General features: G+C 63.9%; 71 protein-coding genes and 1 tRNA gene (1 of these 72 running past the window's edge). 41 read left to right on the top strand and 31 right to left on the bottom strand.

The window, feature by feature from the left end; translation table 11 throughout:
* Positions 1 to 262, top strand: a 262-nt coding sequence (locus GAK28_RS15840; protein WP_291774508.1) for an IS3 family transposase, incomplete at its 5' end; no start/stop codon positions are given.
* 168 nt (positions 263 to 430) lie between these two features.
* On the opposite strand, the gene GAK28_RS15845 is transcribed toward GAK28_RS15840, so the two are convergent.
* Positions 431 to 745: a hypothetical protein gene (locus tag GAK28_RS15845; protein ID WP_291781212.1), complete on the bottom strand. Its 315-nt coding sequence runs from the start codon at positions 743 to 745 to the stop codon at positions 431 to 433.
* Positions 746 to 1265: 520 nt separating this feature from the next.
* Here GAK28_RS15845 and GAK28_RS15850 point away from each other — a divergent pair.
* Complete coding sequence (locus tag GAK28_RS15850) at positions 1266 to 1553, top strand: hypothetical protein (protein ID WP_291781215.1); 288 nt, start codon at positions 1266 to 1268, stop codon at positions 1551 to 1553.
* On the opposite strand, the gene GAK28_RS15855 is transcribed toward GAK28_RS15850, so the two are convergent.
* Positions 1550 to 2485, bottom strand: coding sequence for a tyrosine-type recombinase/integrase (locus GAK28_RS15855; protein ID WP_291781218.1), 936 nt, complete (start codon positions 2483 to 2485; stop codon positions 1550 to 1552). The genes GAK28_RS15850 and GAK28_RS15855 overlap by 4 nt on opposite strands.
* A gap of 49 nt (positions 2486 to 2534) precedes the next feature.
* On the bottom strand, positions 2535 to 2771 hold the full coding sequence (locus GAK28_RS15860) for a DUF4224 domain-containing protein (protein ID WP_291781221.1): 237 nt from the start codon (positions 2769 to 2771) through the stop codon (positions 2535 to 2537).
* A gap of 71 nt (positions 2772 to 2842) precedes the next feature.
* Here GAK28_RS15860 and GAK28_RS15865 point away from each other — a divergent pair, with 71 nt between their 5' ends.
* The gene (locus GAK28_RS15865; RefSeq protein ID WP_291781224.1) at positions 2843 to 3091 is read left to right on the top strand and encodes a hypothetical protein; all 249 of its coding nucleotides are present in this window, start codon (positions 2843 to 2845) and stop codon (positions 3089 to 3091) included.
* Positions 3092 to 3099: 8 nt separating this feature from the next.
* On the opposite strand, the gene GAK28_RS15870 is transcribed toward GAK28_RS15865, so the two are convergent.
* The 18 genes from GAK28_RS15870 to GAK28_RS15955 form a co-directional block, all read right to left on the bottom strand.
* The gene (locus GAK28_RS15870; protein ID WP_291781227.1) at positions 3100 to 3417 is read right to left on the bottom strand and encodes a hypothetical protein; all 318 of its coding nucleotides are present in this window, start codon (positions 3415 to 3417) and stop codon (positions 3100 to 3102) included.
* Between the two features lie 166 nt (positions 3418 to 3583).
* Positions 3584 to 3787, bottom strand: coding sequence for a hypothetical protein (locus GAK28_RS15875; protein WP_291781230.1), 204 nt, complete (start codon positions 3785 to 3787; stop codon positions 3584 to 3586).
* A 182-nt stretch (positions 3788 to 3969) separates the two neighbouring features.
* Positions 3970 to 4266: a hypothetical protein gene (locus tag GAK28_RS15880; RefSeq protein WP_291781233.1), complete on the bottom strand. Its 297-nt coding sequence runs from the start codon at positions 4264 to 4266 to the stop codon at positions 3970 to 3972.
* Positions 4263 to 4580, bottom strand: a complete 318-nt coding sequence (locus GAK28_RS15885; protein WP_291781235.1) for a DUF2528 family protein — start codon at positions 4578 to 4580, stop codon at positions 4263 to 4265. The genes GAK28_RS15880 and GAK28_RS15885 overlap by 4 nt, the downstream gene beginning before the upstream one ends.
* Positions 4581 to 4611: 31 nt before the next feature.
* Positions 4612 to 6186 carry a hypothetical protein gene (locus tag GAK28_RS15890; RefSeq protein ID WP_291781237.1) on the bottom strand — a complete coding sequence of 525 codons (1575 nt, stop codon included), beginning with the start codon at positions 6184 to 6186 and terminating at the stop codon, positions 4612 to 4614.
* On the bottom strand, positions 6183 to 6407 hold the full coding sequence (locus GAK28_RS15895; RefSeq protein WP_291781239.1) for a hypothetical protein: 225 nt from the start codon (positions 6405 to 6407) through the stop codon (positions 6183 to 6185). The genes GAK28_RS15890 and GAK28_RS15895 overlap by 4 nt, the downstream gene beginning before the upstream one ends.
* The gene (locus GAK28_RS15900; RefSeq protein ID WP_291781240.1) at positions 6404 to 6760 is read right to left on the bottom strand and encodes a DUF6378 domain-containing protein; all 357 of its coding nucleotides are present in this window, start codon (positions 6758 to 6760) and stop codon (positions 6404 to 6406) included. Before GAK28_RS15900 ends, GAK28_RS15895 begins: the two co-directional genes overlap by 4 nt.
* A gap of 2 nt (positions 6761 to 6762) precedes the next feature.
* On the bottom strand, positions 6763 to 7296 hold the full coding sequence (locus GAK28_RS15905) for a FaeA/PapI family transcriptional regulator (protein WP_291781242.1): 534 nt from the start codon (positions 7294 to 7296) through the stop codon (positions 6763 to 6765).
* Positions 7293 to 7649: a hypothetical protein gene (locus GAK28_RS15910; RefSeq protein WP_291781243.1), complete on the bottom strand. Its 357-nt coding sequence runs from the start codon at positions 7647 to 7649 to the stop codon at positions 7293 to 7295. Before GAK28_RS15910 ends, GAK28_RS15905 begins: the two co-directional genes overlap by 4 nt.
* A gap of 44 nt (positions 7650 to 7693) precedes the next feature.
* Positions 7694 to 8602 (bottom strand): recombination-associated protein RdgC, encoded by a 909-nt coding sequence (locus tag GAK28_RS15915; RefSeq protein WP_291781245.1) that lies wholly within the window; start codon positions 8600 to 8602, stop codon positions 7694 to 7696.
* 8 nt (positions 8603 to 8610) lie between these two features.
* Positions 8611 to 8862 carry a hypothetical protein gene (locus GAK28_RS15920; RefSeq protein WP_291781247.1) on the bottom strand — a complete coding sequence of 84 codons (252 nt, stop codon included), beginning with the start codon at positions 8860 to 8862 and terminating at the stop codon, positions 8611 to 8613.
* Positions 8863 to 8897: 35 nt separating this feature from the next.
* Positions 8898 to 9425 carry a single-stranded DNA-binding protein gene (gene ssb, locus GAK28_RS15925; protein ID WP_291781250.1) on the bottom strand — a complete coding sequence of 176 codons (528 nt, stop codon included), beginning with the start codon at positions 9423 to 9425 and terminating at the stop codon, positions 8898 to 8900.
* Positions 9425 to 10108: a hypothetical protein gene (locus tag GAK28_RS15930; RefSeq protein ID WP_291781252.1), complete on the bottom strand. Its 684-nt coding sequence runs from the start codon at positions 10106 to 10108 to the stop codon at positions 9425 to 9427. The genes ssb and GAK28_RS15930 overlap by 1 nt, the downstream gene beginning before the upstream one ends.
* An 89-nt stretch (positions 10109 to 10197) precedes the next feature.
* Positions 10198 to 10383, bottom strand: a complete 186-nt coding sequence (locus GAK28_RS15935; RefSeq protein WP_291781255.1) for a hypothetical protein — start codon at positions 10381 to 10383, stop codon at positions 10198 to 10200.
* Positions 10380 to 10622 (bottom strand): hypothetical protein, encoded by a 243-nt coding sequence (locus GAK28_RS15940; protein ID WP_291781258.1) that lies wholly within the window; start codon positions 10620 to 10622, stop codon positions 10380 to 10382. Before GAK28_RS15940 ends, GAK28_RS15935 begins: the two co-directional genes overlap by 4 nt.
* Positions 10619 to 10918, bottom strand: a complete 300-nt coding sequence (locus GAK28_RS15945; RefSeq protein WP_291781261.1) for a hypothetical protein — start codon at positions 10916 to 10918, stop codon at positions 10619 to 10621. Before GAK28_RS15945 ends, GAK28_RS15940 begins: the two co-directional genes overlap by 4 nt.
* Positions 10915 to 11193: a hypothetical protein gene (locus GAK28_RS15950; RefSeq protein ID WP_291781263.1), complete on the bottom strand. Its 279-nt coding sequence runs from the start codon at positions 11191 to 11193 to the stop codon at positions 10915 to 10917. The genes GAK28_RS15945 and GAK28_RS15950 overlap by 4 nt, the downstream gene beginning before the upstream one ends.
* On the bottom strand, positions 11190 to 11468 hold the full coding sequence (locus tag GAK28_RS15955; RefSeq protein ID WP_291781265.1) for a hypothetical protein: 279 nt from the start codon (positions 11466 to 11468) through the stop codon (positions 11190 to 11192). Before GAK28_RS15955 ends, GAK28_RS15950 begins: the two co-directional genes overlap by 4 nt.
* Positions 11469 to 11676: 208 nt before the next feature.
* Between GAK28_RS15955 and GAK28_RS15960 the strand changes: the two genes are divergently transcribed.
* On the top strand, positions 11677 to 12144 hold the full coding sequence (locus tag GAK28_RS15960) for a hypothetical protein (RefSeq protein WP_291781267.1): 468 nt from the start codon (positions 11677 to 11679) through the stop codon (positions 12142 to 12144).
* 9 nt (positions 12145 to 12153) lie between these two features.
* Here the strand turns inward: GAK28_RS15960 and GAK28_RS15965 are convergent, their stop codons facing one another.
* Together GAK28_RS15965 and GAK28_RS15970 are read right to left on the bottom strand one after the other, a co-directional pair.
* Entirely contained in the window at positions 12154 to 13710 is a 1557-nt protein-coding gene (locus GAK28_RS15965; protein ID WP_291781270.1) for an MASE1 domain-containing protein, read from the bottom strand.
* Between the two features lie 33 nt (positions 13711 to 13743).
* Positions 13744 to 14415, bottom strand: coding sequence for a helix-turn-helix domain-containing protein (locus GAK28_RS15970; protein ID WP_291781272.1), 672 nt, complete (start codon positions 14413 to 14415; stop codon positions 13744 to 13746).
* Between the two features lie 86 nt (positions 14416 to 14501).
* On the opposite strand from GAK28_RS15970, the gene GAK28_RS15975 reads away from it, so the two are divergent.
* Complete coding sequence (locus GAK28_RS15975) at positions 14502 to 14690, top strand: hypothetical protein (protein WP_291781275.1); 189 nt, start codon at positions 14502 to 14504, stop codon at positions 14688 to 14690.
* 128 nt (positions 14691 to 14818) lie between these two features.
* Here GAK28_RS15975 and GAK28_RS15980 read toward each other — a convergent pair whose 3' ends face one another.
* Both GAK28_RS15980 and GAK28_RS15985 read right to left on the bottom strand, forming a co-directional pair.
* Positions 14819 to 15463 (bottom strand): hypothetical protein, encoded by a 645-nt coding sequence (locus tag GAK28_RS15980; protein ID WP_291781277.1) that lies wholly within the window; start codon positions 15461 to 15463, stop codon positions 14819 to 14821.
* A gap of 145 nt (positions 15464 to 15608) precedes the next feature.
* Positions 15609 to 15881, bottom strand: a complete 273-nt coding sequence (locus GAK28_RS15985) for a hypothetical protein (RefSeq protein ID WP_291781279.1) — start codon at positions 15879 to 15881, stop codon at positions 15609 to 15611.
* Positions 15882 to 16025: 144 nt separating this feature from the next.
* On the opposite strand from GAK28_RS15985, the gene GAK28_RS15990 reads away from it, so the two are divergent.
* From GAK28_RS15990 to GAK28_RS16150, 33 genes are all read left to right on the top strand, one after another.
* Positions 16026 to 16481: a phage regulatory CII family protein gene (locus GAK28_RS15990; RefSeq protein WP_291781282.1), complete on the top strand. Its 456-nt coding sequence runs from the start codon at positions 16026 to 16028 to the stop codon at positions 16479 to 16481.
* 244 nt (positions 16482 to 16725) lie between these two features.
* The gene (locus GAK28_RS15995) at positions 16726 to 17667 is read left to right on the top strand and encodes a DnaT-like ssDNA-binding domain-containing protein (RefSeq protein WP_291781285.1); all 942 of its coding nucleotides are present in this window, start codon (positions 16726 to 16728) and stop codon (positions 17665 to 17667) included.
* Positions 17664 to 19016, top strand: a complete 1353-nt coding sequence (locus GAK28_RS16000) for a replicative DNA helicase (RefSeq protein WP_291781287.1) — start codon at positions 17664 to 17666, stop codon at positions 19014 to 19016. The genes GAK28_RS15995 and GAK28_RS16000 overlap by 4 nt, the downstream gene beginning before the upstream one ends.
* Entirely contained in the window at positions 19006 to 19350 is a 345-nt protein-coding gene (locus tag GAK28_RS16005) for a hypothetical protein (RefSeq protein ID WP_291781290.1), read from the top strand. Before GAK28_RS16000 ends, GAK28_RS16005 begins: the two co-directional genes overlap by 11 nt.
* A complete protein-coding gene (locus GAK28_RS16010; RefSeq protein ID WP_291781292.1) occupies positions 19314 to 19817 on the top strand; it encodes a Ref family recombination enhancement nuclease in 504 nt (167 codons plus the stop codon). The genes GAK28_RS16005 and GAK28_RS16010 overlap by 37 nt, the downstream gene beginning before the upstream one ends.
* Positions 19814 to 20170: a hypothetical protein gene (locus GAK28_RS16015; RefSeq protein WP_291781294.1), complete on the top strand. Its 357-nt coding sequence runs from the start codon at positions 19814 to 19816 to the stop codon at positions 20168 to 20170. Before GAK28_RS16010 ends, GAK28_RS16015 begins: the two co-directional genes overlap by 4 nt.
* A gap of 86 nt (positions 20171 to 20256) precedes the next feature.
* Positions 20257 to 20895 carry a hypothetical protein gene (locus tag GAK28_RS16020; RefSeq protein WP_291781297.1) on the top strand — a complete coding sequence of 213 codons (639 nt, stop codon included), beginning with the start codon at positions 20257 to 20259 and terminating at the stop codon, positions 20893 to 20895.
* Positions 20892 to 21374, top strand: coding sequence for a hypothetical protein (locus GAK28_RS16025; RefSeq protein WP_291781300.1), 483 nt, complete (start codon positions 20892 to 20894; stop codon positions 21372 to 21374). The genes GAK28_RS16020 and GAK28_RS16025 overlap by 4 nt, the downstream gene beginning before the upstream one ends.
* Positions 21375 to 21526: 152 nt before the next feature.
* Positions 21527 to 21730, top strand: a complete 204-nt coding sequence (locus GAK28_RS16030; RefSeq protein WP_291781303.1) for a hypothetical protein — start codon at positions 21527 to 21529, stop codon at positions 21728 to 21730.
* Positions 21685 to 22197, top strand: coding sequence for a lysozyme (locus GAK28_RS16035; protein WP_291781305.1), 513 nt, complete (start codon positions 21685 to 21687; stop codon positions 22195 to 22197). The genes GAK28_RS16030 and GAK28_RS16035 overlap by 46 nt, the downstream gene beginning before the upstream one ends.
* Entirely contained in the window at positions 22194 to 22691 is a 498-nt protein-coding gene (locus GAK28_RS16040) for a hypothetical protein (protein WP_291781308.1), read from the top strand. Before GAK28_RS16035 ends, GAK28_RS16040 begins: the two co-directional genes overlap by 4 nt.
* Positions 22688 to 23206, top strand: coding sequence for a hypothetical protein (locus GAK28_RS16045; protein ID WP_291781311.1), 519 nt, complete (start codon positions 22688 to 22690; stop codon positions 23204 to 23206). The genes GAK28_RS16040 and GAK28_RS16045 overlap by 4 nt, the downstream gene beginning before the upstream one ends.
* A gap of 259 nt (positions 23207 to 23465) precedes the next feature.
* Positions 23466 to 23783: an HNH endonuclease signature motif containing protein gene (locus GAK28_RS16050; RefSeq protein WP_291781314.1), complete on the top strand. Its 318-nt coding sequence runs from the start codon at positions 23466 to 23468 to the stop codon at positions 23781 to 23783.
* A gap of 107 nt (positions 23784 to 23890) precedes the next feature.
* Positions 23891 to 24334, top strand: a complete 444-nt coding sequence (locus tag GAK28_RS16055; protein WP_291781317.1) for a terminase small subunit — start codon at positions 23891 to 23893, stop codon at positions 24332 to 24334.
* Positions 24334 to 26007 (top strand): terminase large subunit, encoded by a 1674-nt coding sequence (locus GAK28_RS16060; RefSeq protein ID WP_291781319.1) that lies wholly within the window; start codon positions 24334 to 24336, stop codon positions 26005 to 26007. Before GAK28_RS16055 ends, GAK28_RS16060 begins: the two co-directional genes overlap by 1 nt.
* A gap of 8 nt (positions 26008 to 26015) precedes the next feature.
* A complete protein-coding gene (locus tag GAK28_RS16065; RefSeq protein WP_291781321.1) occupies positions 26016 to 27305 on the top strand; it encodes a phage portal protein in 1290 nt (429 codons plus the stop codon).
* Positions 27283 to 28131, top strand: coding sequence for a head maturation protease, ClpP-related (locus GAK28_RS16070; protein ID WP_291781323.1), 849 nt, complete (start codon positions 27283 to 27285; stop codon positions 28129 to 28131). Before GAK28_RS16065 ends, GAK28_RS16070 begins: the two co-directional genes overlap by 23 nt.
* A gap of 2 nt (positions 28132 to 28133) precedes the next feature.
* Positions 28134 to 29369 carry a phage major capsid protein gene (locus GAK28_RS16075; RefSeq protein ID WP_291781326.1) on the top strand — a complete coding sequence of 412 codons (1236 nt, stop codon included), beginning with the start codon at positions 28134 to 28136 and terminating at the stop codon, positions 29367 to 29369.
* 51 nt (positions 29370 to 29420) lie between these two features.
* Positions 29421 to 29747 (top strand): hypothetical protein, encoded by a 327-nt coding sequence (locus tag GAK28_RS16080; RefSeq protein ID WP_291781328.1) that lies wholly within the window; start codon positions 29421 to 29423, stop codon positions 29745 to 29747.
* 3 nt (positions 29748 to 29750) lie between these two features.
* A complete protein-coding gene (locus GAK28_RS16085) occupies positions 29751 to 30230 on the top strand; it encodes a head-tail connector protein (protein WP_291781331.1) in 480 nt (159 codons plus the stop codon).
* Positions 30231 to 30247: 17 nt separating this feature from the next.
* Entirely contained in the window at positions 30248 to 30583 is a 336-nt protein-coding gene (locus tag GAK28_RS16090) for a head-tail adaptor protein (RefSeq protein ID WP_291781333.1), read from the top strand.
* Positions 30576 to 30962, top strand: coding sequence for an HK97-gp10 family putative phage morphogenesis protein (locus tag GAK28_RS16095; RefSeq protein ID WP_291781336.1), 387 nt, complete (start codon positions 30576 to 30578; stop codon positions 30960 to 30962). Before GAK28_RS16090 ends, GAK28_RS16095 begins: the two co-directional genes overlap by 8 nt.
* Positions 30959 to 31303, top strand: a complete 345-nt coding sequence (locus GAK28_RS16100) for a DUF3168 domain-containing protein (RefSeq protein ID WP_291781339.1) — start codon at positions 30959 to 30961, stop codon at positions 31301 to 31303. The genes GAK28_RS16095 and GAK28_RS16100 overlap by 4 nt, the downstream gene beginning before the upstream one ends.
* 82 nt (positions 31304 to 31385) lie before the next feature.
* The gene (locus tag GAK28_RS16105; RefSeq protein ID WP_291781342.1) at positions 31386 to 31829 is read left to right on the top strand and encodes a hypothetical protein; all 444 of its coding nucleotides are present in this window, start codon (positions 31386 to 31388) and stop codon (positions 31827 to 31829) included.
* The gene (locus GAK28_RS16110) at positions 31829 to 32248 is read left to right on the top strand and encodes a phage tail assembly chaperone (RefSeq protein ID WP_291781345.1); all 420 of its coding nucleotides are present in this window, start codon (positions 31829 to 31831) and stop codon (positions 32246 to 32248) included. The genes GAK28_RS16105 and GAK28_RS16110 overlap by 1 nt, the downstream gene beginning before the upstream one ends.
* Before the next feature lie 211 nt (positions 32249 to 32459).
* Positions 32460 to 36059: a phage tail tape measure protein gene (locus GAK28_RS16115; RefSeq protein WP_291781350.1), complete on the top strand. Its 3600-nt coding sequence runs from the start codon at positions 32460 to 32462 to the stop codon at positions 36057 to 36059.
* Positions 36059 to 36442, top strand: coding sequence for a hypothetical protein (locus GAK28_RS16120; RefSeq protein ID WP_291781353.1), 384 nt, complete (start codon positions 36059 to 36061; stop codon positions 36440 to 36442). The genes GAK28_RS16115 and GAK28_RS16120 overlap by 1 nt, the downstream gene beginning before the upstream one ends.
* Complete coding sequence (locus tag GAK28_RS16125) at positions 36435 to 36971, top strand: DUF1833 family protein (RefSeq protein ID WP_291781356.1); 537 nt, start codon at positions 36435 to 36437, stop codon at positions 36969 to 36971. Before GAK28_RS16120 ends, GAK28_RS16125 begins: the two co-directional genes overlap by 8 nt.
* A 424-nt stretch (positions 36972 to 37395) precedes the next feature.
* On the top strand, positions 37396 to 37812 hold the full coding sequence (locus GAK28_RS16130; RefSeq protein ID WP_291781360.1) for a hypothetical protein: 417 nt from the start codon (positions 37396 to 37398) through the stop codon (positions 37810 to 37812).
* Between the two features lie 62 nt (positions 37813 to 37874).
* Positions 37875 to 41828, top strand: a complete 3954-nt coding sequence (locus GAK28_RS16135) for a host specificity factor TipJ family phage tail protein (RefSeq protein ID WP_291781363.1) — start codon at positions 37875 to 37877, stop codon at positions 41826 to 41828.
* Positions 41829 to 42093: 265 nt separating this feature from the next.
* Positions 42094 to 42783: a hypothetical protein gene (locus GAK28_RS16140; RefSeq protein ID WP_291781366.1), complete on the top strand. Its 690-nt coding sequence runs from the start codon at positions 42094 to 42096 to the stop codon at positions 42781 to 42783.
* A gap of 9 nt (positions 42784 to 42792) precedes the next feature.
* Positions 42793 to 43836, top strand: coding sequence for a tail fiber domain-containing protein (locus GAK28_RS16145; RefSeq protein WP_291781369.1), 1044 nt, complete (start codon positions 42793 to 42795; stop codon positions 43834 to 43836).
* A gap of 429 nt (positions 43837 to 44265) precedes the next feature.
* Positions 44266 to 44949: an SOS response-associated peptidase gene (locus GAK28_RS16150; RefSeq protein WP_291781372.1), complete on the top strand. Its 684-nt coding sequence runs from the start codon at positions 44266 to 44268 to the stop codon at positions 44947 to 44949.
* Positions 44950 to 45356: 407 nt separating this feature from the next.
* On the opposite strand, the gene GAK28_RS16155 is transcribed toward GAK28_RS16150, so the two are convergent.
* The 5 genes from GAK28_RS16155 to ftsY form a co-directional block, all read right to left on the bottom strand.
* Positions 45357 to 45432: transfer RNA gene (locus tag GAK28_RS16155), tRNA-Phe, on the bottom strand.
* Between the two features lie 67 nt (positions 45433 to 45499).
* Entirely contained in the window at positions 45500 to 45778 is a 279-nt protein-coding gene (locus GAK28_RS16160; protein ID WP_291781375.1) for an oxidative damage protection protein, read from the bottom strand.
* Complete coding sequence (mutY, locus tag GAK28_RS16165; RefSeq protein WP_291781377.1) at positions 45775 to 46821, bottom strand: A/G-specific adenine glycosylase; 1047 nt, start codon at positions 46819 to 46821, stop codon at positions 45775 to 45777. Before mutY ends, GAK28_RS16160 begins: the two co-directional genes overlap by 4 nt.
* Positions 46818 to 47846, bottom strand: a complete 1029-nt coding sequence (locus GAK28_RS16170; protein ID WP_291781380.1) for an AsmA family protein — start codon at positions 47844 to 47846, stop codon at positions 46818 to 46820. The genes mutY and GAK28_RS16170 overlap by 4 nt, the downstream gene beginning before the upstream one ends.
* 29 nt (positions 47847 to 47875) lie before the next feature.
* A complete protein-coding gene (gene ftsY / locus GAK28_RS16175; protein ID WP_291781383.1) occupies positions 47876 to 49006 on the bottom strand; it encodes a signal recognition particle-docking protein FtsY in 1131 nt (376 codons plus the stop codon).
* A 64-nt stretch (positions 49007 to 49070) separates the two neighbouring features.
* On the opposite strand from ftsY, the gene rsmD reads away from it, so the two are divergent.
* From rsmD to GAK28_RS16190, 3 genes are read left to right on the top strand one after another with little or no spacing between them, the layout of a single operon-like run.
* Positions 49071 to 49640 (top strand): 16S rRNA (guanine(966)-N(2))-methyltransferase RsmD, encoded by a 570-nt coding sequence (rsmD, locus tag GAK28_RS16180; RefSeq protein ID WP_291781386.1) that lies wholly within the window; start codon positions 49071 to 49073, stop codon positions 49638 to 49640.
* A 29-nt stretch (positions 49641 to 49669) separates the two neighbouring features.
* Positions 49670 to 50182: a pantetheine-phosphate adenylyltransferase gene (gene coaD, locus GAK28_RS16185; protein WP_291781389.1), complete on the top strand. Its 513-nt coding sequence runs from the start codon at positions 49670 to 49672 to the stop codon at positions 50180 to 50182.
* A gap of 16 nt (positions 50183 to 50198) precedes the next feature.
* Entirely contained in the window at positions 50199 to 50702 is a 504-nt protein-coding gene (locus tag GAK28_RS16190; RefSeq protein ID WP_291781392.1) for a hypothetical protein, read from the top strand.
* Positions 50703 to 50837: 135 nt separating this feature from the next.
* Here GAK28_RS16190 and GAK28_RS16195 read toward each other — a convergent pair whose 3' ends face one another.
* Positions 50838 to 51893: the 3' portion of an NAD(P)/FAD-dependent oxidoreductase gene (locus tag GAK28_RS16195; RefSeq protein WP_291781396.1), read on the bottom strand. It continues 57 nt past the right edge of the window; 1056 of the gene's 1113 nt are visible here — the last part of the coding sequence; the start codon falls outside the window, past its right edge; its stop codon occupies positions 50838 to 50840.

Raw genomic sequence — 51893 nt, forward strand, 5'->3', positions numbered from 1 at the left:
GCGCGAGCACCGCGCCCTGTTGGAGCAATACGCTTTGATCGCCAGCATGAGTGCCAGAGGCAACTGCTACGACAACGCAGCAATGGAGAGTTGGAACCACAGTCTGAAGGTCGAGGCCATCCATGGTGAACACCTCGCCACACGGGAGCAGGCCAAGGCTCATGTGTTTGACTACATTGAGGTTGACTACAATCGGATCCGGCTGCACTCGACCCTGGGCTACCTCAGCCCAGAGCAGTACGAGCTGGCCAATGTCGCTTAGATAGGTGTCCGTAAATCAGGGGCAAGATCAAGGCTTACCAGCGATTGCTACCGAAGTGGCAGTCGTGCTGTCGGCGTAAGCTGCGACAGGTGCGATCAGCGCGGCGCTGGCCAGGAGCGAAAGGAAATGGTGTTTTTTCATGGTCTTCCTTTCCCGCCTAGATAAAAACTAGGATCCCTGAAGTTCAAGCGAGGTCACTGAGCACGTACCATCGCTGTTGACAGCGTATCCGATGTGGTAAACCTTGCCGTCCGTCGATTTGGCCGTCAGAAGGGCTGCGTACATGGCCCGCGCCTGCGGCGTGTCCAGGGAGCCGAGATTCACGGCACCGCACGAAGCTGACAGGCCTTCTTTGAAGACGACGAATGGGTTGTTGAACTGGATGCCGAATCGGTCGATCGTCCGATTGAAGTCGTCGTTCGCTGCCGCCGTAAATGAGGAGAGAGCGGTCATTCCACCAAAGACAAGTGCTGCGAGCTTCATATAGTCCCCTTTATGGTCCGACCACGGTCGTGGCCGGAGGGAGCATGCCTGATGAGATTTGGCGGGGTATGTAGGCAATTCTCGCGGCCCTGTGTAGGGAATTTCCTACATGCGTATTCGAACCCGCTGGCCTGGTTGAGAGGCAGCCCATGGAGTTCACCAGATCCGATGGAGATGTGCGTGTCGCTTGATGACGGCAGATGGCTAGGTCGCGCTTGCCGGCGAAGATGGATTGCCGCGAACACCCATCGCGCGCAAGCGCGCTCCTACATGGAGTAGGCCGAGATCAAAGGCAAAAAAAAGCCCCACATCGCTGCGAGGCCTTAAATAATGGTGGCTGAGGACGGAATCGAACCGCCGACACGGGGATTTTCAATCCCCGTTGCTAGTGCGTATAAGTGCCGGGATATATAAGGATAATTGCATGATGCATGATAAAAACCATGCCAAGGAGTTGTCAGTGTTTTGCCTGTATAATCGGCGATGGGGTGAGGGTTTTTAGCAATCTCAAGGGGAAAACATGGCTGCATACTTGGTCACCTACGACCTGACGCAGGAAGCCTCGTGGAGTTCCTATTCGGATCTCACAAAGGCTATCGAGAAGCTCGGTGGACTTAACACACAGAAGTCCGTTTGGCTTGTTCAGTACAGCAATTCGGCAACTTCGCTGTTCGAGGCGCTGGAAAAGCACGTGCATGATAAGGATCGGCTGTTTGTCGCGGAACTGGCGAAGGGCGGATCTTGGTTGAGCCGTAGCTTCAAAGGCACAAATGATTGGATGACGCGAAACATTGGGTCCGCTCATTAACGAGCAGGCTTGACGACCTTCGGTTTTCGATCATAGACCCGAGAGTGGGTCTTCTGGTCCAGATGGCCGAGGAGCTGCCAGTCCTCGCCATCTGTACCAGCCTTGGCCCGGAGATCGTGAAAGGTGAAGCGGGCCAGGTGTGAATGGGCGGCGAGGGCCTTCGTCATTGCCTTATGCCAGAGTGTCCGGAATCCATCCGAGGTGTAGGGCTGGCCGTCGCGGCGCCGTAGCCAGTGACCTCCGATGCCTGCCACCTTCGTCGCCGCAAGCTCGCAGGCGAGTCGCATCCCCGGGGACCAGGGGAAGTGCAATGCTTTCCGAGTCTTGCCCTTCGTCTTGTTGGGCTTGATGGTGAGGCCTGTATCGTCGAAATCAGCTAGCTTCAGGGTCAGGATGTCCCCCTGACGCAAGCCGGTTGACACCGCCAGCATGATGGCGGCCTGGACTGGGCGCGATGCGTACTGGAGCAGGATGTTTACGTCCTCATCGGACGCGTAGCGGTCGCGCGGCCGCGTAACGGCCCGTCCCAACTGGGCGACGGGGTTGCTGGGGACCATGCCCCTTTCGACGGCTACCTTGAACGCCTCCAGGAGGTTGGTCCGCTCCAGATTGAACTGGGTGGGGGACTGGGCCGCGCGCACGTCCCTCCAGCGGACCAGCATGGGTACATCCACGTCCACGAGGCGAACGGCGCCGAAGACCTGCCGCAGCTTGTCCACGTGCTTCCGATAATCCTTCTCGGTTGACTCCTGGATCTCGCCGCGGTGCCTGCGCTGGGCGATCTGCCCAAGGTAGGCATCGAGGGCGACCGCTACGGTGTCGCCCTGGATGACGGTGGCACCCCAGGTCCGGGCCCATTCGTCCAGCATGCGGTGGAGATCTGCGCCGTAGGTACGCCGGGTCAGCTTGCCGCCCGGCGCGGGAACCATCATGTAGTACGCGCCGTTTCGCCGGTCGCGGTAGCAGTAGGAGGGAAGCCCGCTACGCTGCTTTCGTGGACGTGCCATAGGCTGAGAAGTCCGGTTCCTTTCGTTGAATGGTGCGCTTGCCGGAGGTCGGCATCAACTTGGCCTCCACAGCGGCCCGGAGGACGCGCGGCCATCCGTCGGCGGCGATTTCGAACCGGTAGCCATTCGCGGTAAGCCACGCGGCCACCTTGGCCCGCTGCTTGCGGTCGCTGATCTCGACCAGCTCGTCTCGGGTCAGGAAGAGGGCCATAGGCCACCTCGCTTGCGAACACAGCGCGCCCCGGTCACCATCGGCGCACTTAAATGGATGGAGGGATCGGGATGAGCAAGTACATGCAGTTGATTGGATCGTCTGGCCGCATCGTTAATAACGAAGCCAGCCTGCAAGGCAATTGGGCGGTGTATCTGCATCCGGTGACCAGCGAGAGCAAGGCCCTTGCCAAAGGAGCCACGGCTGAGTTTTTTCGTAACTCTCACGAAGCGCACGCCGCTGCATTCTTGGAATCCAATGACGCGGTCGCAAGACTGGAGCGCGGCGAGGTGCTGGCGGACCCTGAAGAAGGCGAGTGACGCTGAATTCATGAAGCACCCCCCGCCCTGTCGATGAGGGCGTTCAACATTCGCTCGGTCTCGTCCCAGTCCTGGTAGTTGTCCTTGAGGCCGGCCTGTGCGCGTATCTCAGTGCGTAGCGTCTCCAGCTCCGCTACAGCTACCGCGCGCTGGGACTTGGCGCGGGTTTTCGCGCACCAGCCTTCCCAGGACGCCTGAATAATTCGGTTGGCGTAGTAGTCGGGATGAGCGCTATCGCGCTTCATATACTTGGCATCGTAGTTATCTGCGGTGCGCAGCGCAGCCTCAAACGCCCCCCGCTCGATCTCCACCATCTCGGTGGTCATGCCCATATCCATCCCCTCGTTTTGCATACGTTGCACCACGTCCGCTCAAGTTCGTAACCACGGCATGCCGGGCAGACTCTCCGATAGAAAAACGGGTGAGCGACTCTCTGATTCCTCTGATCAAGGAGTATCTGGCGAAGACCCTTCGCCATCTCGGGGGTGAGGGTCATGGCCACTGTACTCCTATGTTGACTCGCTGCGCTCCATCCTCACGAGCCTCGTTGAGCTGCCAGACGCGATAAGTGACGCGCCATAGGCTCATATCGCCAAGACGGAGGCCGTCGCCAACAGCAGGGATGGCCCGCATATGTAGCTCTGCCAGCGCGTCGTCTTGATGCTCGGTAACGATGTGGACGTAGTAATCAGCCATGTCCCGGCACCTCCTGTTGGGCCCGTTCATTCTCACGCTCGCATAGAACGGCGAACATGCCGGCTACGTGCTTTGCTAATACCGTCTCGATCAACTCCATGCACTCGGTGTTGTATGCCTTAGCAAGTTCCATAAACTGTCCAGTGTCCCTTGCCTCGCGTGCTAGCTCTAGAAGTCGCTTCCTAGCCATTTGGCACCTCCCTCGCGGCGGCGACGCCTTTATCCGTGCATTTCCAGCCATAGTCATAGTCACCAGTGTGGTCGCAGTACACGAGGTCCAGCTTCGACAAAGCATTTAACGCCTTACCAGCTAGCAGCGCGGCTCCCTGCGCGCTATATCGCTTCCTATGATCCCCTCGACCCTGTTCGAGAAGGTGGAAGCCGACACCGGAGGTGCGCGGCGCCCCACCGCGAGCGATGAAGACGAGCGCATCCGACTGAAACGGCGTAAGAGCGGCGGCGATGTAGTTGGTCGTCATGCTGCGCTCCCGATCTCGGTGAATTCCAGCTCGACCGATCCCATGTCCGGTAGGTCGAAGTCCACGACCCGCATGCCAAGCTGTTCCTTGGCCGGCCAGCCTTCGGATTCGCACAACTTGGTCACTGCCCATTCCCCGGTGTAGCCGTCGATGAGCGTGTAGAGTATGCGGCTCGCTGCTCGGCGGGTTGCGGCGACGATGACATCGCCATCGGAAGCGTCCAACACCTCGTCGGCCTCGGCCCAAAAGTCATTGATCTCGGTTGCCATCGCGACGGTAAGCACATCGAGATCGACCTCGATGGTGATGCTCATGTCCATCCCTGCGTCGAACCGGAATGTGCGCTTACCCACGATCCACCCCCATCCGCCCGGCTGACGGGGCGGCGAGAGTTGCCAGCGCTCGGTCGCGGCGCTTGGTGAACTCGTAGCCAAGAGCGCGCATGACGTTGCGATATTCGTCTGCCGTGGTCTGAGCACTGTGTAGGCGGTCCAGCTGCTCATCAGACGGGTCTTTGAGCCCGTCGACCTGTTCGCCCTCGATCGAGGCATCCGCAGATGACTTCAAATAGGACGATACGGCGTCCACGAAGTATCCAGCGTGCTCAACCGCACGCCGCCACGGATTGTCCGGGTCGTTCAGCCCATCCGGCACAGCCTGTCGCGGGGTGGCCCGAGGAATCTCCACAAGCGCCCGAATGGAGGCGGCTACGTCTGCCCGGACCCCAGCCGCTAGCTTTCCCATCCGCCCGAGGTGACGGACGGCTTCTCCACCGCGCTCGATGGCCTTGGCTAGTTCCTCTAGATCATCGAATGTCACCCCATCGGCCACCGCCTGCTCGGCCGTGCTATCCGGAATTTCCGGGTAGAGATGCGGAAGGCTTGGTACGTCGGCGCGGGCGGTCGTCATAGGTTCCGTATGCCGTACGATCATCGCCACGTCGTCGATTACGCCTTCAAGCTCCATCACCCATTCGCCGCGACGCTCGTAGACGCGACCGTGTAAGGGCCACTCCGGCTCGCCCCTCGTCTGCTCGGCAGGGTGGGCCTGAAGCGATTGATGGAAGTCGCGATGTGCGGCATGCGCAATATGGCGGGGAATCAATCGCGCGGCTGATCCATAGGGGCAGCAGTCACGGTCACCGGGCGGCACATCACCAGTGGACGAGCACTCCGGGCAGTAGCGCACCAAGTCATCGCCCGTCGCCTGCTCGGCAGGGAGGATTGCCTCACCGCGTTGATGCAGGAACATGGCGAAGTTGGCGACGTCGCGCGGATCACCCTTTTCGACGTGAGCCCGGAGCATGTCGGAGAGGCGTTGCTGCATGCCGGGTTCGTCGCCGTTCCAGCCCCCACGACCCTTTGCGCGGGCCTCGGCCAATTTCGCCTTCAAGGCCACGGCAAAGGCATCAACCGCTACGTCATCAGGATGGGCATCGCCCTTCGGCTGGGCGGCGAGGGCTACTGAGATTGCCGCGCGAACATCAGGCAAGAATTCGTCATCGAAGTCTCCACCAGACGCCCAGCCGTTTTCCGCCAGTGCTTCTGCAACGCGGCGAACATCAACATCGCCCTGTACGCGCGGGGCGGCATAGGCGTATTCGGTTCCTCGACCTTGGCGCCGCGCCAGTTCAATCAGGTCTTGATCGGGCTTACCGTCCATCCACTGCGAGTTATGTCCACCGTCAAAGAGCCAACGGAATGCCACCACATCCCCGCCCACTACATCGGGGGTGGGAAGATGCTTTCCGCGCTCGATGTCGTTAAGAAGAATCATCATGTCGGCGAGTATGTTGTCGTCTACGCCACCGTCACTTCTGACGGCCTTCATGGAACGCAGGCGTTCCCGATACTGATCGTAGTCAATCACGGCAGGATCAAAACGCCACTTGACGGGCGCGGTGCTGGTCTTGTCGGTCATGGCTTGTCCTCAATTGCTCCGTGCCTGATTTCGTTGGCCGCATCTGCTTCGCTTATGGGTGATTGCCCACCTTCCGCTTGGACGCCTACCCAGTCGCCCGAATCCATGAGGTGTTCATTGATGGTTTCGGCTGCCTCTTCGGCGCTATCGGCCCACACCACGACCGACTTCCTTGCAAGCAGCTCGAACAGGTAAGGTTGGCTGGTCTTGTCGGTGGTCATGCAACGGACTCCCCTGCGAGGGCGCCATAGGCGGCGAGGTCGATGTAGTCGTCGGGATTGCCAGTGGGCGTATTCGTGGCGCGGGCGATCTTCAGAGTCGCCATGAAGAGCCATCCGTCGCGCTCGCTCATCTGGTGGCCAGTCAACGCATTGAACGCGGCCACTGCGCGCCCCATCGAGCGCTCCTGCTCCTGGTCACGCTCAGCGGCACGGTCGTCGATGGTCTGCGCGGCCTGGCGCAGGATGTCGGGGGCGCTCTGGCGGAGCTGCGCGTCAGACCTTGACGTGTGAGCGGCGAGGCGGATGCGCGGCAGGTGCTTGTTGCAACGTCGGGGGCGGATAGGCAGGTCCATGGTCACTCCGTGATCTGGATGTGGTGCTCAAGGCAGCAGGCATCGACGGCGTCGTGCACGAGCTGGCGCTGGGCGGGGTAATCGGGATGGGTGGGGTCGAGGCCTTCGAGCGCGGCGCGTATGGCGGGCCGGGCCTCGCTGGTCGAGCAGTTGCGTGGCACGCCCAGGACATCGGACCAGTGCTGGCGCCGTGGCGTTAGGGTTTGACGCGGCGTCAACGCAGGCGCCGACACAGACGCGGCTGGAGGCGGCGTCACGGGTTGACGCTGCGTCTCGGCCAGACCCACCGGCCACCAGGCCGTGCTGCCGCCCCGGCGATCGTCGCGGATGACCTTGCCGGCCTGCTGGAGCGCCTGGAGACGGCGGCGCGTCTGTGGGACGGACATGTCGGCCTCGTCCGCAATCTCGTCGATTAGCGGGCCGTACATCACAGCGGAAGTGTCACCTGCACGCAGTGGATCGTGGCGCTGCGCCTTGTCGATGGCGCGGATGCTGGCGCGGGCGAGAGCGCGCTCGAATTCGGGCTCGACGATCACAGGAGCGCCCCCTTCGTCTCGACAGCCCGATCAGCCGTGCGCGCGGCGATCTTCCGGACCGTCTCCAGGGTGTTGTAGCTGGTCCCGTCAGTGAGCCGCCAACCCGGGCAGCCCAGATTGCGGAAGTACTCGCCGTACTCGCGGAACGCAGCGACACACGCGGCCGTGAAGCCCTTATGCGTGACCACGACCGCTACGGGCTGGCGCTCTCCAGCCTCGCCCTCGAGGTAGATCTGGTACGTGCGCTCAGCCTTCAGCCTCCGGCACACGGCGCCAATGGTGCTCGGCGAAAGGTTGAACTGTTTGGCGACCTCTGCGTAAGTTTGGCCTGCGCGCGCCACGTAGATCGCCAAGTCACGATCATGGTCCCGAGTGTTGGCGTAGATCGTCCCGGCCATCATTCCGGCCTCGGCAGGCGAAACCACTCGGCCAGCTTGGCCAGGAGCCGCTGGTACTCCAGCGACAGCAGCGCGAAGTTCGCGTCGGCCTCGGCCGCGGCGGACTCGTGACTGTCGTCCTGTTCGTCGAGCACGACGTCGGTGAATCGCACCCTGCGCAGGACCAGCGACTCGTCCAGCACAAACGAGATTCGGTCGTCGAACACCAGGCCGAGCCGGAACACCTGCTTGCCGGTGCGCAGGTGCTCGCGCACCTCGTCGGTGTCGAGATCCTGCCGGCGGCAGCGGGCGATCGCGCCGGAGGCGGTGGCCGGGTCGCGCAACTCGATCTCGTCGCCCAGGGCGAGGCCGGCGGGTAGATCACCGGATGCAAGCCAGTTCGTCATGAGGATGCGCGGCGATTCCTCCGGCGCGAGCGGCATGGCCGGGAAGCTGCCCAGGCCCTCGCGAACCTGGCTAAGGACGTCCTCGGCCGCCTTTCGGCTGGAAGTGTCCACCACCATCCATCCGTTGGCCTTGTCGGCGTATGCACGGACGCGTGAGGCCATGACGAACGCCCGGGGCAGAAGCTCGTCCAGGACGTCGTCCTTGATGCGCTTGCGTTCGCGACCGGAGACCCTGCGACCTTCGTCGTCGACGATCTTCTGGATGCGAGCGGCCAGCTCGTCGTTCACGACGGACGAGGACAGGAGCTTATCCTCGCTGCCGACGGTGACCATCGTGCAGAGGCCCACGCTGTGCGTCAGCGCGTCATCGTTGCGGCCCAGCGGCGAGACGAAACCGCGCGTGGACAGCTCCATCGGCCCGACCGGGCGCAGCCTGTGATCGGGCAACGCGTCGTCGAGCCGTGACAAATCGCGGGAGACTGCGGCAGAAAAGCGGAACAGGGTGATGTTGCGGAAGAACATGGCGATCCTCAGGCGACACGCGCCATGGCAAAGGGAGGGAGATCGACGCCGCACTCGGCGGCGATGCTGGTGATTAGTTCGGCGGCCTTGTGGAAGTCGGCGCGTCGAATGGCTTCGTGGACGAGCGGCCAATCCCCCGGCTCGGGGTCGACATCGATGTCGTCGAGGGCGGTCAGGCCAAGTGAGGCAAGCCCTCCCTCACTCAGCTGATCGAGGATGTCGCCGGGATTTATCTGCACTTCGACCGTAACGCGGCCCATGGGAAATCCTTGCCGGGCGACCCCGGCGCTCGTCGCTAAAAGGGGATGTCGTCTTCGCCGAAGCCGTCGTTGACGGGGGCGTCGCTCGACTGCGGCGGGGTGTCGTGGGTCCGCTGCTCGTTGAAATCGCGCTGAGCGCGGCCCTTGCCGCTGGGGGCGTTGCGCCGACCGCCGTCGCCACCACCGAACCGAGAATCGGCATAGTTGTCGCCGGCGCGCGGACCGCCCTGGACACCGAGCATCTGCATTTCATTAGCGATGATGTCGGTGGTGAAGCGCTCGATGCCGTCCTTGTCGGTGTACTTGTCGTTGCGCAGCGAGCCCTCGACGTACACCTGTTTACCTTTCACCAGGTACTCGCCGACGACCTCTGCGAGCTTTCCGAAGAACTTCACCCGGTGCCACTCGGTGCGCTCCTGCGGCTCCCCCGACTGCTTGTCGACCCACTTCTCGGAGGTGGCGATGCTGATCGTCGCGATAGCCGTTCCGCTGCCGGTGTAACGGACTTCGGGGTCAGCACCGAGGTTGCCCAGCAGGATCACTTTGTTGACGCCGCGGGCCATCAGTTCGACGCCTGGCTGCCGGCGCGCTCAAGCGCGGCAAACAGAGCATCGCGCTCGCTGCACCACGCCGCCGCCCGCGCCGCCGCCCGCGCCGCCGCCCGCGCCGCCGACCACGCCGCCGACTCCGCCGCCCGCGCCGCCGACTCCGCCGCCGACCGCAGGTCGCATGCATTCCCACCGGCAGCGGACTCATGCGCACGCCTTCCTACACCCAGCGCGGCGATTACGCCCTCGATGGCCTCATGCACACCGTGGCCATGCTTTGCTTCAAGGAGCGCACCGAGCGTACTGATCTGTCGATCGATGCGCGCGATCGCTATCCAATGCCGGACAGGCTCAAGGTCGGCTCCGACCGGAATCCGTTTCGCGAGATCGACGTGGAAGCTGGCGCGATCGGCGAGGGGTAGGCCCTCGAACATCGAGTCCTGCAGACGAATGAGCCAGACCGGCAGCCCGCGCGCCGATGCCACCACCTCGTGCCAATTAGCATCCGTGGTGGGCTCGATTTCGTGTGCAAAGCACCCCACCGAGCAGCCCCGGAACTGACTGGCATCAGCATCGCCGAACGTTCCGGCGACGAGCATGTCAGCGGCGGCATGCCGCTCAGCCTGGGCAACGTGAATCGCCTTCAGCGCGGCGTCGCCGCGAAACGAAAGCACCGTGGTTCCTGTGTCGAGCGACATGCAAATTCCTCCGCCGGCAAGACCGGCTCCATCGGGATGTTTGAATAGGTGGCCGGATACAGCTCCGCCGGCCGCGGGGTTTCGCTTCCTCAGCGCCCGGGGAGAGACCGGGGGGCGGGCGCTGGGAAGGCGATGGCGATGACCGCGACGGCCACCAACGGGATAAGAAGGAACACGAGGGCCTTTCGCTCGTCACACGGAGCGGTGCACCACCACGCGATGGCCTGCCGAATGCGTTGCTCGATGCGGTCGCCGATGGCGATGAAGGCGTTCATACGAAACCACCCGACGCGGTCCAGGCGAGAAACGCCAGGCCAACGAACAGCAGGAGGACGCAACCGGCGCCGCTGTCCAGAAAGCGCTGCAGCGTAGGTGTCGAGGACGCGACTGGCACGGGACCAGCGACGGGCTCCGGGCCGTGCACACGATGCTTTGCGCGTATCTCCAGCTCACCGGCACGCTTGACCGCCGAGTAGTGCAGGGCGGCGCGCTGGCGCAGAGTAAGGGCGCTCACGGCGCACCCCCGACGCGGGCGAGGGCAGCAGTCAGGCGATCAAGGGCGTCGTGGTCATCCTGCTCTTCGCTGGATAGCGCATCGATGCACGAGTGAAGGGTGTCTCGCGCATCGGTCGCCGCATCGATCAGCTCGGCGACGGCATTCCTGGAATCCGTCTCCGTCTGCGCCAGTTCGAGATAGATGTCCTTCAGCAGGGCCCCGCCTTTGCATTCGCTGTCCGCAGCCGCATCTTTCAGACGCTGGATCGTGGCATCGAAACGGCCCAGCACATCCACCTTCGTCTCGGCGCTCATGCTTCGCTCCCAATGGGACGTTCGTCCGACCACTGAAGCACCACGTTGACGCCGTCGGCGCCCCCTTCGATGCACTTGCTGTGCAGCCGGCGTTCCCACTGCTGGCCGTCGGCCTTTATGAGCGTGGTGGTCTCGCAGGCCTTCCAGTCGTGGACGATTTCAGGTAGCGGAATGTCGTCGAACTCCTGCTTCGAGCGCGGCCCGGCGAAGACATGGCGCCCGCCGCGGACATGGCAGTAGGACTGCTCTCTTTCCTTGGTGCGATCGATGCTCATGCCACACCCCCAGCAGCCTGCACGGCACCGGCCTGAGCGGCCATGGCCTGGTAGTGGTTGAGCGCCTGGTCCGGGATGGCGGCGAGCAGGGCGTTGTGGGCGAGGGCCAGCTCGTCGAGGGCGCCGCGGGCATGGAACAGGGCGCCCTGCGGCGCAGCCACGTCTGCCTCTATATCCGCGATGAGCTTATTGACCGTCTTGACCAGCGACTCGGCCCGTTCGGCGAGCCCGGGCTGGCGCCTGGTCGTGCTGGAACTGTGCAGTGCGTTGCGCATGGTCCTCTCCCTTGCCGGTAGGCCCGGCTTGGAGATCACTCTATGCGAACACGTATAGCTATGCAATACCCAAATGCATAATTAATTCGAAATTGCATAGCACCTGACGGAGTTGGCTCGGTGGCACTGGGAAACGACCGCTCTTTACGTAGACTGGTGGAGGCGCCGTGAAGGCCTTGGCGCCCAACCACACCACAGAGGGATCGATATGAAGCAGCTTTCGCTTGCCGTCGCCATGGTCGCGACGGGTTTTGTAGGCGCGGCGTCCGCCTACGAAGCACCCGGTGAGGACCCCATCAAGGATGGGCAGACGGTTCATTCGGCCGCGGCGTCAACCGGAGACCCGATCAAGGACGGTCAGACGCTGATGGCTCTCTCAGGCAATGACCTTGGCGCTTCCGCGCCATCTCGCCCGAATTACAGCCTCTCCGCGAACTGGCAAGTTTACGTCTACAGTCGTGGCAACGTTCGATTCGTACAGATTAATGATGCAGTCGGCGTTGTGCGCATAGTGGTCGGATCATCTTTGGGATCGTTGCTGTCACTGCCACTCGGCGTCGACGCAGATCGCGTCACTATGGGATCGCCCACTGGCGGAACGATTGTTTATCGCGACAGCAGCATCGAGATTGTGAATGCTGCCGACGGGTGGTTTGTCCGTCCCGCTGCCCGATGAGGATTTAATCTAGACGTAATCAATGGGCGGCGGAGAGGGCTCCGTCCGCCCATCTTGCACGAGCCGCGCGTCCCGGTTATCCGTGAGCCCATTGTCCGGGAGCAATACCGCAATGCAACCAGTGTCGTTGTTCATGATGCCGCCGAGCGCGGTGACGCGGCGCCTAAGGCGAGCGATGGCGGCGGTCCCTGCATTCGAGCGAACTGTGGTCACATCGCCAACCGCACGGAGGTAGATACGCCGCTTTTCTTGCGTGCTGTGAATTCGAACTGTCAGCGTAACCGACCGAGGCCCAAGGCCGGCAACGAAATCGATTGCCGATCCTGCGACCCGGTATGCATTTATTGATGTTGCCTTCGATATGGCATGGGTGTCACCGAACAGTGCTGCACGGTAACGAATGTTCGGAGAAATTTTGCGGGCACGGAGCGCACCGAAAAGTCCGTCAGCACTGAAGACAATCGTTGGATAGATTTCATGCATCACGCTGACGGTTGCCGATCTGGTGCTCGCCAGCAGGTCACCGGTGAGCCGCATGAGATCCTCTGCACGCTTAGCCTGCCGCATGCTTCCGATGATGCCCTCGGTCTGCCGCATGATTTGGCTGTAGGCCTCTTCCGCGCGCCACATGTGCTCCAGGTTCTGCTCCTCGCTATCGTGCCATGCCATGCGTCCTGCCGCCTCAGCTTTCGCACGGGAAGCAGTCTCTTCCATTGCGATCTCGTAGTTGTGCGTCATCACCGCGCCGGCAGCCAGAAGAGAACTTGCGATGAAGGCCACAACCTGCTGGGCGTGCAAGGTCGATTGATCGTAGTCAGGACCAGACGTCAAGCCAACGCCAAGGGTCAGGGCAAGCGCGCCGATGGCTGCTCCTCGCCACCCATGCCGATAGGTAAGCGCGAACGCTGCGATTGCTAGCGCCACGCGGATTCCGTGGACAGTGTCCTCCTCCAGATAAGAGGGTACTGAGCGATAAATCGCCAGTAGCGCTATGAGGAAAAGTGCGGACACGAAGCCTTCGCGCCACAACGGGGGCGGATGGCGGAACTTTGCGGATCGATTGGCCCACAAGAGCGCCGTCGAGCTGAACATCAAAATGCCCAAGTACTGGCCAAGTAGCCAGATTCCGAACACGTAGGGCACCGGATTGGTTGGCTTACCCAGCATCAGGGAATAGGTGATCAAGATATTGAGTGTAGTGCTTACCAGCGACACCAACCCGGCGGCCAGCAGCAGCGCTAGCACATCGCGGCCGCCGGTAATCGAGGGCACAGCGCTTCGCCGTCGGACGGCATGCACGATCGCTGCAATGGGAGGAAACGCTGTAACTGTAGAGACAGTCACCCATGCTATGCCGCGCAGTTCGATGAGCGATGCCCGAATCGCGAGGAGGGAGGCGCACTCTCCTGCATACAGCCACGGCCAATATCTCGTCGGCATCACCAAAAGGGCCGCGAACCTAAGTCCGGCTGGTAGGTACCAGTGGGCTGAGGACAGGTCTCTCAGGAAATACAGGGCGATGGCATACACGACTGCCGAAAATAGCCCCTTGACCCCTTGTAGCATTGCACCTCCCTTGCAGCCAGGGCCGATCAGCCATCACTCGATGAGCTTGATCCGATCCGCAAAGCCGACTACCAGTCCCCCGACCGAAAGCGATCCTATCTGATCCCCGTGCAGGTCAATCGATTCCTCGAACCGATTATTACCCATCACGCGTAAGGCGCTCTCGCCCCTAATCTGAACCCTCATAATACTAGGCTCTCCGAATAGGCGTATGACGTATATGCCGTTTCCGCGTATCTCTTGATATGAGCGGTCCACGAAGGCCACAGCACCCTTCGGCAATGTGTCCCCCATTGAGTCGGTGGGGTTCACCACCCAACCCAAGCGGCCCGCGAGCCGAAGCGGTGCCAGTTCCCGGATGAGGGTTTCAGGGAACGCCATGGAGGCCGGCCCAGCCTCTCGGTCAAAGCCGTGCAAATGCGGGAGCAGGACTGATCCCCAAATCGCTGCAGCGCTATCACTGAGATCATCGGTCTCGACCGACATCGTGTCGCCTGGCGCGCCCTCGCCACGCTTCATATTCTCGACCGTGGTCCCGAAGTAGCGGGCCAATGGAGCAACAGTGCTGTCGCGGGGATCGCGGCTTTCCCCGCGGAGGATGCGATTTATCGTGGGCTGCGGCACGCCCGTCCGCTCGGACAGCTCGTTTTCGCTGATGCCCTGCTGGGCAATCAAGGTCCGCAGGTTGGAGGCCAGCCTATTCATATTTGCATCATCCGATGCATTGCACCGTATACGCCAACACGCAAACGCATTGACGTCCTATGCGAACACGTATAGGCTCGTGACCCATGAGCCCATCCGATGCCATTCACCTGCTCCTGAGCCAGAAGTGGACCGAGGCCCGAATTGCCGCCGCCGTCGGCACATCCCAGCCCACCATCAACCGTATCAAGCAGGGTACTGCTCCACGGTACTCGCTGGGCGAAGCTTTGATCAGGCTGGCGAATCAGCCCGAGCCGGAAGGGAAGGTGGCCTGACATGGCAGACCTATCCATCAAGCACATGGTGATCGCTCCACGCGGCGCGTTCTGCGAGATCGAAGGTGAGGCCGACCGTTTCGAGATGTACCTCGGCGAGAAGGTGGGGTTCCTGGTCTTTGAACGACTCACGTCAGACCGAGCCATTTTTCAAGTAGTCGCAGTCCGTCATGCCCATGAGCCAGCCCAAGGTCCACGAGTTTCATCGCCAGGTGTTTTGTGGCGTCGGCGGGAAGCGCTCGAAGCGCATCAGACCATTTCTTCTTATCAGCAGGCGCTAGCGGCGCTTCCTGGATCCGAAGGGCAATCAAGTCCTTCAGGGAGTCCTCGTGAATCTTGATGGTCACTACACCGAGGATCGCGCGCAGCCCTCCATCTTCAGCGAGGAAGTCAATTCCGTCTGCGGTCAGCTTGGCCGCAGCCAGCGCATAGCTCTCCGGGTTGTCGACGTAGGGAACAAGCCTGGCCTCGATGAGTCCGCGCTCGTGAAGGTAGTGAAGGTTTCGGATCGTATCGCCCGACTCGTCCTCGGCAATGACGGCCTTGAAATCCAATTCCTCCGGGTAGGCCTCGCGCAGTTCCTGAAGAATTTCGCGCTGTCTTTCGCGGCTGAACATTTCCATTTTCTGAGGCTCCGCGCGTGGTTTGTTGGTGTGCTGGCGCAACCAGCATACCCCGCGACGGGCCTCGCCTATACCGCAGGAGCGGTCTGACATGTTCGCCGACGCCCTGTCCCTGATCGGATTCGCGCTGACCTGCTGGCTGGCGCTCACTTTCCCACGCTCCGCGAGGCACCCATGAACTGGTCCCTGATCCTTTCCCTTGTCGCGCTGGCGCTGTTCGCGCTCAACCTTGCCCAGATTGGGCGCATGCGCCGCGCACTGCACAAGGTTGAGCGTGACCTTGCACGCGCTGAAGCTACCGAACTCCTGCTAGGCCGTGTGTCAGCCGGTGCAGCTGAACGTCTACGGCAACGGATAGCTGGACGACGGCTGCCGGGCCACCCGTGTCGCGATATACCCCTTCCATAACGTCCAACATGTCCGCCCGGGCATCCTCGATCGCCTGGCGTAACTCTTCCAGATCCGGATGCGAGGCAATGAGTCCACGCACACAGATCTCCATTGCAATCCGCTGCGATTGAACCTTCAGCGCCCTTTGATCCACCTGCTGATCTTCCATCGGTTCCATGGGCTACCCCCTCGTAATGACGACTGCTGTTGTGGTGACCGCAGTGTGCCACGAAGGGAAGCCCGCCTAATCCGTACGCCGTGATGTCCATGGCGCCACTGTAGTTCCCGAGCCCGCGCGGCTCACCATTTGAGATTCGCCGCAATGAATGTTCTGGATGCAGCGCAGGCAACCGTAAAGGCTTACCCCGGCGGCGCGGAGTCGCTGGCGCCCCGACTGGAGATGACCGGCGCCCTGCTGCGCGCCAAGGCGAATCCTGCGCAGGACCGCAACCACTTCACCCTGCAGGAGATCGACCGGCTGATGGACGTCACCGGCGACCACCGCATCCTGCACGCCATGGCGCACGCGCATGGGTACGTCCTGCAGCGATGCGACGAACTGGAGCGCGAGCGCGAACAGGCCCAGTGCAGGGTCGATGCGCTGGTGCTGGCGCTCATGCAGGCCACTGGCGGCCTGGCGGGCACGATTGCCGAAGCACGCGAGGACGGGGTGATCACGCCGAACGAGGCGAAGGACACCTCCAATGCCGGTATGCAGGTCCAGAAGATCGTGGTGGACCTCGTGGCCGCGATCCAGAACCAGGTGAGGCTGGGATAGCCATGGAGCCCGGCACGTCTCGCGCTGAACGCCTTATCGCGCACCTGCGCGACTGCTGCGCCGCCTGCGACCACGTGCCAACCCCTGAAGAAATCGTTGCTGCCGAGATGCTGCTGGCCGAGCGCCCGCAGGCGGTGCAACGCACGTTGTTCAACCCGCAACACGCTAACTCGGGAGTAGCTGCCCGAGGACAACCGGATCCGGCCGGCTGCGTGTCTGCACTTTCCCGGAGCCCGGAGTAACCATGGCTGCATCCGCAGACGCACGAATCGCGACAAGCCTTCCGTCGCACCCGAAGACCAAGAAGCTGGTGAAGCGCCTGGGTGGCGCCTCTGGCTGGCACCTGGTGTGCCTTTTCCTGTGGGCCGCTGCCAACCGCCCCGATGGCGACCTCGAAGGCCTGAGCGACGAAGACATAGAGCTGGCCGTGGACTGGACCGGCGACGATGGTGCATTCGTCGAGGCGCTGTCCGCCGTCGGCTTTCTGGATGGGGAGCAGGGCGCACGTAGCATCCATGACTGGGCCGAGCACAACCCGTGGGCCGCTGGGGCGGATGCGCGCAAGGAGAAGGCGAGTTTTGCGGCGTTGGTTCGGCAGCATGGCCGTGCACAGGCCGAGCACATGATGCCGGACTATGCCAAGCGCATGCGTGACGCACGCAAGCAGCACGAGGAAAACGAGCGAGGGCATGCCGGGCGCAATCCACTCGCAAGCAACGAGCATGCTGGTAGCAATGAAGTAGCAGAGCCAGTTGGTGCTAGTAGCACTCCTACTAGCAGAAACGAGCACTGCCCCGACTCCGTATCCGATTCCGATACCGTCTCCGATTCCGTATCCGTCTCCAACTCCGACACCAAGAGCCAGGAGCAGGCGTCGCAAGCGCCGCCGACGGACGATGACCCACCGAAGCGGGGAACCCGCCTGCCGAACGACTGGCAGCCGTCGCCTGAGCTGATCGCCTGGGCTCGCACGGACCATCCGCAGGTCAACCTGCGCATCGAGGTGCCTAAGTTCCGCGATTACTGGCACGCCAAGGCCGGGAAGGACGCGGCGAAGCGGGACTGGTCGGGCACCTTCCGGAACTGGATCCGCACCGCTGCCGAACGCGCGCCGCGTCAAGGCTTCACGACCCACGGTGATGCGCCACGGCAGCGCCAGGAGCTGACGCGGGAGATGGCCCGATGAGCCGCTTCCACCACGAGGCCCTTGCCATGGGGCTTCGCGTGCCGCCGCACTCGACGGAAGCCGAGCAGGCCGTTCTGGGTGGGTTGATGCTTGCACCCGGTCGCATCGACGCCGTGGCGTCACACCTTAACGCGACGGATTTCTATCGCCGCGACCATCAGATCATTTATCAGGCCATGGTCACGCTGGCGCAGCGCGGGCAGCCGTGCGATGCGATTACCTTGGGCGAGTGGTTCGAGCGCAACGGCTTCGTCGATGTCGATGCGGCGTACCTGATCGAGGTGGCGAACGCGACCCCGAGCGCAGCGAACATCGCGGCGTACGCACAGATCGTGCATGGGCACTCCACGCGCCGCAGGGTGATCGATGCCGCTACCCAGCTCACCGAGCGCGCTTTCGCCCTGGGCGACGAGCCGGCCGACCTGCTGGACTCTGGCATTGCCGAGTTGATGGGCATGCAGCGCGTGGAGCAGGGCAGCGAATACACCTTGCGTCAAGCCTTGACGCTTGCCTTCGACGCGGCGATGGCGGCGCAGGCGCGTGGCGGGAAGATCCCCGGCATCCCAACCGGGCTGAGTGACCTCGACGATGTCCTTGGTGGCTTGCATGACTCCGATCTCGTCATCATCGGCGCGCGCCCCGCGATGGGCAAAACGGCGCTGCTACTGAACTTCGCCCTGGGTGACGACAGCCCGGCTGGACTCATCTCCGCCGAACAGCCCGCCGTGCAGATTGGCTCGCGCCTCCTGTCGATCGAGGGGGGCGTCAACGCCTCCCGCCTGCGTAACGGCTCTCACGACGAGGAAGACCTCGGTCGCATGTCAAACGCGGTCGGTCGCCTGCTGGCGCCGGAGGCTCCGCGCGAGCTGATGGTGTTCGATAGGGCGGCCCCGACCATTGCAGAGGTGATGCGCACGGCCCGGCGCTGGAAGCAGCAGTATGGAATCCGTCGACTGCTGGTCGACTACGTGCAGCGCATCAAGGGCACCAATCCGAAGGATTCGCGCATTGACCAGGTGGGCGAAGTGGCTCAGGGCCTGAAGGGCATCGCACGCGAGCTGAACATCCCCGTGGTGGCCTTGGCCCAGGTCAATCGCAAGGTCGAGGAGCGTTCGGATAAACGGCCTGGCATGGGCGACCTCGCCAACTCCAGCGAACTGGAGAAGGAAGCCGACCAGATCCTGATGCTCTACCGCGACGAGGTCTACAACCCCGAGAGCCCGGACAAGGGCATCGCTGAGATCAACGTCGAGAAGAACCGCCACGGGCCCACTGGTTTCGTACGGGCGGTGTGGCGCCCAGAAACGATGCAGTTCCGCGACATGGTGCGTGGTGGCGATGACTGGTGACTTGCTGGCGCGTATCGAGGCCGAGCGCAAGCGCTACGACGATGAGCGGGCGGACAACCGCAAGCGCTTCCCGTACGCGATGGAACTGCTCGACCCCGTGCGCGACGCAGGGCTGGCGCCAAAGCTGCGCCACGCGACCAACGCCAACGGCGACTCCATTGGTCGCCCGCCCGCGCTTCCCGGCATCGGCGTGGACGGCGACAAGCTGGCGCGCCTGCCCGAGTACCTGACCGCGCTGCGCGAGTTGGCGCCGAAGAACTGGAACGACCCGCGCGCCTACAACGCGCGCGCATCCCGATGCATCAAGCCCAACCCCTGGAGAGCAGACGATTGAAGCGCACCCCGCTCATCCGCAAGACGCCCATTGCGGACCGGCAGCAGTTCGTCGCACGCGTCGTGGTCGGCGCCGCCATCAAGGCCAAGAAGCGCCTGAGGCAGTCCCGCAGCACCGGCAAGCCCACCAAGGCCGAGAGCCGGCGCATCGATCAGCTCAAGACCGGCGAGTGCCTCTGTTGCTGGCTCAACCGACAGCAGGGCAGGCCGACGGCACACTTTGGCGGCTGCGACGCGCACCACGTCCTGTCCGGCGGCCGGCGCATCGGGCACATGGCGACGCTGGGCCTGTGCCCGTGGCACCACCGTGCGTTAAGGCCTTACGCGGACATGACCGACGCCCAGGCCACGGAGCTGTTCGGGCCCAGTCTGGCGCTTGGAAGCAAGCCGTTCCACGCCGCCTACGGCTCGGACGAGGAACTGCTGGCGCTGCAAGAGCAGCTGTTGGCGTGCGGGGTGAGCCCATGACGCGCCTGGTCGTGACGATCGACGACATGCGCCTGAAGGGCGGCCAGAACGCCCGAGAGCACTACCTTGCCCGCGCTCGTCGCACGAAGCGCGAGCGGCAGGCGGCGCACTGGCTCCTGCTCGACGCAAAGCGCCCCGCATTGCCGGTGACGGTGCGCCTGGTCCGGGTCGCTCCGCGCGCGCTCGACGACGACAACCTGTCCGGTGTCTTCAAGGGCATCCGGGATGGCGTCGCTGACGCGTACGGCATCGCCGACAACGACAAGGCGCTGATCCGCTTCGCGTGCGACCAGGAACGCGGGCCACCGCACACATACGGCGTCCGGATCGAGGTCGAGAGCAGGTCGGCGTAAAGGTTTAACGGGCGCCGCGGCTGGCGCTGGAAATGAATCGCGGAAGTATCGAAGGGGACACCATGCACGTCGGAAGAAAACTTGCCATGCTCAATCCACGCACCAGTCAGTTCCGTGTTGGCTCAGGTGGCCTACCCGCCATCGTGGCCACCGATGTGGCTGCCGCCCTTGGTATGGTTGAGCCGGGGATCGGCCGCGAGATGCTGTGCCGGGTCTGGTGGCCCGACGGCGCGAAGCTGACCGCGCACGAGCTGAAGAACTTGGTCGACGAGATGATGCGCGAGGAATGGGCCCGCCGCGAGTCGTCAATGCTTGACGCGACCCTGGCAGTTGCAATGCGCGGTAGCCGGGCTCAGGGCGTGTATGCGACTGCGCACGCTGCTCGCTGGCCCCGAATGATTGTGCGCGAGCATGAGGTGCCGGTGGCAGCTTCTGGATACGGGAGGGTCCGTGATGCCGTTCTTGAAGAGCTGGCGAGCGCCGGGCTATGCCAGGCATGTCTTGGTCGTGGTGAGGTCGCCAACGACATGCGTGTTTACCGAATCTGCAAGGATTGCAGCGGCCAGGGTCACCTGCGCGTCAGTGAGCGCTCTCGCGCCGACCTGTGTGGATTTTCGTGGAAGACCTACCGCGAGGGTTGGGCATCGGTCTACGATTGGACCTTTCAGGCTTGCACCGATGACCTTCACAGGGCGGAGCGCCAATTCCAAGGAGCAATGGCATGACGGCTGAAATGGACTACCTGGCTATGCTCGAACACAGTTGGCGGGATGCCTCCGAAATCCACGGGGATCCCGATCAGACGCGCGCTGGGTTCCTGTCGATGCACGTATTCAACTTTACCACCTACGACGGTGATCAGGACGAGATTTTGGTCGCGAAGGCGGTTGAGGTGTGCCAGGCGATCAGCGGCAAAGCGACTCACGCATACATATCGCAGAGTGCCGATCACTACACATGGTATCTCGTCATGTGCAACATGCCTTTCTTTGCCAGCGCAATCAGCTGGGGTACCTCTATCCGCGGCGCATGGTGGTCAGAGCCATACGACAGCAGGGGTGCTGGCCCGATCGTGCTGCATTCCAGCGGACTGTATGACGGCGACGAGCAGCTGGTCAAACTCGAATTTACGCGGGCTGAGTGGGAGCGCTTCATTGCAGCGGTGATCGCCTTCGCGGATGCTGGGAAGAAAGTGGGTGGGTGATGCCCACCCAAAAAATCACTATCCTCGCGCCTAGTGATAGAACCCACTGAAGCCCGGCCATGCGCTGGGCTTCGTCGTTTTCGTCCCGCCGCGGGGACGATCGGCCGGCACGCTCCTCCCCTGGCGTGCCGGCCAACTTATTAGGAGCCACCATGTTGACCAAGGAAATCGCCACCGAGATCGGTGTCGCGGCGGGTAAGCTGGCGCCCCCTGCGGCCGTCGTGACGGCAGCCGCCAGCGGATACACGCTGCAAGATTGGGTCAGCATCGCGACGCTTGCATATCTGGGCCTCCAGGCGCTCTACCTTGCATGGAAGTTCCACCGAGAGCGCCGCGCTTCGAGGACGCCCGCGTGAAGGGCCGCGTCGTCACCGGTGTCGCCGCGCTCGCTCTGTCGATCGCCGCCGGCCTGGTGGCCAAGTTCGAGGGCACGCGGTACACGGCGTACCCCGACCCGGCGACGAAGGGTGCTCCGTGGACGATCTGCGAGGGTCACACCCGTGGGGTCAAGCAGGGCGACACCGCCACGCGTGCCCAGTGCGACGATTATCTGCGCCAAGACCTCGCCGAGGCCAACGACGCGATCGACCGGTGCATCACAGCGCCCCTCAGTGTCAACCAGCGTGCAGCGCTGATCTCGGCGGTGGTCAATGCTGGGCCGCCCCTGGTGTGCGGCTCGACGCTCCAGCGAAAGGCCAACGCGGGTGACCTAGCCGGCATGTGCGCGGAGCTGTCGCGCTGGACGTGGGCTGCCGGCAGGCAGTTGCCCGGCCTCGTTCGCCGCCGCGCTGAAGAGCGTGTCCTGTGCGAGCGTGCCGCGTGATCCCGCTCCGCATCGTTGCCTGGGCCGTCGGCTTGTCGCTGCTGATCGCCGCCTATGGAGCTGGCCATCACGTTGCCACGCTCACTGGTGATGCCGCCCTCTCCGCCGAGCGCTCGGCCCGAGAGCAGGAGCGCACCGCGCTGGCCAACCAGCGGGCGGACGCCATCAACGCGCGCCTGATCGCCGAGGGAAAGCAGGCAGATGCCATCAACAAGGCCGCGCAGGCCTACCAGCAAGGGAAGACCGATGCAGTACATGCTGCCGACCAGGCTATTGCCGATCTCGCTGCTGGCAATCGCCGGCTGCGCGACCAGTGGGCGACCTGCCAGCGCACCACCGATGCAGTGTCATCTGCCGCCGGTGGACAGCGCCCTGATGGAGCGGACGGACTACGTGAAGACGGTATCCGACGTGTTCTTTCAGCCGTCGGCCAGTGCCAAGCCCAGCGCGACGCCCTCCAGCAGGCCCTGATTACCGAGAGGATTTCACCGTGAGCCAGAGAGCTATACGCGTCGTCGCGCCGAAAGCAGGCGATGGTGTCGCCCAGTCGACCATGGGCACGAAGGTCATCCTTCCCGATGGTTCGGCCATGCCAGGTGTTACCCGCGTCGTCCTGGTGGGCGACGTCGGCAAGCCGTGGGTGGCTCACATTACCTGCCACGTCCAATACATCGACCTGACCGCCGAGCTGAAGACCACGACCAAGGCAGAGCCCGGTGCCACGGATGGCGCGCAGGTCGATGTGACCAGCATCGGTGACGAGGCCCGGAAATGGGAGATCCGTAAGGATGGCACCTTGCTTTGCGGCAATGCGTTGATCGCTGATGGCGTGCTGCACACGATCATCAATGGAGGCCCAGTCTCCTTCGGTGACGTGGCTGGTCAAGCCAAACCGACCGGGGCCACCGAGGTGATCGACTACTTGACCGGCGAGATCGGCAAGGCAGGGCTATCGCCGGAGCTGCTGCGTCAGATCAGTGATCCCGCGCCATCCCGGCGGAGTCTGTAGTGGCCCATCGACTGACCGAGCGACACGCGAGAGCGATAGAGACCGGCATATTGACCTGCACACTCCCCGTAGGTGATGTGCGGGAGCATGTCTGCCATGCCAGCTCCCTGATGATGCTTGCGGAGGACTTGGGGCGCGCTGAGGACGTGGCCCATCGCCGCCGATTGATCAAGGCGCTGTCTCAGGCGATGCGCTCCCTGCGTGCTTACGATGCGTCCACCCGCAAGAAGCGCGAACCACTGGTTAAACGAAATCGACCATGACCAGGCTTAGGACGCTCGGCAGCCGAGTGGCGATGGCGCCCTCGCGGCAGCCATCGACGCAGCGTGTTGCGGATCGCCGTATTACCGGCCGCGCCCTGCAAGAGCGCCGCTTACGGATCTGGTCGCGTGACCCGCACTGCGCAGGATGCGGACGACTGGTCGCAATGCACGAATTCGAGCTGGACCACAAGGTGGCCTTGGTGCGAGGCGGTGCCGATACGGACGAGAACTGCCAGGTGCTATGCACCGGGCCCGACGGCTGCCACCACCGCAAGACGCAGGTCGACCTCGGGCGCGCCCGCCGCGGCGACTGAGGGTGGGGGCGGGTCAAAAGTCTGAGCCGATCCGGCTCGGAAACCGACCGTCCTCTCACGCGCAGATTTTTCTCCCCTTTTGCGGGATTTGTTAACGGTGAATGTTAATGGCTCTGACCGATAAGAAGCGGCGGTTCATCGACGCGCTGCGGTCTGGCCTTGTCGGCGCCGAAGCCGCTCGCAAGGCCGGTTACAGCGCTGCGACCGCGGCACAGGCCGCTTCCCGACTGATGAAGGATCCGGTGGTGAAGTCCGGCGTGCTGAACGGCACGAAGGTAAACAAGTCCTCGCAGTCGAAGCCGGGCACCGAGACCGTCCGGCAGAAGGCGAAGCAGTACACGGACCCCGCCGAGTTCCTGACCGACCTGATGAATAACGCGATGGAGGACATCAAGCTCCGGAAGGAGGCCGCCGCAGCGCTGTTGCCCTACAAGCACAAGAAGCTTGGCGAGGGCGGCAAGAAGGACGCCGCCCAAGAAGCCGCTGCCAAGGTCGCGACCGGGCGCTTCGCGCCCAAGGCCCCGCCGAAGCTGGTCGTAAATAACCGCTGATGGACTGGACAACCGCCTGCCCGGACTGGGAGCGACGCATCGTCGCCGGCGAGTCACTGATCCCTTGCGGCGCTCTCTTTCCCGGAGAGGCCCAGGAGGCGCTTGACCTGTTCGGCAATTTGCGGATGGTCGACGCGACCGGCAGCCCGCTGATGTGCGAGACCGTGCGCACCTGGGTGACCGATTTCGTCGGCTGCATTTTTGGGGCATATGACCCGGAGCAGGGTCGCCGCCTGATCAATGAGTTCCTGCTCCTTATCAGCAAGAAGAACGGCAAGAGCACGATCGCGGCTGGCATCATGCTCACCGCGCTCCTGCTCAACTGGCGGTCCTCGGGCGAGTTCATCATCCTCGCGCCGACCAAGGAGGTCGCCGACAACAGCTACAAGCCGATCCGGGACATGGTGGCTGCGGACGAAGAGCTGAAGGCCCTGCTCCAGGTGCAGGACCATCTGCGCACCGTGACCCACCGCGGCACGCGTGCGACGCTGAAGGTGGTGGCAGCGGACAGCGACACGGTCTCGGGCAAGAAGGCCATCGGGGTCTTCGTCGACGAGCTTCACGAGTTCGGCATGCAGGCCAAGGCGGCCAACATGCTACTTGAGGCTACAGGCGGACTGGCATCGAGGCCCGAGGGCTTCGTCATCTACGCCACCACGCAGTCGGCGAACCCGCCCGCAGGGGTGTTTAAGCAGAAGCTGGACTACGCGCGCATGGTGCGCGATGGCGAGGTGCAGGACCGGACGTTCCTGCCGGTGCTGTACGAGTTTCCGAGGGCAATGATCGCCTCCGGTGCGCACCGCGACCTGGCCAATGCCTACGTGACGAACCCGAACTGGGGCCTGTCCGTCGACCAGCCATTCATCGAGAAAAAGCACCGAGAGGCGACCACTGCCGGCGAGGCAGATTTTCGGCTGTTCCTCGCGAAGCACCTCAACGTCGAGATCGGCATGGCGCTGCGCGCCGACCGCTGGCCCGGCGCGGAGTTCTGGGAGGCTCAGGCGCGCTCGTTTGTGACGCTCGACTACCTGCTGGACCACAGCGAGGTCGTCGATGTAGGTATCGACGGTGGTGGCCTCGACGACTTGCTCGGCGCGGCAGCCATTGGTCGCCACCGCGAAACGGGCGACTGGCTCCTGTGGGCGCGTGCATGGGCGCATCCGTCAGTGCTTGAGCGCCGAAAGGAGGTCGCCCCAGCGTTGCAGGACTTCGCCAAGCAGGGTCACCTGGTCCTCGTGCGCCAGATCGGCGACGACGTGCGCGAGGTAGCCGCGATCGTCGCGCGCATCGAAGGCACAGGCCTTCTGGACATGGTGGGCGTGGATCCCGCAGGCCTCGGTGGTGTTCTCGACTCGCTAGAGGACGCAGAGGTGCCGAAAGAAAAGATCGTCGGTGTCAATCAGGGCTGGAAGCTGGGCGGCGCGATCAAAACGCTGGAGCGGAAGCTCGCCGAAGGCACGGCGATCCATGGTGGCCAGCAGCTACTGGCGTGGTGCGTGGGAAATGCGCGCGTCGTCCTGACCAGCAACGCCATCAACATCACCAAGCAGGCCAGCGGCACGGCGAAGATCGACCCGCTGATGGCCCTTTTCAATGCGGCATCGTTGATGTCGTTGAATCCCGCGGCCCGTGGACCATCGGTCTATGAGACCCGCGGCATCCGCTTCCTCTGAGGAGCACCATGAGATTTTTCGACTACTTCCGGCGCGGCGCTGACGCGTCGGCGGCGGCCGAACACAGTCAGCCTGGCGAACGTGTGCGCTTCGTGGATACACGGGCGCAAGGGCCGGCGTTTTCCGGGCTCACCGATCCGGCATTGCTCGAATACATGCGTGAAGGCGTCAGCGGCGGCGACTACGGTCGCCGGCTGGAGCAGCTTCGCAACATGACCGCATTGCGCTGCGTATCGCTCATTTGCGGATCGATGGGGCGGCTGCCTCTCAACTTGATTGCGAATGACTCGACCAAGGCGATGCAGACCAGCCACCCGGCGTATCGTCTTCTGAAGCGCAGGCCGAATCCGTGGCAAACGCCGTTCGAGTTCAAGTCGCAGCTCCAGATGCATCTTCTGCACCGGGGGCACGGATACGCGCGAATTATCGGATCCCGTCGCCGTCCAACCGCCCTCATTCCCATGGATCCGGACGCCGTGCAGGCCACGCTTGGATCGGATTGGACGATGCAGTACCAGTACACATCGCCCGGCGGCAGCGTGATCGATCTATCTCAGGATGAGGTCTTTCACATCCGTGACCTGAGCTACGACGGGGTAGGTGCAATCGCCCGCATGCGGTTGGCCTCCGCAGCGCTTGGCCTGGCAAAGGACGCCGAAGAAGCAGCTTCGCGGACGTTTCGTACGGGTGTCATGGCGGGCGGCGCAATCGAGTCGCCCAATGACCTCAGCGATAAAGCCTATGGCCGGATGAAAGATTCCCTTGACACGGAATACTCCGGCCCAGAGAACGCCAACCGGTGGATGTTGTTGGAAGAGGGCGCCAAAGCCAACCCGTTCCCAACGACTGCGGCGACAGCCCAGCACATCGAGAACAGGAACGCCCAGATTGAAGAGGTCGGGCGCGGCTTCGGGGTGCCTCGGCCGCTGCTCAACATGGATGACACCAGTTGGGGAAGCGGCATTGAGCAGCTGGGCATCTTTTTTACCGATTACACGCTCGCCCCCTGGATGACAGCGTGGGAAGAGGCATGCGCACGCTCTTTTCTATCGGACTCCGAGACGGAGAGACTGGTCTTCAAGTTCAACCAGCACGCCCTATTGCGCGGGCGTCTGTCCGACCAGGCGGATTTCTTTGCCAAGGCGCTCGGCGCCGGCGGGCAGCAGCCCTTCATGTTCGCCAACGAGGTGCGCGACCGGCTGGACCTGCCGGGTGTCGATACACCCGAGGCAAACGAGCTTCGCAACCCCATGACGCAGAAACCGAGGAATCCCGATGAGCCTTCTGCAACTGCCTGAAATCCGGGCGGACATGAGTCTGGCCCACCTGAACTTTGATCTTCGGCCGGATGCGATCCAGCAGTGGGAGCCCGAACTGCAGGCGGCGGCTTCCGACCCCGCGACGTCGATCTCCATTTATGGGCCGATTGGCCCGAGCATGGACGGCAGTGGCGTCACGGATCGTTCCATCGCCGCCGCGCTGCGCTCGATTGGCGCACGTGATCTGACGGTGAACGTCAACTCGCCGGGTGGCAATTATTTCCAGGGCGTGGCGATCTACAACCTGCTCCGTCAGCACCAGGGCAAGGTCACCATCAACGTGCTTGGCATGGCAGCTTCTGCCGCCTCCCTGCTCACGATGGCCGGCGACGACATCCTGATGGGCGAGGGTGCTCGGCTGATGATCCACAACGCCTGGGGCGCTGTCATTGGGAACCGGCACGACCTCGCCAAGGCGATCACGCAAATGGAGCCGCTGGACGCCGATATGGCGAATGCTTACGCGATGCGTAGTGGCCTTCCGTTGGAGCGCGTGACATCGCTCATGGATGCCGAGACGACATTCTCTGCATCCCAGGCTATCGGCCAAGGCCTGGCGACTGGTCACCTGCAAGCCAACCGGGTGCAGCGGGGTGCATCGGGCGGCGGTCAGCGCAAAGCCATGGCGATGGTCGAGACGGCGCTCGCGAGCGCTGGCCTGTCCCGTTCCGAGCGCCGCGAGACGCTCCGCTCCCTCTTTTCTGGCACGCCGAGCGCTGCCGAACCTGCCATGCCGTGCGCTGGCGACGATATCGCAGCCTTGCTGCGGACGACCCTCCACACCATCCGAGGCACCAACGCATGAACATGAAGAATTCCATCCCCCGTGGCCTTATGTCGGTCCGCGCGGAAGCAAGCAACCCGAGCCAGGGCGAGATCAAGGCTCTGGTCGAGGGGATCAACCAGGCTTTCGAGACGTTCAAGGCCGAACACAACCAGCAGCTGGAAGCGATCAAGCAAGGCAACGCCGATGCACTCCAGGCGCTCAAGGTGGAGCGCATAAACGACGAAATCAGCGAACTGCAGGCATCTCTGGACAAGATCCATCTGCAGATCGCCTCTGCGCAGATGCAGGGCGGCGAGAAGCTGCAGGACAAGGACTACTCCGAGGCATTCCGGGCGCACTTCGCCAAGGGCGATGTGCAGGCATCCCTGAACAAGGGCGCGGCCGAGGAGGGTGGTTACCTTGCCCCGGTGGAGTGGGACCGTACGATCACGGATCGACTCGTCGAAGTGTCGGCGATGCGTCAGCTCGCTACCGTGCAGCCGGTGAGCGGCGCGGGCTTTACGAAGCTGTTCAACATGGGTGGCACTGCGTCCGGCTGGGTCGGCGAGACCGATCAGCGTCCGGAGACGGCGACCAGCAAGCTGGCATCCCTCGGGTTCAACTGGGGCGAAATCTACGCCAACCCGGCGGCAACCCAGGGCATGCTTGACGATGCGGAGATCGACGCCGAGGCATGGCTTGCGGGCGAAGTACAGACCGAGTTCTCGAAGCAGGAGGGCGCCGCTTTCTGGTCTGGTAACGGCGACAAGAAGCCGAGCGGTATCCTCACGTACGTGACGGGCGGGACGAACGCAGCCAAGCACCCGTTCGGCGCCATCAAGGTGGTGAATAGCGGCGCAGCGGCGACGATTACGAGCGACGGCCTGCTGGACCTGGTCTACGACTTGCCTGCGGCGTTCACCCCGAATGCTCGATTTGCCCTGAACCGTCGTTCGCTCGGCGTTATCCGAAAACTCAAGGACGGGCAGGGCAATTACCTATGGCAGCCGTCCTACGTGGCGGGCCAGCCGTCGACGATCCTCGGTTTCGCCGCGTCGGAAACCCCGGACATGCCGGATGTCGCGGCCAATTCGATTGCCGCGCTCTTCGGTGACTTCAAGCGAACGTACCTGGTGCTCGACCGCAAGGGCGTCCGCGTCCTCCGCGACCCGTACACCAACAAGCCCTACGTCATGTTCTACACGACAAAGCGCGTGGGCGGTGGCGTGATGAACACGGAGCCGATGCGAGCGCTGAAGATCGCCGCCGGCGCTTGATGCAACACGGCGGGCCGCTTCGGTGGCCCACCGCTCTACTGGAGAAACAAAATGCCCAAGCTCACCAAGTCTTTCCGCGGCGTTCCCGACGGCGCGATCTACCCTGTCGAGTACGCGGCTGGCGACGATTGCCCTGCCGAACTGGTGGCGGCTGCCACGTCACTCGGCGCGCTCGATAAGGAGGCGCCGACACTTACGCCCGGTCAGCAGTTCGTCGCCGGGAAGGCTGCGGATGTGATCGCCAGCCTGGACGGTCAGACCGATGTGGATCTGCTAAAGCAGGCCCGTGAGGCCGAAGCCGGCGCAAGCAACAGCCGCTCCACCGTCCTCGCGGCCATCGACGCGGCCATCGAGAAGCTGGGCGGCGGTCAGGGCTGATTGATGAGCCTTATCAGCCTCGCGGATGCAGCCGCCCATTGCCGTGTCGATTCGGACTATCCAGCCGAACAGCTGCAGGGCTACGTGGACGGAGCCGAAGCGGCCGCAGCGGCCTACCTGAATTGCGCCATCTTCCAGAGCCAGGGCGCGCTCGACACGGCTGTCGATGGAATTCCCGCCAAGGCTGCCGAGGCCGCTGCCTTGTATGCCGGTGCGATTGAAGCTGCCGCTGCGCTCCAGGACGTTGACGAGCGCCGTGCGTTTATCGAGGTCGCCACTAAGCGTCGCGATGATGCCGCGTTGTCGCGCGCCCGCCTGCTGAACGGTGTGGTGGCGAACCCGGCGATCCTCAGTGCCATCAAGCTGACCCTTGGCACGCTCTTCGCCAACAGGGAGGACGTCGCCATCGCGAACAACGTGCTGGAGCTTCCGCTCAGCGCTCGTGTTCTGCTTCGCCCCTATCGAAGGGTCATGTCGCCGTGACGCTCCGGGCTGGCGACATGACTCACCGGCTGCGCATCGAGAAGCTTGTGCAGGCCACCAATCCCGATTTGGGCGGTCCGGTCGGAGACCCCGTGTGGACGCCTTTGGCTACGGTATGGGCGCGTAGGAAAAATACGCTCCGTGCGACGGCCGAGGCATTGGCGAGCGGCACGGTGGTCGCACCCGTGCAGGTGCAGTGGGATATGCGGCCCAGGCCCATGGACGCGCCATTGCGTCTCGTCGGTGACGGCGGCGACCACGACGGCGTGATCTACGACATCAAGAACATCGGCATCAGCAATGACCGGAGCGAGATGGCGGTGATGTGCACGTCTGGGGCCTCGAATGGCTGACTTCGACATCGAGATCGAAGGGTTGGACGACCTGGAGCGACGCCTCAACGACATTGCCGGCCCAGGCGCTCGTCGATCCCTATCAAAAGGGCTCCGCCAGGGGGCGAATGTCGTCCTGAAAGAGGCGCGTCAGCGCGTGCGCAAGAAAACCGGCGCGACTGCCAAGGCAACGAAGACCAAGAGCCAGGGACAGCAGGGCCAGGACATCATCTATTCGGTGGTGAGCAACAAGGTAGGCCGCTTGCTCGAAACGGGCACATCGAAGATGCCGCCTTACCCCTTTATCAGGCCCGCGGCGGAAACGAAGGCGTCCGAAGCGGTGGAAATCATGCGTGCCGTGACCTTGGCCGCGATTGAGGCGGAGGCAGCGAAGCGGTGAGCATCAAATCAGCCGTATACGCCGCGATCAAAGATGTCGTGGCGACATTTCCCGTTGTCGCGCCGCAAGGCACCAAGCCGCCCTATCTGCGCTATTCGGGCATCGGTGACCGGGACGAGTCGACCTATGACGCCGATGGCATGGGCGCGACCTCGGGAACCATCCAGATCGACTCGTTCGCGCTCTCCTACGCGGACGCCGTGCGCAACCTCGCCGCGGCACGCGCGGCCCTGTACGCATCACCTGGCGTGACCGTCGGCGAGATCGTGGGCCTGCCGGACGACTACGAGGGGGACACCAAGCTGTTCAAGGTTTCGATGCAGGTCGAGGCCTGGGAATAACCACCGCGACAGCGGGCAGTTCGCCGGTACACCGGCACCTCAACAGGCCGCCTTCGGGTGGCCTTTTTTCTTGGAGCAAAGCATGGCTACCAGCAACAAAGCCAAGAGCACCCAGCTGCGCAAGCTGGAAGTCGGCACGTCCTTGACCGGTACGTTCACGAAGATCGGCCAGCTGTCGGATACGAACTTCTCCACCGGCTCCGCCCAGTATCTGGACGCGACCAACTACGACAGCGCCCGCAAGGAGTACATCGCCGCGCTGGACGACGTCCAGGACATGACCATCCAGTTCCAGCGTGTGGTTGACGATGCCGGGCAGAACATCCTCCGCGACGCCTGCTTCGCTTCGCCGCGCACGACGCTCTTTTTCAAGGGCACCACGGGGCAGGGCGAAACGATGACGTTCGAGAGCGAGGCCGGCGGCTGGCAGGTGAATGGTGGCGCGAATACCGTCGAGACCGCCCAGGCCACGGTACGCCCCCGCAACATCGTGTGGGCCGGCCCGGCCCCGCAGGGAGGTGGCTAATGCCGCTGCTCACGAAGGACCAGATCCTCAGCGCCGACCGGAAGAAATCCAAGGACGTGAAAGTCCCCGAATGGGGCGGTAGCGTCCGGTTGCAGGAGTTGTCGGCCAGTGATCGCGATCTCTGGGAGTCGGAGCAGATCACGGTCTCGCCCGACGGCTCGGGCGCGAAGTTCAACCCCAAGCATGCTCGCGCACGCTTGATCGTACGCTCCCTGGTCGACGAGAACGGCCGCCGGCTGTTCTCGGACGACGAAGTGGCCGCCGTGGGCAGCCTGTCGGCCTCGACGGCGCAGAAGCTGTTCAACGAGGCCCGCAAGCTTAACGCGATCAGCAACGAGGACATCAAGGAGCTGGAGGGAAACTCCGACGCCGGCCCGAGCGACGGCGACTCTTCGACCTCTGCGAGCGCTTCGGCGTAGCGCATCCCTCGATTCTGCTCCGACAGCTCACGTCGAGCGAGCTGTCGGAGCTGATCGCCTACGGCCGCCTGCATCCCATTTCGCCCGGGCTTGAGCGGATGCTGGCCCGTGTTGCCCACATGACCGCCATCGGCGGAAGCGTGCAAGTCAACGAGGAACCCATCCCGTTGCGCGAGCACTTCATCAGTTCGTTTCCGGAAGATCCCTGACCGTGGCGACGATCGCGCAAATCCGTGCCGACCTGGTCGGCTCCAGTGCCAGCTACCGCGCCGAGATGATTTCGGCTGCCCGGCAGACGAACGAATCGCTGGGCCAGATCCGCAAGGAAGTCGGTGCCACGGCGGACAGCATCAAGGCGCTGAACGTCGCTGCCGCCGGCTTCGTCGGCTTCGAGGCGCTGAAGGGTGGAGTGCAGCAGCTCCTCGACGCCCAGAAGGCTGCGCAGCAGATTCACTATTCGCTGCTCAGTGCCACGGGGTCGAGTACGGCGGCTGACGCTGCGTACAAGCAGGTGGCGGACACGGCCGAGCGCCTGGGCTTGGACCTGCAGTCGTCCGCACTGGGTTTCTCGTCGATGTCCGCGGCGGCGAGTGCCAACGGCGTCGCCATGAAGGACCAGATCGCCCTGTTCGACGGGCTCGCTCGTAGTTCGACGGTCCTGCATCTCTCATCCGAGCAGACCGGACGCGCAATCACGGCGCTCAGCCAGATGTTCGGCAAGGGCAAGATCCAGGCCGAGGAGCTGCGGCAGCAGCTGGGCGACGCTATTCCCGGCGTCGTGCCGCGGTTCCAGCAGGCCGTCCTGGAGATGACCAAGGGCACCGACCTGGCCGGCAAGTCGTTCGACCAGCTTTTGCAGAACGGCGACCTCACGGTTACCCGCTTCATGCCGGCTCTGGTGGCGGCGCTGAACCAGACGGGGCAGGGCGCCGAGCAGGCGGCCAATGGCCTCAACGCGTCCATCAACCGGCTGGCCACCGAGTGGTTCAAGCTGAAAACGGACCTGTCCGGCGGCCTGTTCAGCGACGCGGCGATTGCGAGCGTTGACCTGATGGCGCGCAACCTGGAGCACATCGCCGGCGCGGCAGGTATTGCCGGCGGTGTCGTGGTCGCACGTCTAGCGGGTAAGGGGCTGAGCGGGGCATACGACGGCGTCACAAGCTATGTGAGCCAGCAGCGTGAGGCTCGCGCTGCCGCGGTGGCGACGGCCGAGTTGGCCGAGGCAAATGCCGCTGCTGCAGTTGCAGAGGTCCGCCAGAACGAGGCAGCGCTCGCCGGCGTGACCACGGCGAGGCAGCAGGCGTTTGCTCAGCGCGAGGCTGCGCAGGCGCTCTATCAAAAGGCGCTGGCGGAGAACGAGGCGGCTCAAGCCACTTTGGCTCACCAGGCCAACGCCGCGGGGTTGTCGGCCAATTACCGAGCACAGCGCATCGCCGCAGCTGACGCTGCAGTCGCCCAGGCCAATCTCAACCGGGCCCAGGCGCAGTACGACAGTGCCATTGCCGGTGGCAACGCCCTCAAGCAGCAACAGATCGTTCTTGAGGGCCGCCTGATCGAGGCGCGAGCAGCAAGTGCGGCCGCAGCAGAAGCAGAGGCGCTTGCCGAGCGACAGCTGGCGGCAACGAGCACAGCAGGCTTGTTGGCACGAGGCGCGGCCGGTCTCGGCAACTTCGCGCTTGGCCTTGTTGGCGGCCCATGGGGCGCCTTGGTGGCTACCATCGGCGCCGTTGGCTACGCGATCTACGATGCGCAAAAGCGTTCGGAGGATTACAGAAAGGAGACCGACGAGCAGGTGAAGTCCCTGCAGCAGCTTCGCCAGGAGGCCGAGCTGACGGCGAAGACGTTCGGCTCTCTTGACGGATCGATGACCTTCAAGGGCGGCGTGGAGCAGTACAAGCAGGACTCCCAACAGATCGCGGCACAGCGTCAAGAGCTGGCGGACCTGGAGGCTCAAGCCCAGAAGTTGCGCGACACGCTCGCCGCTCGGTCGGGCGTCCAGGGTGGCGCAGGGAATGCCATCGCTGACGCCCTTGATGAAAGAAGGCTTGAGCAGGTCACGCAGCGCATCGACGCGCTGCGCGCGCAGATCGGGCCGACCGCGAGCGCGGTGGATGCGCTCGGGAACAAGCTCGCAGGCAACCTGGCGCCGTCGATCGCCACCGTGCGACAGGCGCTCGACGAGCTGGCTAAGGGTAAGCCGTTGCTCGACGTTGTTTTCGACATGTCTGCCGGTTTCGACAAGGGTGTAGCCGCGGCCGATGCCGCGTTGACGGCGGTTCGCGCGACCCAGCAGAAATTCGAGAGCGAGGCCAAGTCGCTCACCGATAAGGCGGCGACGGACGGGATGAACAACGTCCAGCGCATACAGTACGAATACCGGCAGGCGCTCGCCAACCTGGACAAGCTGCAGGGCCCGGACCGCGATGCTCGCTTGCGGCAGCTCAACACATCGTACGCGGCCGACGTCCAGGCGGGCGCGCGGCTGGATGCGGCCGACGCGGCGAAGAAAGCGGCATCGGAGGCGATGGCCCAGGCGAAGCGCTGGAAGGAGCAGGCCGATAGCCTGAACAACTCGCTCCTGCAGACGAAGAACGAGCTGACCGCGCAGCTGGATTCCACCCAGAAGCTCACCCCGGCCGAGAAGCAGCTGCAAGACATCCTCGGCGGAACGAACGAGGCCTATAACCACGCCGCCGAGTCCCTGAAGACCCGGATGCTGGCCCAGGCGCGCTCGAACGCCGAGCTGGCCAAGGAAATCGAGCTGCAGCAGCAGGCCGCTGCAGCTGCGGCCCGATCGGCCGCGCTGCGCGACCAGTTGGATTCCCGGATCGACCGGCAGCGTGAAGCCGGTGACCTGGCTGTCGCCGGCGTCGGCCATGGCCAGGAGATCACCCAGCAGCTGCAGGAAGAGCTGCGGATCCGCCAAGACTTCGATCGCCAGCGGATGCAGTACGACAAGCAGGCCAACCTGCTCAAGCCGGGTGTCGCCGGTGCCGTCGGTACGAAAGAGTACGACAGCGACGTTGCCGCCATGCAGGCCAGCCTGCAGCAGTCCCTGGCGATCTATCGGGCGAGTGCGCAGGCCAAGTTGGAGGCGGAACGCGATTGGACCAACGGCGCGCAGGCCGCGCTGGAGGACTATGCCTCATCCGCCAATGATGTCGCAGGGCAGACGCAGCAGGCCTTCCAAACGGCCTTCAGTGGCCTGGAGGACGCGCTTGTTCAGTTTGCGCAGACAGGGAAGCTGAGCTTCACGTCGCTGGCGAATTCGGTCATTGCGGACATCGTCCGGATGCAGGTCCGAGCGGCCTCTAGCGGTCTCTTCCAGATGGCTGCCGGTGCTCTGGGGTCCATGTTCGGCTACGACGCCAGTGGGGGTGCTGGCGCAGCTACATACGGAAACAACGGCCAGGTCACGCACGTCGATTTCGGCGGCGGCCGTGCGACGGGCGGCGGCACCACGGGCGGCGTCCTGTACGAAGTAGCCGAACGGGGCCCCGAGCTGTACACGTCTGGCGGCCGCACCTACTTGTTGAACGGCGAGGATGGTCATGTAACGCCGGCCTCTTCGGGATCGGGATCAACAGGCGGCGCGAGTCGTGCGCCTGGAGGCATCACCGTGAATATCACGAACAACACCCAGGCGCGCGTAACGACTCGCCCCGGGCGCGGCGCCGACGGCATGCCCTCCATGGATGTCTTTATCGACATGATGGATGAAGCCCTCGCCGGTCGTATCGACAATGGCAGCAGCAAGGCCGGGCACGCAATGGCGCGGCGCACCGGAACCAGTATGGCGACGAACCTCTGATGGCAACCATTCCTCGCTGGCCGGACACGCTGCCGGCACCCATGATCGACGGATACGCCGCGAAGGCACGCCCGACGTTCGTCCGAACCGAAATGGACAGCGGCTACGCACGTCAGCGTCGCAGGCAGGTCAATGGACCGGTCACGTTTCAGCAGGTGTGGCGCATCAGCCAGCCGCAGTTGGCGATCCTCGATGCATGGTTCGAAAACCAGGCGTTCGGCGGCGCGGCCTGGGTGTCGATGCCGGTAATGACAGGGCATGGCAAGGTCTACTTGCAATGTCGATTCACTGATACCCCGGATCGTCGCTCGGTGTCCGGCTCGAAGAACTGGGACATCTCGGCGACGCTGGAGACATACAGCAAGGTAGTCCCCAATGGCTGAATTTTCCGAGGCGCTGAAGGAGGCGTACGCGTCGAATCCTGTCGGCGACGTCGTCATGGAGACCTTGGAGTTCCTGCACCCTTCGTTCGTGGACGAGAACGGAAACCCCGATTCGTTACGCCTGGTCAACGACGGTGCCGACCTCTATGCGACGCTGGAAGCCTCCGCGCCCCACCTGCCAGGGCAAACCGTGCGGTTCATGGCGTTCGCTTTCACTGCGAAGCCACCGGGATTCGAGAGTGGCCAGACGCCGAACCTGGTCATCACCGTGGATAACGTCGGCCGGGAGCTGACGGCCCAGTTGGAGGCTGCTACGGCATCTCAAGTGCCAGTGCAGGTCATCTATCGCATCTACCTGATCACGGACCTTTCGGGGCCGCAAATGGATCCGCCCATCATGATGAACATGATCAAGGCCAGCGCCGACGTCATGAAGGTGCAGGTGACCGCGACGCTGGACGACGTTACCAACATCCCGTTCCCGCGCCGCCTGTACACCCCGGACGACTTCCCGGGGCTTGTGCGATGACTCCGGCGGAGATCAACACGTACATTGGTCGTCCGTACCGCCTCGGTGCGGATGGCCCGGACGAGTTCGACTGCCGTGGACTCGTGTGCGACGTGCTGCAGCGGCATTTCGGGCGCGATGTGCCGTCGCTGCCAGTCGGTCCCGAACTGGCCGCCCTTTGGTCCGAAAGGATGGGCGCCGGCGCGTGGGAGACGGTCGACACCCCGGCCCACGGCGACGCCGTGGTGATGCGCGGCGGCTCGGACCCTCATGTAGGGGTCTACCTGGATTCGGCCGGCCCGGGCGTCCTGCATGCCTATGTAGCGGCCCGACAGGTCGTGTGGACGCCATTGGATCGGCTCCGGGCCATGGGCTTCGGGAGGCTGTCCTACGTCCGATGCCATGCTGTGGCACCATCGGCTCCAGTTTAAACAGGGAGATAGGCATGCGCCGACTAATCGTGATGGGCCTCGTTCTCGCTTGCGCGGGGTGTTCGGCAGTCCCGCCAAATTTCAATTCCGCACCTCCTGTGCCAGCGGATCGGGTGTTCGATCAGGCTCTCACCGTCCCTGGCACCGAAAAGGGTGAGATTTACCTCGTTCGATGGACTGATGCGGCCGGCGCCGCCATTGTCGATGCCCGTGTGTATATCGATGGACAGCGTGTTGCCAATTTAGCCAAGGGAGAGGGCTTCAGGGCCTTTGTTTCGTCGGGAAACCACACGGTCGGCGTGAAGGTCCTTGGTCTAGATTCAGCCGAACAGCCCGTGCGTACGCGGGATGTCGCTGTCGCAGCAGGTGATGTTCACCGTTATGAGATCTTCTGGGCCGGCGGCGGCTTCGACATACAGCCCCATTTATAGCTACCGACGTTCATTCTCATGCTTAAGGCCCGCACATGCGGGCCTTTTATTTCGGAGTTTTCATGCAGGCCGCTATCGTTCACGTTCGTGATCCATTCCGCCCGCACGTCAATAGGTCTGCGCGCAGAATTCAGCGACGCACGCGTATCGACACATTACTCAGGCAACAGGGGCTGATTGCCGGACGCGGTCGGAACATGCGCCGGCTCTCCAATTTCGTAGTGGCGCGCGGTCCCGATGACTACCTTATGCAGGAACAGTGGTCGCGATGCATTAACGATGGCGAACTGATCACAGTCATCGCACTTCCCGCCGGTGGCGGCCTTCGAACCATTGCTTTGGTTGTGGTGGCCGTGGTTGCTGCTTGGGTTACCGGCGGCGCGAGTGGCGCCCTTACAGCGGGATCCTTCGGCGCAACAGCGGCAGGTGCGGGTGTTGCGATCGCAGGATCCCTGCTCGTGAACGCCGTTCTGCCGCTGCCGAAGCCACCGACCGGAAGCGTCGACCAGCAAAGCCAGGCCTACGGCATCGGCGCCAAGGGCAACACGGCGCGGCTCCTGCAAAGCATCCCGGTCATGTATGGCCGCTTCAACCGCACGCCGGACTACGCGGCGCAGCCGTACACCGAATTCTTCAACAACGAGCAGATCCTGTACTCGCTGCTTGCCGTGACGCAGGGCGCGATCGCGATCGAGCAGATCCGGATCGGCGACACGCCGATCGAAAACTTTGGCGAGGTGCAGTACGAGGTTGTGCCTCCGGGTGGGATCGTCACTCTGTTCCCGGACAACGTCGTTACGTCGGACGCCGTGCAGGGACTGGAGCTGAAGCGGCAATCAGAGGGCGGCGATTGGGTTGGACCGTTCGCGGCGAATCCGCCCGGCTCGGCGACCAAGCAGATCGCCGTCGATATTGGGTTCTCCCAAGGCATTTACCGGATCAACAGCGACGGCAAGGAGAAGACCGCCATCGCGCGCTTCTCTGTCGACGCGCAGCCAATCAACGACGCTGGCGCGGCCCTTGGCCCGTGGCAGAGCGTGCTCGACATGAGCATCGAGCGGGACGACAAGAAGCCGGGCCAGTTCACCAGCTACCAATTGACGATGCCCTCGGAGGGGCGGTGGCAGATCCGCGCTCGCGGTTATGACACCTACCAGGGCAACGGAACGACGGTCAACACCATCACCTGGGCGGGGATGCGGTCGTATCTGCCAAGCAAGCGCACGTATGGCGACATCACGTTGCTTGCCGTGCGGATCAAAGCCACCAACAACCTCAATAGCTCCACGGCGAAGGCGATCAACGTCACCGCCACCCGGCTCCTTCCGGTGTGGAATGGCGCGTCCTGGAGTGCGCCGCAGCCGACCCGCAGCCCGGCCTGGGCAATAGCTGACATCCTCCGCAACACCACGTACGGCCGTGGGTGGGCGGACAACCGTATCAATCTGGCGGGGTTGCTCACCCTAGCCCAGACTTGGGCGACCCGGGGCGACACGTTCGACGGTGTGTTCGACACCAAGGTGAGCCTGTGGGATGCGTTGACGACGGTGGCCCGCGTGGGCCGTGCCGTGCCGATGTATTACGCAGGCGTGGTGGACATCGTCCGCGACGAGCCGAAACCGCTTGCCACGCTCATGCTGACGCCAGACAACATCGTGGCCGGCAGCCTGACGATCGACTACGCGTATCGCATGCCGGACGCGCCTGATCACGTCGTGGTCACCTATATCGATTCGACCACATGGCAGTCGCAGACGGTCACGTGTGCTCTTGCCACGAGCCCCAAGCTCAACCCCAAGAACATCACCCTTCAGGGCGCCGTTTCACGCGACCAGGCGTTTCGGGAAGGGATCTACATGGCCGCCTGCGATCGCGACCAGCGCAAGATCATCAGCCTAACCACGGAGATGGAGGGTTACATTCCTCGGTACGGGGATCTTGTCAGCCTCAGCCATGACGTGCCCGCATGGGGCGAGTCCGGCCGGGTCGAAGGGTACGACCCAGATACCGGCGTCATAACGACGAGTGAGCCGACCCAGTGGTTTGTCGGTCAGCAGCACTATGTTCGCTTGCGTAACCGCAACGGCTCGGTCAATGGCCCGTTCCGGGTGATCAAGGGTAATGGCGATTACTCGCTGGTGCTCCAGGGCCTTACACAGGCGCAGATGGACTCCATCTACGTCAGCGACGGCTACAGTGAGGAATCCACGCTCTACCAGTTCGGCCCGGCGAACAAGGAAAGCCAGGATTGCCTGGTCATCAAAGCGGTGCCAGACGGCACGGGCAAGGTGGCGCTGACGCTCGTCAATTACGCGTACAGCGTCCACGTCGCGGAGAACGACGTCACCGTGCCGCCGCCCGGGTCGGGGTCCCTGCTCATCGACCAGCCCGAGGCGCCGGCCGTGGGCGGTGTGGGCGTGCAGCCCGACCCCGACTCGCAGACGGTGTGGCTGTACGTCAATCCCGTGCCCGGCGCGGTGGCGTACGAATTCCAAATCTCGTACGACGGCGGCGTGACCTGGATGGTGGTGGGCATCGGGCCGAGCAACAGCTTGCGGGCAACGATCCCGGGCGGCGCCTGGATCGTCCGGGCGCGGGCGGTGGGACGTGGCGGCATCAACGGACCATGGAACCAGAACCCCGTCACGGTGCCCGGCGCGCCGCCATCGATCGGGGCGCTGACCAATCTGGTGGCCACGCCTATGGTGATGTCCATCCTGCTCACCTGGCAGCTGCCGGAGCGCCTGAAACTCATTGGCGCCGACGCAGTGGAGGTATGGTTTGGTCCGACCCCGAATCGCGGCCAGGCCGCGCCGCTGGCCACCGTGGCACTGCCGGCGAATAGCTACACGCTCAGCAATCTCAAGGCCGGCGTGGAGCTGTATTTCTGGGCGCGGGTCCGTGGCACGGACACCGGCAACTATGGGCCGGAGATCGGCCCCATCCATGGGGAAAGCAGCAGTGACGCCGCCCAGATCCTGGATTACCTCACCGGCAAGATCGGCAGCACCCAGCTGGCGCAGGAACTGCTGAGCAAAATCAACTCCATCGACGACCTGCAACCGTACCTCAATGCCCCGGCCTGGGAGCAAGGAAAGGCGTATGCGGTCGGCACGATCGTTGGTGATGGCGATCGGTTGTATCGCGCCGTGCAGGCCGTGCCCACGACAGGCCCCAAGCCAGGCACGGACCCGGCGTACTGGCGTGACGTCGGCGCCCGCGTGCAAACCGCATGGGGGCTTGCTGGCGCGGTCTCGGACGTGAACATCCGCGTCGACAAGATGGGCGATACCGTCACGGCGACGGCCTCGAAGACCGATTCGGTATTCGCACAGCTGAATCCGAAGGAGGCCGGATCCCTCACCGGTGCCACCGACGGCACGGCCGGCAACTGGACCACCATGCCGACGGCTGGCTGGCACTCGTGGACCGTGGCGCAGGTCCAGGGTGACATGGCCCTTGGCCAGCGAATTGACACCCTGTCCGCGTCCGTGGGCGGATATGCTGCGCAGATCCAGACCATCCAGCAGGCCCAGGCCTCGCTCGACGGCAGGGTGTCGGCGTCGTACACCATGAAAACCGAGGTGGCCGCAAACGGCTTGCGATATCTCGCAGGCATTGCCATCGGTGTCGACTATTCCGGGGGCACGGTGACGTCGCAGGTGCTGGTCAACGCTGGCACCTTCGCCGTGTTCGATGCGTCCAGCGGTCAGGCCGTCGCGCGTTTCCCCTTCGTTGTGCAGGGCGGCCAGGTCTTCATGGATCAGGCATTCATCGCCAACGCGTCGATCACCGAGGCGAAGATCGCCAACGGTGCAATCACGAACGCCAAGATCTCGGGTGCCATATACTCCGATGCCGTCGATGCCACGGGACAGCCACTATGGAAGTTCGACAAGTCGGGTATGGCTGTGTTCCGCAACCAGCAAGGTGACGGACGGTCCGAATTGGACGGCAATGGCTTCCGTTTCTACGACGCTAACGGGGTGCGGCGCGTAGCTATGGGGAGGTGGTGATGTGGATCGAGGTACGCGACGAACTGAATCGCATCGTCATGGACGGCGACACGCGCGTCAGTCGGTGCCTTGGGGTCATCGACTGCAACCCTGCTGGCGGGTCTTTTACAGATCCCAATCTGGCTCAAGGCACTGGTTGGGCCGTCGCGATACCCATTGAGGCGTACAGCGGTTGGGATGTCCTCGCCACGGCCAAAGTCCAGGGGACAACCGTCACATACACATACAGCAAGAAGCGCTGTCGGCTGCTGTGGGGTACGTACTGATGAGCACAGGCTTCCAGGTGATCGGTGCCAGCGGTGCGTGGCAGGCGGACGAGAGCTTTGCGAGCCTTGCTCTCCGCCAGAAGGGCAGCACAACATTCACGGCTGCGGGCTCTTATAACCGCTCCGCGATTGCGGGCATCAACGTAGGCGCAGGGCCGTGGGAAACACCCATCCTAGCGGTGCGTTCGGACTTCCCGACGCTTGTGTTGGGTATGTGGTTGAACGGTAGTCAGTGGAATTACACGGTGGTTGCGCCTAACAATCCGCAGGAGGGGCAGAATGCCGGAAAGAGCCTCGACTGGTGGCTTTTCGATCGCCCCGCGGACCTTGGGAGCACCAATGGCCTGGTTGTTCGCGACGCGGCTGGCCGAGTGACATTTGATGCTTACCAGAAGTACCTGCGAGTACGTGGCATCCAAACCAAAAGCGTCAACAACGTTGTCGATTATGGCAATGGAACGCTCGCTCATGCATCGACTAGAGTTGGCATGGTCACCACTGTCACGCAGGTAACCCCTGGCGGACAGTACACACAGCTCATCGGATTCGCCGGGGCAAAAGTTACCGGCTCGACGGTCAGCATAGGCGACTGGGGCGGCCACCAGTTTGTGGGTGTCCTGCCTCCCGACGGACCATTCCCGAACGTACAAGACGGTCAGTTTTTGATCGTTGATGTTACCAATTATTAGGAGATCGTGATGAGTATCCCGCGGGTAGATTGGAAGGCGAATCCGACAGCAGCACTTACGTTGCTTGATGCGAATTGCGCTGACCTAGATCAAAGGCTTAACGCACTTGGCAACGCATCGTCGAAGAATGTCGGTACGACGGCGGGGACGGTCGCTGCGGGCGATGATTCGCGCATCACCGGTGCCTTACAGCGCACAGGAGGCATTCTGACAGGAGTTGTGCGCACATACGTTGGCGCCAATGCAATATTGGTTGACGCGCCGAATGCGGGCGGCTTAGTGATTGGCTCTTCAAATGGCAACCAGGCGGCTATGCGGATCAACAGTACCCCAGAGAATGGAGGTACAAATTCTCCTGCCGCTGCATTCGTGTGCTTCTATCGAAACGGTTTTCAGGGTGCGTACTTTGGCCTAAGCGGAACCGGCAATCTTGCCTACGGAGGCTGGTCTTACGGAAGCGTCGAATACATGGTGCATCATGCTGGCGTCGACGTGCTTCCTTCGGCCGACAACGCTCGTAGTGTTGGTAACTCGTCGCTGCGGTTTTCCCAGATTTACGCGGTCTCTGGCACGATCAACACGTCCGACCGGAACTACAAGACGGACATCGCGGATACAACGCTCGGTCTAGATTTTGTACGATCGCTCCGGCCGGTGAGCTACAAGCTGCGCGAGTCTGAGAAGGTCTCTACGCGCGAACAGACGGGCACGACGACGCACCTGGAGCCGACCTACGACGAAGATGGTCAGCCGGTGGTCGACGAATCAGGGCGCCCGGTGATGCGCGAGGTCACGACCCCTGTCATGGAGGAAGTGCTCACGCCTCGCCCGGGGCGGCGCGATCACCAGGGCCTCATCTCGCAGGAGGTCGCCGATGCGCTTCGCGCCGCGGGCATCGACCCGGCGACGTCGGGCATCTGGTCCGGTGGCGATCCGGAAGTCCCCGGCAGCCCGGAGGGGCTGCGATACGAGGAGCTGATTGGGCCACTGGTGCGGGCAGTCCAGCAGCTCGCCGCGCGCGTCGATGCGCTGGAGGGCGGTAGACCGGCGTAACTCATCCGGTGAGACCGCCCCGGCGTAGGCTCGCCGGCATGATCATTTGCGAGACCCGCACCCGCCAGGACATCCCTGTCGAGTACCACTACAGGGACTCGGGTGGCCTCACGCCCATTTGCTGCTTGCAGATGGTTTCAGGAGGGTGGGATCTGACGTTTTCCCGCGGGCCGAAGCACCTGGGGCCCTACCGTTATGTGTCGCTATCGGCGGCCCAGAGGCATGTTGCCCGATATCTGGCGTGTCACGGGGAGCGGCTTGCGGGGCCAAGTCACAGCCTGGTATCGACCCTGTCCGCGCACCAGTACGAGCGGGGCGATGGGTGTGACGCAATGGGGCGCCCCTATCCGGACATTGTGGTCCCCAAGCGCCGGCAACGGCGAGGGCGCTGGTGACGCCGTCGTCACGCCCTGGCGCTATCCTCGGCCCATGTGCGGACGCTATGCCATCTACGGCCCGGTCAGCCTCAATCGCGAGGCCAAAGCGATCGTGCATCAGATGGACATCGACATGTGGCGCATGCTTGATGACCGGCAGCAGTACAACGTCTGCCCGACCCAGGCGGCCCCGGTGGTCGTCTACGGGGAGGGTGGCTACCACCTGCGGGATTACCGCTGGGGCCTGATCCCATCCTGGAGCAAGGACGCCAAGGCGGCTGCCAAGATGATCAATGCCCGCGTGGAGACGGTGGCCGACAAGCCGGCCTACCGGGCGGCCTACCGCAAACGCCGCTGCCTTGTGCCGGCGTCCGGCTACTACGAGTGGCAGGGCGAGCCGGGCAACAAGCAGCCGTATTACATCCATGCGCCCGACGGCGGCCTGATCATGATGGCCGGCCTATGGGAGGGCTGGCGGCTCACCGATGGTGATCCGTGGGTCCACACCTTCACGGTACTCACCGGCGAGCCTGGTCGCGTCTCGGGCGACATCCACGACCGGCAGCCGGTGATCCTGCCGCCCGACCTGTGGCAACCATGGTGTGAGGGCAGCGCGAGCGACGCCGGGACGGTGCTGGCCCAGGTGCCAGAGGCGCAGCTTGCGTATCACGCTGTCACCAAGGCCGTCAGCAACCCGCGGAGCCAGGGGCCGGAACTGATCGAGCCTATCGGCTGACCCAGCCGGCCGACGGCTTTGGCTCGTATACCCGCATCGCCGGGTGGCACTCGACGCAGGCGAATGGCCTCAACATCCCCTGGTACATCACATTGAGGGGATAGGACCGGTAGTGCTTCCGGCAGTAGCCGCGCTGGGACAGGGCGCGACGGGTCGCGTGGCTGGCATCACGGCCGCCGGCATCTGCGCGGGCGGCATACAGGGAGGGGCGGACTCGTTTCATGTGTCCATTGTCGGGGGAGCAAGTATCAAAGCTCGCGACTTCCGTTCCCGGAACAATTGAGGACCAAGTGTCTAACGCGATGTCCTCGCGCATGTTGCGACCAGAAAATGCGACTGAGTTTTTAGCAACACCCGAAGTTTTTAGAAAAACAAAAAGCCCCGCATCGCTGCGAGGCCTTAAATAATGGTGGCTGAGGACGGAATCGAACCGCCGACACGGGGATTTTCAATCCCCTGCTCTACCAACTGAGCTACTCAGCCACGGGTGCTGCAACGTCAACGTTGCGGCGAGTTGAGCCGCGTATTAAATCGGGTGTGAAGGTGTTCGTCAAGTGTTTTCTTCGGGCGGCACGTAGCCGGCCGGTTGGACCACGTCGCCGCCGAAGAAGTACTTCTCCATCTCGCCCGCGAGGAAGCTGCGGGTCTTCGGGTCGAGGGGGGAGAGGCGCATCTCGTTGATCAGCATGGTCTGGTGGCTGAGCCATTGGGCCCAGGCCTCCTTGGACACGTTGTCGTAGACGCGCTTACCCAGGTCGCCGGGCCAGGGGGCGAAGTCGAGGCCGTCGGCGTCGCGGCCGAGTTTCACGCAATGGACGGTGCGCGTCATGGGGATATTTCCGGAAGGTTGTCGAGCAGCGTGCGCACCGGGGCGGGCAGGCCGAGGGCCGCCCGTTCCGCGCGATCGCACCAGCGCCGGTCGGCGCGGTCGGCCACGGCGGCGAGCGGGGCCGCATGGTCGAACAGGATGGGGGAAACGTCCAGCTTGTAATGGCTGAAGACGTGGGTGAAGGCGGGCAGGGGATCGGGCTGGCGCACGCGGGCGAGGGTGGCGGCCACCCCGGGGGCGCTATCGGCGTCCACGGCTTCGGGCAGGCTCCACAGGCCGGACCAGACGCCTTGCGGACCGCGTCGTTCGAGCAGCACGCGTCCCTTCTTGTCACGCACCAGCAGCATCGCGACGGAACGGGTGGGGACTTTCTTGCCGGGCTTTACCGTCGGCAGCACCGCCGTAAGACCGTCGCGATGCGCGACGCAGGTCGCGGCCTGCGGGCAGAGCAGGCAGGCCGGCTTGCTGCGCACGCAGACGGTGGCGCCAAGATCCATGATCGCTTGCGTGTAGTCCGCCGTGCGTTTGGCGGGCGTGTGCTCTTCCGCGTGCACCCAGAGTTTCTTTTCGATGGCGCTTTCGCCAGGAAAACCCGTGATGCCGTGGTAGCGCGTGAGCACGCGCTTGACGTTACCGTCGAGGATCGGAAAGCGCATGCCATGCGCCTGCGCGAGGATCGCGCCTGAGGTGGAGCGGCCGATGCCGGGCAGGTCCATCAACGCGTCGAGATCGCGCGGCAGGTCGCCATCGTGGCGTTCCATGCACAGGCGCGCCGCCTGGTGCAGGAAGCGCGCGCGACGGTAGTAGCCCAAGCCCGACCACAGCGCGAGCACGGTGTCTTCGTCGGCTTCGGCGAGGTCGCGCAGCGTGGGCAGGCGATCGACGAAGCGCTGGAAGTAACCCATGACGGTCACGACCTGGGTCTGCTGCAGCATGATCTCGGACAACCACACCCGATAGGCGCTGCGCGGATGCTGCCAGGGCAGGTCCTTGCGTCCATGGTGGTCGTACCAGCGGAGCAGTTCGCGTGCGAAGACGTTCAAGGTGCGGCGCCCACCGACGAAGGCTGGGCCGGCGTGGCTTCCAGGTGCAGCCCCTTGATATGCAGACTGCCGACATCGACGCGATCGATGTCGGCGTTGCCCACCAACGGTGGCAGCGACGGCGAGCCTGTGCCGTGCAGGCCTGTCCACCATTCGGCGATCGCGATCGGCGGTACACGCAGGTCGGCATGCTCGTTGTCGCCGTCGAGTTTCAGGGCGACAAACAGCGGATCGTTCTGGTTGGCGGGCGTCACGCTCAGCACCATGTCGTACGGGGACGCGTCGGTACGCGTCACCTTACCGGCGAGCGACGCGCCCACGTCCGCACCGCCACGCCAGGTGGCGGTACCGTGCAGGCTGGCTTCGAAACGGTCCTTGCTGGACAGCCCTAGTTGTACGTCCGCGAGATCGAGCACGCCATGGTCGAGGGTGGGCATGGTTTCGAGGTTCATCGAATACGGGGTGTCGTCGGCGGTGCGCGCCGTCATCGAAAGGGCGAATTTCTTCCCGCTGGCGAGGCGGTCGGCATTGGCGTCGATGTTCGACAACAACAACCGCGTGCCGCGGAGCAGGGTACCGCGCGTGATACGGAAACCGGCGTCGATTGTCGGCAGCGTGGCGCCAGCCATGGACGGACGCGGCGGCAGCGTATCGAGGTAGGCGGAAATGGCGTCGACGTCGATGCGCGCGCCTTCCACTTCAAGTCGCGACATCGTCGCTTCGCCGCCGAGCAGCGTGTGCCATGGCAACACGAGCTTGCCGCGCGAAGCGGCAAGCAGCGGCGTGCTGGTGGCCTGCCCGCGCAGGGTGAGGCCATCCAGCTCCAACGCGGGCTTGGGCCAGAGCGTAGGGCTGGCGGGGCTGGCCAGTGTCAGCTCCAGGCCGGCGGCGCGTGCGCGCGATTGCAGCAGTGCCGTGAAGCGTTCGGGTTGCAGCACCACATAAGTGGCGATCAGCGCGGCCACGACGAACACCGTGACGATGCCGCCCACGACGTACAACCCGATGCGTAGCCGCCGGTTCATCGCCGCGACCTGGCCCGTGCCATGCCCACTCAGCCGCCGAGATGCGTCGGCAGGAGACCGTCGACGAAGGCTTCCGCGTCGAACACGCGCAGGTCGGTGGCGGTTTCACCCAGGCCCACGTAGCGGATCGGCAAGCCGAACTCACGGGCCAGCGCGAACATCACGCCGCCCTTGGCCGTGCCATCGAGCTTGGTGACGACCAGGCCGGTGACGTTCGCGGTGTCGCGGAACTGGCGCAGCTGGCTGATCGCGTTCTGGCCGGTGGTGCCGTCGATGACCATGAGCACTTCGTGCGGCGCCGTGGTGTCGAGCTTCTTCATGACGCGGCCGATCTTGCCCAACTCGTCCATGAGGCCGCCCTGCGTGTGCAGGCGACCGGCGGTGTCGGCGATGAGCACCTGGGTACCGCGCGAGCGCGCAGCCTGCAGGGCGTCGAAGATCACGCTGGCGGCGTCGGCGTCCTGGCCCTGGGAGACCACGGCCACCTTGTTGCGTTCGCCCCAGGTCTTCAGCTGCTCCACGGCGGCGGCGCGGAAGGTGTCGCCGGCGGCGAGCAGCACGTTGCGGCCTTCGTCGGTGTAGCGGCGTGCGAGCTTGCCGATGGTGGTGGTCTTGCCCACGCCGTTGATGCCCACGGTGAGGATCACGAAGGGCGTGTGCGTGGAGACGTCGAGCGGCTTCTCCACGGGCTTGAGCCACGAGACCAGTTCGGCGCGCAGCGCCTTGAGCAATTCGGCGGCGTCGGCGAACTCGCGCTTGTGCATGCGTTTACGCAGCGCTTCGACGAGGTTGGTGCTCGCCTCGACACCGACATCGGCCGTGATCAGCGCGGTTTCCAGTTCGTCGAGCAGGTCGTCGTCGAGCTTGGGGTTGCGCACGAAGAGCGACGTGAGGCTTTTCGCGAAGCCGCTGCCGGCCAGGCGTTCGCGCCAGCTGCGGCGCGCGGGCTGGGCAGCTTCGACGACTTCGGCTTCCTCGGCCTCGGGAGCGACGTCCGGAACCTCGGGCGCGGGGGCCACGGTTTCGGCAAGCGCCTCGGCCACGACCGGGGTGCTTTCGACCGCGACCGGGTCGGCCGGCGCGTCGATGCGTTCCTCGACAGGCGCTTCTTCGGGCTTCGCGGTGGGTTCGGCGGGCTTCTTTTTCCAGAACTTGAGCATTGCGCGACGGATTCAAAGACAATAGGTGAATGCTAGCACTCCCGCCCCCACTGGCCGCTGATCGATGAACGGCTCCGGTCGTATCCGCGTCGTTGGCGGAAACCTGCGCAACTCCCAGCTCGAGGTTCCCGACATGCCGGGGCTGCGGCCCACGTCGGACCGCGTACGCGAAACCCTGTTCAACTGGCTCCAGCCGGTGATCGGTGGGGCGCGCTGCCTCGACCTCTACGCAGGCACGGGCGCGCTGGGGATCGAGGCTCTGTCCCGCGGGGCCGGCATGGCCACGTTCGTGGAACGGGAGCCGAAGCTGGCCGAGGCCCTCAAGGCCAATCTCGCCCGCCTGAAGGTCGAGGCCCGGGTGGTGGCGGACGATGCCGTGCGCTGGCTGAAGGGCGGCGGGAAGCCGTTCGACGTGGTGTTCATGGACCCGCCATTCGCCGCCGACGCCTGGGAAGAGGCCGCCCGCTGGCTCGAAGAAGGTGGCTGGCTGGCCGCCGATGCCTGGATCTACGTGGAATCGCCGCGTGGCGCGGCGTTCGCCTTGCCCGCCCACTGGCTGCCGCACCGCCAGGGCCAGGCGGGTGAAGTGGCTTATGCCCTCTATCGCCGCACCCCGGCCGATCCGTTAAGCTAGCCCGCGTTTTCCTCCGACTTCCCTTGTCCATGACTCCTCCGCCGGTCAATCCGCGTCTCGCCGTCTATCCGGGCACGTTCGACCCGATCACGAACGGCCATGCCGATCTCGTGTCGCGCGCCGCGCCGCTGTTCGACCGCATCATCGTCGCCGTGGCGGAAAGTCGTAACAAGGGTCCGGGCGGTCCGGGCTTCAGCCTCGATGAGCGCATCGCGCTGGCTCGCCTCGCGCTGGCCGACCTGCCCAATGTCACCGTCCGCGGGTTCGACTGCCTGCTCGCCGATTTCGTCACCGAGATCGGCGCGGGCGTGATCCTGCGCGGCCTGCGTGCGGTGTCCGACTTCGAATACGAATTCCAGCTGGCCAGCATGAACCGTCACCTGATTTCTCAGGTCGAGACGCTGTTCCTGACGCCGGCGGAGCAGTACAGCTTCATCTCCTCTTCGCTCGTGCGTGAAATCGGTCGCCTTGGTGGCGATATATCCGGCTTCGTGCATCCGGCGGTGCAGCAGGCCATGCGTCAGCGCTGGCGCAACTCTTAAACCAAAGGTGATCATCATGCGTAAGTTCGTTCTCGCCGCGTCCGTGGCCCTGACCGCCGCCCTGGCCCTCTCCGCCTGCAACAAGTCGGAAGACGCCGACCAGGCCGCCACCCAGCAGGAAGCCGCCGTCTCCAAGCCGACCGATCCGAAGGACACCAAGGCGTGGAGCCAGTTCTTCGGCCAGATCGTGCGCAAGAACATGCAGGGCATGACGGCCGACCGTCCGTTCCCGTACTTCGTGCCGGCCGGTGACGACCAGGAAGGCCAGGACGGTCGCCAGCGCCAGCTCGACAACGTCCAGGGCACCGTCGCCCGCGGCGTCACCCCGGGCAACATGCTCGTCTTCGGTGGCCCGGAATCGGCCAAGACCGCCGACCTGATCGTCGAAGCCTTCAAGAACGCCCAGCCGGGTACGTTCAAGAACGTGATCGTGCTGTTCATCGGCGACCAGGCCGACCAGCAGCGCGTCGCCGACGCCCTGGCCTCCAGCGGCGCGACCTTCCGCTTCGTCGCGATGTGATCGCGCCGGACTTCGGTCCGGTAGTGACAATGAAACGCCCCTCGTTCGAGGGGCGTTTTTTTTGGCCGTATCGTAGGAGCGCGCTTGCGCGCGATGCAGGGTTGTCGCGAGCGCCCATCGCGCGCAAGCGCGCTCCTACATGGGATATGGTTCGGGGTCGTGGGAGAGCAGGGTGGCGATGGAGATGGCGGCTTCTTCGGCCGATGGAACGATGCGCGCGAACATGGCGGTCTCGTAAGCCGCCACGGCATCGTCGAACGTGCTCTCGCCGGTCAGCGCGCGTGCCAGTTCAAGCGCATCGTGCATGGCGTTGTTGACGCCCTCGCCGCCGAAGGGCGACATCACGTGCGCCGCATCGCCCAGCAACGTGAGTCCCTTGCGGTGGTTCCAGCAGTGGCCAACGGGAAGCGCATGCAAGGGCAGCACGGCGAAGCGATCGCCGCTGGCGCGGATCAGGTCGAGTAGGGTGTCGTCGTAGCCGTCGAACTCGCGGATCAGGCCCTCGCGCACGGCTTGCGGCGAAGTGAAGTCGAAACGTTTCTCCGCCCAGCCCAGGGGAACGCGGAAGATCGCGTAGCCACGGAAATGCGAGTGGCCGTTGCGCTGGACGATGAGCGCCTTGCCACCGCCCTCCGCGCCCATCTTGCCGCGACCGACCAGGGCCGCCAGCGCGGGGTGCGCGCGATCGACATCGTCGATACCGAATTCGATGAAGCACACGCCGCTGTACTGCGGCTTGTAGGGCGACAGCAGCGGACGAATGCGCGACCAGGTGCCGTCCGCGCCGACCACCAGATCGAAAGGCCCCTCGACGCCATCGTCGAAGACCAAGTTCCATCGACCGTCCCCATGGTCGTGGATATCGCGCAGGTTCCGCGCCCAGCGCACGGTGTCCTCGGGAAGCGCATCGAGCAGCATGGCCCGCAGGGCGGACCGGTCGATTTCGGGACGCTCGCCCTCCGCCCCTGGATCGTGGTCGAACAACAGGCGACCTTGCGTGTCGTACTGACGCGAGCCCTGGTCTTCGTAGCGGGCCGCGGCCCTGAAGGCATCCATAAGCCCCGCTTGTTCCAGCGCGAGCAGGCCGGAGCCCTCGTGAAGGTCCAGCGTGCCGCCCTGGGGGCGTTCCGTCGGGTGCCTGTCCCGTTCGAAGACGATGCTGGGGATGCCCTGGCGGTGGAGAAGGAGCGC

Source organism: Luteibacter sp. (genome assembly GCF_009912395.1).
GTDB lineage: Bacteria > Pseudomonadota > Gammaproteobacteria > Xanthomonadales > Rhodanobacteraceae > Luteibacter.

Excerpts from the sequence above, each read along its gene's own strand:
- GAK28_RS15845 (WP_291781212.1), bottom strand. The coding sequence starts at position 745 with ATGAAGCTCGCAGCACTTGTCTTTGGTGGAATGACCGCTCTCTCCTCA.
- GAK28_RS15850 (WP_291781215.1), top strand. The coding sequence starts at position 1,266 with ATGGCTGCATACTTGGTCACCTACGACCTGACGCAGGAAGCCTCGTGG.
- GAK28_RS15855 (WP_291781218.1), bottom strand. The coding sequence starts at position 2,485 with ATGATGGTTCCCGCGCCGGGCGGCAAGCTGACCCGGCGTACCTACGGC.
- GAK28_RS15860 (WP_291781221.1), bottom strand. The coding sequence starts at position 2,771 with ATGGCCCTCTTCCTGACCCGAGACGAGCTGGTCGAGATCAGCGACCGC.
- GAK28_RS15865 (WP_291781224.1), top strand. The coding sequence starts at position 2,843 with ATGAGCAAGTACATGCAGTTGATTGGATCGTCTGGCCGCATCGTTAAT.
- GAK28_RS15870 (WP_291781227.1), bottom strand. The coding sequence starts at position 3,417 with ATGACCACCGAGATGGTGGAGATCGAGCGGGGGGCGTTTGAGGCTGCG.
- GAK28_RS15875 (WP_291781230.1), bottom strand. The coding sequence starts at position 3,787 with ATGGCTGATTACTACGTCCACATCGTTACCGAGCATCAAGACGACGCG.
- GAK28_RS15880 (WP_291781233.1), bottom strand. The coding sequence starts at position 4,266 with ATGACGACCAACTACATCGCCGCCGCTCTTACGCCGTTTCAGTCGGAT.
- GAK28_RS15885 (WP_291781235.1), bottom strand. The coding sequence starts at position 4,580 with ATGAGCATCACCATCGAGGTCGATCTCGATGTGCTTACCGTCGCGATG.
- GAK28_RS15890 (WP_291781237.1), bottom strand. The coding sequence starts at position 6,186 with ATGACCGACAAGACCAGCACCGCGCCCGTCAAGTGGCGTTTTGATCCT.
- GAK28_RS15895 (WP_291781239.1), bottom strand. The coding sequence starts at position 6,407 with ATGACCACCGACAAGACCAGCCAACCTTACCTGTTCGAGCTGCTTGCA.
- GAK28_RS15900 (WP_291781240.1), bottom strand. The coding sequence starts at position 6,760 with ATGGACCTGCCTATCCGCCCCCGACGTTGCAACAAGCACCTGCCGCGC.
- GAK28_RS15915 (WP_291781245.1), bottom strand. The coding sequence starts at position 8,602 with ATGTTCTTCCGCAACATCACCCTGTTCCGCTTTTCTGCCGCAGTCTCC.
- GAK28_RS15920 (WP_291781247.1), bottom strand. The coding sequence starts at position 8,862 with ATGGGCCGCGTTACGGTCGAAGTGCAGATAAATCCCGGCGACATCCTC.
- ssb (WP_291781250.1), bottom strand. The coding sequence starts at position 9,425 with ATGGCCCGCGGCGTCAACAAAGTGATCCTGCTGGGCAACCTCGGTGCT.
- GAK28_RS15930 (WP_291781252.1), bottom strand. The coding sequence starts at position 10,108 with ATGTCGCTCGACACAGGAACCACGGTGCTTTCGTTTCGCGGCGACGCC.
- GAK28_RS15935 (WP_291781255.1), bottom strand. The coding sequence starts at position 10,383 with ATGAACGCCTTCATCGCCATCGGCGACCGCATCGAGCAACGCATTCGG.
- GAK28_RS15945 (WP_291781261.1), bottom strand. The coding sequence starts at position 10,918 with ATGAGCGCCGAGACGAAGGTGGATGTGCTGGGCCGTTTCGATGCCACG.
- GAK28_RS15950 (WP_291781263.1), bottom strand. The coding sequence starts at position 11,193 with ATGAGCATCGATCGCACCAAGGAAAGAGAGCAGTCCTACTGCCATGTC.
- GAK28_RS15955 (WP_291781265.1), bottom strand. The coding sequence starts at position 11,468 with ATGCGCAACGCACTGCACAGTTCCAGCACGACCAGGCGCCAGCCCGGG.
- GAK28_RS15960 (WP_291781267.1), top strand. The coding sequence starts at position 11,677 with ATGAAGCAGCTTTCGCTTGCCGTCGCCATGGTCGCGACGGGTTTTGTA.
- GAK28_RS15965 (WP_291781270.1), bottom strand. The coding sequence starts at position 13,710 with ATGCTACAAGGGGTCAAGGGGCTATTTTCGGCAGTCGTGTATGCCATC.
- GAK28_RS15970 (WP_291781272.1), bottom strand. The coding sequence starts at position 14,415 with ATGAATAGGCTGGCCTCCAACCTGCGGACCTTGATTGCCCAGCAGGGC.
- GAK28_RS15975 (WP_291781275.1), top strand. The coding sequence starts at position 14,502 with ATGAGCCCATCCGATGCCATTCACCTGCTCCTGAGCCAGAAGTGGACC.
- GAK28_RS15985 (WP_291781279.1), bottom strand. The coding sequence starts at position 15,881 with ATGGAACCGATGGAAGATCAGCAGGTGGATCAAAGGGCGCTGAAGGTT.
- GAK28_RS15990 (WP_291781282.1), top strand. The coding sequence starts at position 16,026 with ATGAATGTTCTGGATGCAGCGCAGGCAACCGTAAAGGCTTACCCCGGC.
- GAK28_RS15995 (WP_291781285.1), top strand. The coding sequence starts at position 16,726 with ATGGCTGCATCCGCAGACGCACGAATCGCGACAAGCCTTCCGTCGCAC.
- GAK28_RS16000 (WP_291781287.1), top strand. The coding sequence starts at position 17,664 with ATGAGCCGCTTCCACCACGAGGCCCTTGCCATGGGGCTTCGCGTGCCG.
- GAK28_RS16005 (WP_291781290.1), top strand. The coding sequence starts at position 19,006 with ATGACTGGTGACTTGCTGGCGCGTATCGAGGCCGAGCGCAAGCGCTAC.
- GAK28_RS16010 (WP_291781292.1), top strand. The coding sequence starts at position 19,314 with ATGCATCAAGCCCAACCCCTGGAGAGCAGACGATTGAAGCGCACCCCG.
- GAK28_RS16015 (WP_291781294.1), top strand. The coding sequence starts at position 19,814 with ATGACGCGCCTGGTCGTGACGATCGACGACATGCGCCTGAAGGGCGGC.
- GAK28_RS16020 (WP_291781297.1), top strand. The coding sequence starts at position 20,257 with ATGCTCAATCCACGCACCAGTCAGTTCCGTGTTGGCTCAGGTGGCCTA.
- GAK28_RS16025 (WP_291781300.1), top strand. The coding sequence starts at position 20,892 with ATGACGGCTGAAATGGACTACCTGGCTATGCTCGAACACAGTTGGCGG.
- GAK28_RS16030 (WP_291781303.1), top strand. The coding sequence starts at position 21,527 with ATGTTGACCAAGGAAATCGCCACCGAGATCGGTGTCGCGGCGGGTAAG.
- GAK28_RS16035 (WP_291781305.1), top strand. The coding sequence starts at position 21,685 with ATGGAAGTTCCACCGAGAGCGCCGCGCTTCGAGGACGCCCGCGTGAAG.
- GAK28_RS16050 (WP_291781314.1), top strand. The coding sequence starts at position 23,466 with ATGACCAGGCTTAGGACGCTCGGCAGCCGAGTGGCGATGGCGCCCTCG.
- GAK28_RS16055 (WP_291781317.1), top strand. The coding sequence starts at position 23,891 with ATGGCTCTGACCGATAAGAAGCGGCGGTTCATCGACGCGCTGCGGTCT.
- GAK28_RS16060 (WP_291781319.1), top strand. The coding sequence starts at position 24,334 with ATGGACTGGACAACCGCCTGCCCGGACTGGGAGCGACGCATCGTCGCC.
- GAK28_RS16065 (WP_291781321.1), top strand. The coding sequence starts at position 26,016 with ATGAGATTTTTCGACTACTTCCGGCGCGGCGCTGACGCGTCGGCGGCG.
- GAK28_RS16070 (WP_291781323.1), top strand. The coding sequence starts at position 27,283 with ATGAGCCTTCTGCAACTGCCTGAAATCCGGGCGGACATGAGTCTGGCC.
- GAK28_RS16075 (WP_291781326.1), top strand. The coding sequence starts at position 28,134 with ATGAAGAATTCCATCCCCCGTGGCCTTATGTCGGTCCGCGCGGAAGCA.
- GAK28_RS16080 (WP_291781328.1), top strand. The coding sequence starts at position 29,421 with ATGCCCAAGCTCACCAAGTCTTTCCGCGGCGTTCCCGACGGCGCGATC.
- GAK28_RS16085 (WP_291781331.1), top strand. The coding sequence starts at position 29,751 with ATGAGCCTTATCAGCCTCGCGGATGCAGCCGCCCATTGCCGTGTCGAT.
- GAK28_RS16090 (WP_291781333.1), top strand. The coding sequence starts at position 30,248 with ATGACTCACCGGCTGCGCATCGAGAAGCTTGTGCAGGCCACCAATCCC.
- GAK28_RS16095 (WP_291781336.1), top strand. The coding sequence starts at position 30,576 with ATGGCTGACTTCGACATCGAGATCGAAGGGTTGGACGACCTGGAGCGA.
- GAK28_RS16105 (WP_291781342.1), top strand. The coding sequence starts at position 31,386 with ATGGCTACCAGCAACAAAGCCAAGAGCACCCAGCTGCGCAAGCTGGAA.
- GAK28_RS16110 (WP_291781345.1), top strand. The coding sequence starts at position 31,829 with ATGCCGCTGCTCACGAAGGACCAGATCCTCAGCGCCGACCGGAAGAAA.
- GAK28_RS16120 (WP_291781353.1), top strand. The coding sequence starts at position 36,059 with ATGGCAACCATTCCTCGCTGGCCGGACACGCTGCCGGCACCCATGATC.
- GAK28_RS16125 (WP_291781356.1), top strand. The coding sequence starts at position 36,435 with ATGGCTGAATTTTCCGAGGCGCTGAAGGAGGCGTACGCGTCGAATCCT.
- GAK28_RS16130 (WP_291781360.1), top strand. The coding sequence starts at position 37,396 with ATGCGCCGACTAATCGTGATGGGCCTCGTTCTCGCTTGCGCGGGGTGT.
- GAK28_RS16135 (WP_291781363.1), top strand. The coding sequence starts at position 37,875 with ATGCAGGCCGCTATCGTTCACGTTCGTGATCCATTCCGCCCGCACGTC.
- GAK28_RS16140 (WP_291781366.1), top strand. The coding sequence starts at position 42,094 with ATGAGCACAGGCTTCCAGGTGATCGGTGCCAGCGGTGCGTGGCAGGCG.
- GAK28_RS16145 (WP_291781369.1), top strand. The coding sequence starts at position 42,793 with ATGAGTATCCCGCGGGTAGATTGGAAGGCGAATCCGACAGCAGCACTT.
- GAK28_RS16150 (WP_291781372.1), top strand. The coding sequence starts at position 44,266 with ATGTGCGGACGCTATGCCATCTACGGCCCGGTCAGCCTCAATCGCGAG.
- GAK28_RS16160 (WP_291781375.1), bottom strand. The coding sequence starts at position 45,778 with ATGACGCGCACCGTCCATTGCGTGAAACTCGGCCGCGACGCCGACGGC.
- GAK28_RS16170 (WP_291781380.1), bottom strand. The coding sequence starts at position 47,846 with ATGAACCGGCGGCTACGCATCGGGTTGTACGTCGTGGGCGGCATCGTC.
- ftsY (WP_291781383.1), bottom strand. The coding sequence starts at position 49,006 with ATGCTCAAGTTCTGGAAAAAGAAGCCCGCCGAACCCACCGCGAAGCCC.
- rsmD (WP_291781386.1), top strand. The coding sequence starts at position 49,071 with ATGAACGGCTCCGGTCGTATCCGCGTCGTTGGCGGAAACCTGCGCAAC.
- coaD (WP_291781389.1), top strand. The coding sequence starts at position 49,670 with ATGACTCCTCCGCCGGTCAATCCGCGTCTCGCCGTCTATCCGGGCACG.
- GAK28_RS16190 (WP_291781392.1), top strand. The coding sequence starts at position 50,199 with ATGCGTAAGTTCGTTCTCGCCGCGTCCGTGGCCCTGACCGCCGCCCTG.